Annotated in this window: 39 protein-coding genes (1 of these 39 only partly in view); 21 read left to right on the top strand and 18 right to left on the bottom strand. The window is 72.4% G+C overall.

All coding sequences use genetic code 11. From position 1 onward, the window contains the following. Window positions 1–274: 274 nt before the first annotated feature. The 4 genes from AAH991_RS16205 to AAH991_RS16190 form a co-directional block, all read right to left on the bottom strand. Complete coding sequence (locus AAH991_RS16205) at window positions 275–1,777, bottom strand: glycoside hydrolase family 3 protein (protein ID WP_346226643.1); 1,503 nt, start codon at window positions 1,775–1,777, stop codon at window positions 275–277. A 119-nt stretch (window positions 1,778–1,896) separates the two neighbouring features. Further along, entirely contained in the window at window positions 1,897–2,748 is an 852-nt protein-coding gene (locus AAH991_RS16200; RefSeq protein ID WP_346226642.1) for a carbohydrate ABC transporter permease, read from the bottom strand. Beyond that, complete coding sequence (locus AAH991_RS16195) at window positions 2,745–3,764, bottom strand: carbohydrate ABC transporter permease (protein WP_346226641.1); 1,020 nt, start codon at window positions 3,762–3,764, stop codon at window positions 2,745–2,747. The genes AAH991_RS16200 and AAH991_RS16195 overlap by 4 nt, the downstream gene beginning before the upstream one ends. Before the next feature lie 3 nt (window positions 3,765–3,767). Then, the gene (locus AAH991_RS16190; protein WP_346226640.1) at window positions 3,768–5,099 is read right to left on the bottom strand and encodes a sugar ABC transporter substrate-binding protein; all 1,332 of its coding nucleotides are present in this window, start codon (window positions 5,097–5,099) and stop codon (window positions 3,768–3,770) included. A gap of 216 nt (window positions 5,100–5,315) precedes the next feature. On the opposite strand from AAH991_RS16190, the gene AAH991_RS16185 reads away from it, so the two are divergent. Continuing rightward, window positions 5,316–6,491, top strand: coding sequence for an ROK family transcriptional regulator (locus tag AAH991_RS16185; protein ID WP_346226639.1), 1,176 nt, complete (start codon window positions 5,316–5,318; stop codon window positions 6,489–6,491). A gap of 185 nt (window positions 6,492–6,676) precedes the next feature. On the opposite strand, the gene AAH991_RS16180 is transcribed toward AAH991_RS16185, so the two are convergent. Next, window positions 6,677–12,088, bottom strand: a complete 5,412-nt coding sequence (locus AAH991_RS16180; RefSeq protein WP_428833993.1) for an Lhr family helicase — start codon at window positions 12,086–12,088, stop codon at window positions 6,677–6,679. A gap of 126 nt (window positions 12,089–12,214) precedes the next feature. Between AAH991_RS16180 and AAH991_RS16175 the strand changes: the two genes are divergently transcribed. The 7 genes from AAH991_RS16175 (at window position 12,215) to AAH991_RS16145 (ending at window position 16,059) form a co-directional block, all read left to right on the top strand. Then, the gene (locus AAH991_RS16175; protein WP_346226637.1) at window positions 12,215–12,349 is read left to right on the top strand and encodes a hypothetical protein; all 135 of its coding nucleotides are present in this window, start codon (window positions 12,215–12,217) and stop codon (window positions 12,347–12,349) included. Window positions 12,350–12,395: 46 nt separating this feature from the next. After that, window positions 12,396–12,884, top strand: a complete 489-nt coding sequence (locus AAH991_RS16170; protein ID WP_346226636.1) for a VOC family protein — start codon at window positions 12,396–12,398, stop codon at window positions 12,882–12,884. 67 nt (window positions 12,885–12,951) lie between these two features. After that, window positions 12,952–13,146 (top strand): DUF3046 domain-containing protein, encoded by a 195-nt coding sequence (locus tag AAH991_RS16165; RefSeq protein ID WP_169979312.1) that lies wholly within the window; start codon window positions 12,952–12,954, stop codon window positions 13,144–13,146. 223 nt (window positions 13,147–13,369) lie between these two features. Further along, window positions 13,370–13,801, top strand: coding sequence for a hypothetical protein (locus AAH991_RS16160; RefSeq protein WP_346226635.1), 432 nt, complete (start codon window positions 13,370–13,372; stop codon window positions 13,799–13,801). Continuing rightward, entirely contained in the window at window positions 13,798–14,106 is a 309-nt protein-coding gene (locus tag AAH991_RS16155) for a winged helix-turn-helix domain-containing protein (RefSeq protein ID WP_169979304.1), read from the top strand. Before AAH991_RS16160 ends, AAH991_RS16155 begins: the two co-directional genes overlap by 4 nt. Next, window positions 14,099–14,977, top strand: coding sequence for an ABC transporter ATP-binding protein (locus tag AAH991_RS16150; protein WP_346226634.1), 879 nt, complete (start codon window positions 14,099–14,101; stop codon window positions 14,975–14,977). The genes AAH991_RS16155 and AAH991_RS16150 overlap by 8 nt, the downstream gene beginning before the upstream one ends. Continuing rightward, window positions 14,974–16,059 (top strand): ABC transporter permease, encoded by a 1,086-nt coding sequence (locus AAH991_RS16145; protein WP_346226633.1) that lies wholly within the window; start codon window positions 14,974–14,976, stop codon window positions 16,057–16,059. Before AAH991_RS16150 ends, AAH991_RS16145 begins: the two co-directional genes overlap by 4 nt. 18 nt (window positions 16,060–16,077) lie before the next feature. Here AAH991_RS16145 and AAH991_RS16140 read toward each other — a convergent pair whose 3' ends face one another. Next, entirely contained in the window at window positions 16,078–16,353 is a 276-nt protein-coding gene (locus tag AAH991_RS16140; RefSeq protein ID WP_346226632.1) for a hypothetical protein, read from the bottom strand. Between the two features lie 327 nt (window positions 16,354–16,680). On the opposite strand from AAH991_RS16140, the gene recA reads away from it, so the two are divergent. The 3 genes from recA to rny all read left to right on the top strand — a co-directional run bounded on the left by recA (window position 16,681) and on the right by rny (window position 20,688). Further along, window positions 16,681–17,805 carry a recombinase RecA gene (gene recA, locus AAH991_RS16135; RefSeq protein WP_346226631.1) on the top strand — a complete coding sequence of 375 codons (1,125 nt, stop codon included), beginning with the start codon at window positions 16,681–16,683 and terminating at the stop codon, window positions 17,803–17,805. A gap of 8 nt (window positions 17,806–17,813) precedes the next feature. Beyond that, window positions 17,814–18,785 carry a recombination regulator RecX gene (gene recX, locus AAH991_RS16130; protein WP_346226630.1) on the top strand — a complete coding sequence of 324 codons (972 nt, stop codon included), beginning with the start codon at window positions 17,814–17,816 and terminating at the stop codon, window positions 18,783–18,785. A gap of 277 nt (window positions 18,786–19,062) precedes the next feature. Beyond that, complete coding sequence (gene rny / locus AAH991_RS16125) at window positions 19,063–20,688, top strand: ribonuclease Y (protein WP_346226629.1); 1,626 nt, start codon at window positions 19,063–19,065, stop codon at window positions 20,686–20,688. A gap of 144 nt (window positions 20,689–20,832) precedes the next feature. On the opposite strand, the gene AAH991_RS16120 is transcribed toward rny, so the two are convergent. Continuing rightward, a complete protein-coding gene (locus AAH991_RS16120; protein WP_346226648.1) occupies window positions 20,833–22,548 on the bottom strand; it encodes an LVIVD repeat-containing protein in 1,716 nt (571 codons plus the stop codon). A gap of 268 nt (window positions 22,549–22,816) precedes the next feature. Between AAH991_RS16120 and AAH991_RS16115 the strand changes: the two genes are divergently transcribed. Further along, the gene (locus AAH991_RS16115) at window positions 22,817–23,497 is read left to right on the top strand and encodes a DUF305 domain-containing protein (RefSeq protein ID WP_346226628.1); all 681 of its coding nucleotides are present in this window, start codon (window positions 22,817–22,819) and stop codon (window positions 23,495–23,497) included. A 10-nt stretch (window positions 23,498–23,507) separates the two neighbouring features. Here AAH991_RS16115 and AAH991_RS16110 read toward each other — a convergent pair whose 3' ends face one another. The 6 genes from AAH991_RS16110 to AAH991_RS16085 form a co-directional block, all read right to left on the bottom strand. Then, window positions 23,508–25,412, bottom strand: coding sequence for a S9 family peptidase (locus AAH991_RS16110; RefSeq protein ID WP_346226627.1), 1,905 nt, complete (start codon window positions 25,410–25,412; stop codon window positions 23,508–23,510). Between the two features lie 53 nt (window positions 25,413–25,465). After that, window positions 25,466–26,203, bottom strand: coding sequence for a transporter substrate-binding domain-containing protein (locus AAH991_RS16105; protein WP_346226626.1), 738 nt, complete (start codon window positions 26,201–26,203; stop codon window positions 25,466–25,468). An 82-nt stretch (window positions 26,204–26,285) separates the two neighbouring features. Further along, the gene (locus AAH991_RS16100; RefSeq protein ID WP_346226625.1) at window positions 26,286–27,161 is read right to left on the bottom strand and encodes an amino acid ABC transporter permease; all 876 of its coding nucleotides are present in this window, start codon (window positions 27,159–27,161) and stop codon (window positions 26,286–26,288) included. Beyond that, on the bottom strand, window positions 27,158–27,829 hold the full coding sequence (locus AAH991_RS16095) for an amino acid ABC transporter permease (protein ID WP_346226624.1): 672 nt from the start codon (window positions 27,827–27,829) through the stop codon (window positions 27,158–27,160). The genes AAH991_RS16100 and AAH991_RS16095 overlap by 4 nt, the downstream gene beginning before the upstream one ends. Before the next feature lie 35 nt (window positions 27,830–27,864). Continuing rightward, window positions 27,865–28,698, bottom strand: a complete 834-nt coding sequence (locus tag AAH991_RS16090; RefSeq protein WP_346226623.1) for a glutamate ABC transporter substrate-binding protein — start codon at window positions 28,696–28,698, stop codon at window positions 27,865–27,867. A 43-nt stretch (window positions 28,699–28,741) separates the two neighbouring features. Continuing rightward, complete coding sequence (locus AAH991_RS16085) at window positions 28,742–29,497, bottom strand: amino acid ABC transporter ATP-binding protein (RefSeq protein WP_346226622.1); 756 nt, start codon at window positions 29,495–29,497, stop codon at window positions 28,742–28,744. A 173-nt stretch (window positions 29,498–29,670) separates the two neighbouring features. Between AAH991_RS16085 and AAH991_RS16080 the strand changes: the two genes are divergently transcribed. After that, entirely contained in the window at window positions 29,671–30,315 is a 645-nt protein-coding gene (locus AAH991_RS16080; RefSeq protein WP_346226621.1) for a hypothetical protein, read from the top strand. Between the two features lie 7 nt (window positions 30,316–30,322). Here AAH991_RS16080 and AAH991_RS16075 read toward each other — a convergent pair whose 3' ends face one another. The 3 genes from AAH991_RS16075 to AAH991_RS16065 all read right to left on the bottom strand — a co-directional run bounded on the left by AAH991_RS16075 (window position 30,323) and on the right by AAH991_RS16065 (window position 34,563). Continuing rightward, on the bottom strand, window positions 30,323–30,961 hold the full coding sequence (locus AAH991_RS16075; protein ID WP_346226620.1) for a response regulator: 639 nt from the start codon (window positions 30,959–30,961) through the stop codon (window positions 30,323–30,325). After that, window positions 30,933–33,083: a sensor histidine kinase gene (locus tag AAH991_RS16070; RefSeq protein WP_346226619.1), complete on the bottom strand. Its 2,151-nt coding sequence runs from the start codon at window positions 33,081–33,083 to the stop codon at window positions 30,933–30,935. The genes AAH991_RS16075 and AAH991_RS16070 overlap by 29 nt, the downstream gene beginning before the upstream one ends. 136 nt (window positions 33,084–33,219) lie before the next feature. Continuing rightward, on the bottom strand, window positions 33,220–34,563 hold the full coding sequence (locus AAH991_RS16065) for a sensor histidine kinase (protein WP_346226618.1): 1,344 nt from the start codon (window positions 34,561–34,563) through the stop codon (window positions 33,220–33,222). Between the two features lie 411 nt (window positions 34,564–34,974). Between AAH991_RS16065 and miaB the strand changes: the two genes are divergently transcribed. Next, complete coding sequence (gene miaB / locus AAH991_RS16060) at window positions 34,975–36,435, top strand: tRNA (N6-isopentenyl adenosine(37)-C2)-methylthiotransferase MiaB (RefSeq protein WP_346226647.1); 1,461 nt, start codon at window positions 34,975–34,977, stop codon at window positions 36,433–36,435. A 25-nt stretch (window positions 36,436–36,460) separates the two neighbouring features. Here miaB and AAH991_RS16055 read toward each other — a convergent pair whose 3' ends face one another. Beyond that, window positions 36,461–37,186, bottom strand: coding sequence for a hypothetical protein (locus AAH991_RS16055; RefSeq protein WP_346226617.1), 726 nt, complete (start codon window positions 37,184–37,186; stop codon window positions 36,461–36,463). A 148-nt stretch (window positions 37,187–37,334) separates the two neighbouring features. Between AAH991_RS16055 and AAH991_RS40480 the strand changes: the two genes are divergently transcribed. Beyond that, on the top strand, window positions 37,335–37,535 hold the full coding sequence (locus AAH991_RS40480) for a hypothetical protein (RefSeq protein ID WP_428833992.1): 201 nt from the start codon (window positions 37,335–37,337) through the stop codon (window positions 37,533–37,535). A gap of 76 nt (window positions 37,536–37,611) precedes the next feature. Continuing rightward, window positions 37,612–38,562, top strand: a complete 951-nt coding sequence (locus AAH991_RS16050) for a ribonuclease Z (RefSeq protein WP_346226616.1) — start codon at window positions 37,612–37,614, stop codon at window positions 38,560–38,562. Here AAH991_RS16050 and AAH991_RS16045 read toward each other — a convergent pair. Then, window positions 38,535–39,224 (bottom strand): class III extradiol ring-cleavage dioxygenase family protein, encoded by a 690-nt coding sequence (locus AAH991_RS16045; RefSeq protein ID WP_346226615.1) that lies wholly within the window; start codon window positions 39,222–39,224, stop codon window positions 38,535–38,537. The two genes, AAH991_RS16050 and AAH991_RS16045, sit on opposite strands and share 28 nt — an antisense overlap. A 42-nt stretch (window positions 39,225–39,266) precedes the next feature. On the opposite strand from AAH991_RS16045, the gene AAH991_RS16040 reads away from it, so the two are divergent. The 5 genes from AAH991_RS16040 to AAH991_RS16020 all read left to right on the top strand — a co-directional run. Continuing rightward, window positions 39,267–39,800 carry a methylated-DNA--[protein]-cysteine S-methyltransferase gene (locus AAH991_RS16040; RefSeq protein ID WP_346226614.1) on the top strand — a complete coding sequence of 178 codons (534 nt, stop codon included), beginning with the start codon at window positions 39,267–39,269 and terminating at the stop codon, window positions 39,798–39,800. Window positions 39,801–39,828: 28 nt separating this feature from the next. Then, window positions 39,829–40,740: a tRNA (adenosine(37)-N6)-dimethylallyltransferase MiaA gene (gene miaA, locus AAH991_RS16035; protein WP_346226612.1), complete on the top strand. Its 912-nt coding sequence runs from the start codon at window positions 39,829–39,831 to the stop codon at window positions 40,738–40,740. A gap of 9 nt (window positions 40,741–40,749) precedes the next feature. Further along, window positions 40,750–41,562, top strand: a complete 813-nt coding sequence (gene dapF, locus AAH991_RS16030; protein ID WP_346226610.1) for a diaminopimelate epimerase — start codon at window positions 40,750–40,752, stop codon at window positions 41,560–41,562. A gap of 72 nt (window positions 41,563–41,634) precedes the next feature. Further along, window positions 41,635–42,402 (top strand): SCO6745 family protein, encoded by a 768-nt coding sequence (locus AAH991_RS16025; protein ID WP_346226609.1) that lies wholly within the window; start codon window positions 41,635–41,637, stop codon window positions 42,400–42,402. Window positions 42,403–42,464: 62 nt separating this feature from the next. After that, on the top strand, window positions 42,465–44,431 hold the 5' portion of the coding sequence (locus AAH991_RS16020; protein ID WP_346226608.1) for a tetratricopeptide repeat protein. Its footprint extends 316 nt past the window's final position; 1,967 of the gene's 2,283 nt are visible here — the first part of the coding sequence; the start codon lies at window positions 42,465–42,467; its stop codon lies beyond the right edge, outside the window.

Below are 44,431 nucleotides of genomic sequence, written 5' to 3'. Positions count from 1 at the left end.
ACCGGAGCCCCCGAGGTGGGTCTGGAGGGCCAGGAGCTGCTGGTCTCGACCGCCAACTCCGCCGACGAGATCGGCACCTCGCAGGTCAACGCCGACCTCGCCCTGCGCACCCCCGTCGACGTCGCCGCCGGCGAATACCACTCCACCCTGACGCTTTCGCTGTTCAACCAGTCCTGAACCGGCGACGGGAGGCCGTCGCCCCGGTGTGCGGTCCGGGACCTGTGCGAACCCGCACAGGTCCCGGACGCTCACGCGGGACCGACGCCGGCGACGGCTACCCGACCGCCAAGGGACCACCGGTCAGCAGTTCCACCGCGGCCTGCGCGTTGGCGCGGGCCGCGCCGTACGTCGCGATGTAGGCCCCGGCGGCGGGCCGCCAGATGGGCAGGCCCATCTCCATCACGACGGCGTCCGGGCGGGCGGCGAGCAGCACGGAGACCAGGTCCCGGCTGGCCGGGTGCCGGTGGGCGTCCTTGACGATCACGATCAGCGAGCGGTCCCGCGCCCGGACGAGCAGCGCCCCGGCGTCGGCCTCCTCCGGCGTGACCCGGACGATCTCGGCCTGCGGCAGCCACGGCGCGACGCCCCAGGGCACCTCGCCCACCGCGATCGTCGGCGGCGTGTCGACCTCGACCACGAACGGATCGACCAGAGGCCCCGCCGAGCCCGTGAGCGACACGGCGCGGCGGGCGGCGTCGAGACCGGCGACGTCGTCCTGCGCCACCTGCGTCCGTGCGGTCTCGAACCAGTCGCGCAGCCGTTCCACCCGCGCGGCCGCCTCCTCCAGCCGCTCGGCGGCGAGCCTGCCCTCGGCGACGGCGTCCACGATGTGGGCCACCATGTGCCGCACGTCCTCGGGGGTGGGCAGCGGCCCGAGGCACAGCATGTCGGCGCCCGCGGCCAGGGCCAGCACCGCGCCCTCCGCGAGCCCCACGCTCCGGCTGATCGCGTGCATGTCGAGGGCGTCGGTCAGCACGACGCCGTCGTAGCCCAGCTCGCCGCGCAGCAGCCGGGTGAGCGCCTCCCCGCTCAGGGTGGCGGGCCGGTCCCCGGTCAGCGCGGGGACCGCCACGTGCGCCGTCATGATCGACTTCGCGCCGGCCTCGATCGCCGCGCGGAAGGGGACGAGCTCACGCTCCCCGAGCAGGTCGAGCGAGGCGTCCACGATCGGGATCTCCAGGTGGGAGTCCTGATGCGTGGCGCCGTGGCCGGGGAAGTGCTTGACGCAGGCGGCGATGCCCGCCGACTGCAGGCCGCGTACGGCGGCGACCGTGTGCCGTGCCACGAGGCCGGGGGACGAGCCGAACGCCCGGGTGCCGATGATCGGGTTGTCGTCGGCGGTGTTGACGTCGGCCACCGGGCCCATGTCGAGGTTCACCCCGCAGCGCACGAGGTCGGCGGCCATCGCGCGGTAGACCCGCTCGGTCAGGTTCACGTCGTCGACGGCGCCGAGCGCCGCGTTGCCCGGGTAGGCGCTCCCGGTGTGGTAGGCCAGCCGGGTGACGTCGCCGCCCTCCTCGTCCAGGGAGACGATCGGGCGTCCCGCCTGGTTCAGGCGGGCGACGAGCGCGGCGACCTGCTCGCCGCCGGCGACGTTGGATCCGAAGAGGCAGACGCCGCCCAGGCCGTCCTCCAGGCCGCGCATGACCCAGTCCGGCACGGTCGTGCCCCGGAACGAGATCAGCAGTGCGCCCGCCGCGAGCCGGTGCAGGCCCGGGTCGCCGGTACGCGTGGACAGGTCGGCGGCCCCCATCAGGGGGTCGCGGGTGGCGGACATGGTGTCTCGGCTCCTTAGGTGACGGTGAGGGTGAGGGCGCGCGGGCACGGCCTGTACGGCCACCGTGCGCGGTGGTCGTACAGGCGGCCGTACGAGGGGAGATGCCGGCGGCGGCGGGGTTATCCCTTGACCGCGCCCGCGACGAGGCCGGAGACCATCCGCCGCTGGACCAGCAGGAAGAAGACGAGGACCGGGATGGTCATCAGGGTCGAGGCGGCCATGATGCCGCCCCAGTCGGTCGACCGCTGGCCGACGAAGAACTTCAGGGCGACCGGCATCGTGTACTTGCCCTGGTCGTTGATCAGGGTCAGGGCGAACACGAACTCGTTCCAGGTGGTGATGAAGGCGAAGATGCTCGTCGCCACCAGGCCCGGCGCGACCAGCGGGAACAGCACCCGCCAGAAGGTGGTGAACCGGCCGGCGCCGTCGATCCAGGACGCCTCCTCCAGCTCCTTGGGCACGGCCGCGACGAACGTCCGCAGCATCCAGACGGAGAACGGCAGCGTCAGGCCGACGTTGATGACGATCAGGCCGAGCAGCTGGTCGTACAGGCCGATCCGCTTGACCATGGTGAACAGCGGGATCAGCAGCGCCTCGGCCGGCACCATCTGCACGATCAGCAGCAGGATCAGGAACGAGGTGCGGAAGCGGAAGCGGAACCGCGCCACCGCGGTCGCCGCCAGCAGCGCGAAGACCGCGCCGAGCACGACGGCGCTGAGCGCCACGACCGCGCTGTTGAGCAGGTACTGCCAGATGGGGAGCTCGCCCACGCCCTTGGTGAAGACCCGCTGCACGTGGTCCATCGACGCCGGGCTGGGGAACGGGATGAAGCTCGTGGTGAAGATCTGGTCGTTCGGCTTGAAGGCCGTGGCGACCATCCAGTAGACGGGGAAGACCGCGAAGAGGAACACCGCGACCCCGGCCGCGTTCAGCGCGATCCGCCCGATTCTCCTGCGTGCGAGCGGGTTCATCGGATGTCGTCCTCCGTCTTCACGATCTGCCGGACGTAGACGAGGGTGATCAGCAGCAGGATCACGGTCAGCACGACCGCGATGGCGGCGCCGAGCCCCAGCTTCGGCGCGCTGCCGCCGAACGCCTCGGCGTAGCTCCACAGCGACAGGTTGAACGCGTCCCGGTTCGTGGTGCCGCCCGCCAGCAGGTAGAGCTGGGTGAAGACCTTGAAGTCCCAGATGATCGACAGCACGACCAGCACCGAGAACACCGGCTTGAGCAGCGGGAAGGTGATCCTCCTGAACGTGCTGAGCGCGCTCGACCCGTCCATCTTCGCCGCCTCGTACAGCTCCGACGGGATGCTCTTCAGGCCGGCGAGCACGGACACCGCGATGAACGGGAACGACGCCCACACCACGGCGACGATGAGCACGAAGTAGAGCGTGGAGGTGTCGTTGAACCAGGGCTGACCGCTCCAGTCCGATCGGCCGAACAGCAGTTGGGACAGCCAGTCGGGCAGCAGGTTGAGCATCCAGTTGACGACGCCGGCGTCGGAGTCGAACAGCCACTTCCACACGATGGCCTGCGCGGTGGGCGGGGTCGCCCAGGCGGCCATGATGCCGACGACCACGAACGTGGACATCTTGCGGCCGAGCTTGTTCAGCAGCACGCCGACCAGCGTGCCGAGGACGAGCGTCAGCGCGACGGTGACGAGCGCGAAGACCACCGTGTTGCGCAGCGACGACCAGAACAGGGGCGAGCCGAGGACGCTCTCGTAGTTGTCCAGGCCGACGAACTCGGCCGGCGCGGGGTTGACGGCCTTGATCTGCCGGAGCCCGACCTTGTGGAAGGACATCTCGACCATCTGGTACATCGGGTAGAGCAGCAGCACCGCGATGACCAGGAAGCCCGGCAGGAGCAGGACGTACGGAACGGACTTGGGGGACAGGCCCGATCCGCGCGCCCGCTTGCGACTGCGCCGCGACGGGGCGGAGGTGTCGGCTCCGCCCCGGGCGAGGGTTGACGTCTGAGTCATGATCTACTGGTTGAGGATCGTCTCAAGCTCGGTGTTCGCGTCCGTGAGAGCCTGGTCGACGCTCTTCTTGCCCTCGATCACCTCACGCGCCGCGTTCTGCAGCACGGCCTTGGTGTCGTTGGCCTCCGCCCAGTTGGGGCTGGCCGGGAAGCCCTTGGCGACCTTGAAGGTGTCGGTGAACGGCTTCTGGGCGGGGTCGCTGCCCATCTCCGCGAGCGCGTCGGGGTAGAGCGGGAGCAGGCCGCCCTCCTTGGCGTACCGGACGCCGAACTCCTTGCCCGCGGCGAGCTTGACGTACTCGAGGGCGAGCTCGGGGTTCTTGGCGTCCTTCCAGACGGCGATGTCGTTGCCGCCCTGGAAGGCCGGGGCCGGGCCGGAGCCGTCCTTGGCGGGCAGCGAGAAGAAGCCCATCTTCGACTCGTCGACCTTGCCCTTGCTCTGCTCCTTGATGGCGGCGATGTCCCAGCCGCCGGTGACGTACATGCCGACCTTGCCGGCCGCGAAGCGCTGGGCGATGTCGACCGAGTTCTGCGTCAGGCGGCCCTTGCCGGACACGCCGTCCTTGGCGACCAGGTCCGTGTAGAACTGGAAGCCCTCCTTGAAGCCCGGCTGGGTGAGCTGGCCCACCCACTTGCCGCCCTCGAACCTGGCGAAGTCGCCACCGGCGGACCAGACGAACGGCGACAGGGACATGTTCGCGTCGGAGCCGCCGTTGAAGGCGAAGCCGTCCACGTCCTTGCCCTGCTCGTCGACGATCTTCTTGGCCGCGGCACGCAGGTCGTCCCAGGTCTTCGGGACCTCGATGCCGAGCTTGTCGAACCAGTCCTTGCGGTACAGCACCGCGCGGGTGCCGCCACCCCACGGCACGGCGTAGACCTTGTCGTCGATCGTCTCGTAGCTCCACAGGTTCTGCGGGATCTGCTGCAGCTCGGAGTCGTTCTTGACGGCGTCGGTGATGTCCGCGAGCGCGTCCTGCGCCACCCACGCGGCGACCTGGTCGTTGCCGAACTCGGTGACGTCCGGGCCCTCGCCGCCGGCGAGCGCGGTGGTCCACTTCTTCTGGGCGTCGGGCCAGGGAATCCACTGCACCTTCGCCTCGGCGCCCGTCTTCTCCTTGAACTCGGCGTTCAGGTCGTCCATGTACTTGGTGAAGACGTCGGTGGGGGCACCGAGTCGCCACACGGTAAGAGTCTGGCCGGCGAACTTGGGACCGCTGGCGGCAGCGGAGGCCGTCGGAGCGGTCGTGCTTCCGGAGTCGTCGCTTCCGCAAGCGGCGAGTCCCAGGGCCAGGGCGGCGGTCGCGGTGGTCGCGGCCGCGATCTTAGCGATCTTCACGGTGGGTCTCTCCCTTCCCGGCTTCGCGTCGGGGGTGCGCCTCATGGGGGGTGTCGGCGGGCCGCTCACCTGCTGGAAGGCGCTCTCCTTTCGGTCGGCGCTCATGGCGTCCCGAGGCTGATCGGTTGCCTCCGGGCTGGCAGGCGATAAACTAACAAGAAACTTTCTTATAAAAAAGACCGCGTTAGCGGATCGTGACGAGAGGGGAACCTGCCGGTGCCTCAACGACCGGGTACGCCTCGGCTGCTACGGCAGATCAACGACCGCGCGGCACTCGAACTCCTCATCTCCAGGGGCCCGCTCACCAGGGCCGAGTTGGGAGAGCTTACCGGGCTGTCCAAGGTCACATCCGGCCAGCTTCTGGCCCGGCTGGAGACGCGCGGGCTGGTCGCGGCGGCGGGGGAGCGCCCCGGCGGACGCGGTCCCAACGCCGCGCTGTACGGGGTCAATCCCTCCAGCGCGTTCGTCGCCGGCCTGGAGGTGCTGCCGGACAGCGTCACGGCCGCGGTCGCCGACATCACGGGCACGGTCGTCGCCCAGGTGACCGTGGATCCGACCGAGGCCCGTGATCCCGTGCGCATCGTCCACGAAGCCGTCCAGCGGGCCTGCGGGACCGCCGGGATAGAACTGGCCAGGCTGCGCTGCTTCGTCATCGGCACGCGCGGCGTGGTCGACCCGGTCACCGGCGACGTTCGGTACTCGGTCGACCTGCCGACCTGGCACGTCGGCATCCTGGCCGGGCTGCGCACCCTGCTCGGCGAATGCGTGATCATCGAGAACGACGTCAACCTGGCGGCCCTCGCCGAGCAGACGTACGGCGCCGCGCGGGGCGCCGACGACTTCGTGATCCTGTGGACGGGCGTGGGCCAGGGCCTCGGCGTCATGCTCGGCAACCGGCTGCACCGCGGCATCACCGGAGGCGCGGGCGAGATCGGCTGGCTGCCCGTCCCCGGGGAGCCGCTGCCGAGCGCGGTCACCGCGCCGCAGACCGGTTCCTTCCAGCGCCTCGTCGGAGGAGAGGCGCTGTGGAACCTGGCCCGCGCGCACGGCGTCGCCGGCGCGGATGTCGCGGACCCCGGGGTGGCCGGCCTGGTCCGTACCGCCATCGACGCCGGCAACGAGGCCTTCGTCGAGGACCTGGCCGGACGGCTCGCGGTCGGGGTGGCGGCGGTCGCCGTGGTCCTCGACCCGGGACTCGTCGTGCTCGGCGGTGACGTGGGCAGGGCCGGCGGGACCCACCTCGCGGAGCGCGTCGAGGAGGCGGTGGCCCGGGTGTGCCCGAGCCGCCCCACAGTGGTGGCGACCGGGGTGGAGGGCAATCCCGTTCTCATGGGTGCGATCGTCGCGGCACTGGACCGAGCGCGTGAAGAGGTCTTCTCGGACACGGTCTGACGACCGGCCGATCGTCATGCCCGGCCCTCCGCCCGACCGCCTGGCCTCCCGGAACGGACGAGCATCGGGAACGGGGAATCTCGCTGAACGGACTCCGCGGGTGCAGGCCCTGGCGACTGCGCGAGACACGGCAGGAGGGTGACCGGCGCAGGGCGTGGCGGCTTCGCCGCATGGACACGAACTGGTCAGGCGCGGATGCGCAGGCCGCGGGGGGTGGGGTGGAAACCGGCGGCTTCGAGCGCCGCCGCGAGCGGGGAGTCGGCGATGGCGGCCCCGTCGGCCCGCTCCACCGTCAGCTTCCCCAGGGCTCCCCCCTTCACGGCGACGGCCAGGGCCCGCACGGCGGGCCGCAGGTCCTCCTCGGACCCGAACGAGAGCAGGGTCTTCCCGCCGCGCTCGACGTAGAGGATCAGCTCGCCCTCCGCCAGCACCACCAGCGCGCCGGCCTTGCGGCCCGGCTTGTGGCTCACGTCGTCCGAACGGTCCGGCCAGGGCAGGGCCGCGCCGTACGGATTGGCGGGATCGGTCGCCGCGAGCACGACCGCACGGCGCGGCGGCGGCGGGGCGGGGACCGACCACAGGTCCTCGGCCGGAGCGGGACGGCCGGAAGACATGGCGCGCATGCGGTCGACCGCGCCCGGCAGGGCGAACTGAGCGGCGCCGAGACCCTCGACGAAGTAGCCCCGGCGGCACCGGCCGCTCTCCTCGAAGGCACGCAGCACCTGGTAGACGGCGGAGAACCCGCCGGGCAGGCGCTCGGCCGTGATGCCGCCCCTGGTCAGCACGCCGTGCCGTTCCAGCAGGACTTCGGCCTGCGCGTGGGCCCGCTGGGTGGCGTCGGCCGACGGCGCGGGCAGCAGCCACCATCGGCCGCTCACGGTCGGCGGGCCGCTTCTCGTCGGCAGCACCGCGCGGCGGCGCCGGGTCGCGGCCGGGCGGTGCGCGGGCCGTCCGGTGCCCAGCGTCGAGCGCAGCGGGGCGAGCGTGTCGCCGGTGACCCGGCCCGACCAGACGAGGTCCCACAGCGCCGCCGCGAGCGTCACGTCGTCCGGCACCGCTGCTGCGGCGCCCGCCGCCGTCCCGCCCGTGCCGGACTGCGCGGCGTGCGTGCCGCCGGCGCCCGGTTGTGTCGTGGTGCTCGGCTGTGTCGTGGTGCCGGGTTGTGCCGTGGCTCCGGGCTGCGCGACAGGCACCCCGGTGGTGCCGGACTGCGCGGCGGCCGTCCCCGTGCCGCCCGTGACGCGGCCGAGGATCCTGGCCCGGCGGGCGGCGGCGGCGTCCGGCCCCGACGGCGCCGCGCCCTCGCCGAGCGCCGCCGCCGCGATGCGGTTGGACAGCTCACGGAAGAACAGCGCGCCGCCTCCGCCGAGGATCTCCAGGATCTGCTCGTGCAGCGGAGTCATGGTGATCTCGGCGGGCGTGGGCAGCAGCAGGGGCGCGGTGTCGGCGAAGTAGAGGCCGACCCATCCGTCGCCGCCGGGCAGCGACCCCTGGCCTGCCCAGACGACCTCGCCGGACGAGGTCAGCTCGTCGAGCAGGGCAGGGTTGTATCCGGGCACCCGCGCCGGCAGCACCAGCGACTCCAGCGCCGAGGCGGGGACGGCCGCTCCCTGCAGCCGTTCGATCGCCGTGATCAGAGCGTCCATGGCCCGCGCGGAGCCGTGGCCCTCCTGCCGCCCGGGCCCCGCGTGGCCCACCTCGGACCCCGCGAGCCCCGTCCTGCCGCCGTTCCCGCCCGGCCCGCCACCGGCCGGGGTGACGCTCTGCGAGACGATGCCGTGCCACGTGGGCAGGAACGCCGCAAGCGTCTCCGGGGGGACCGGTTCGACCTCCTTGCGGAGCCGCGCCAGCGACCGGCGCCGCAGCAGCCGCAGCACTCCGGCGTCGCACCACTCCTCGCCCCGGCCTCCGGGGCGGAACTCGCCCGTGACCACCCTGCCCGACGCCGCGAGGCGGCGCAGCGCGTCGTCCACCACCGCGACGCCCACCCCGAAGCGCGCGGCGGCCGTGCCGGAGGAGAACGGCCCACGGGTGCGCGCGTGCCGTGCGACCAGGTCGCCGAGCGGGTCGGGGACGGCGTGCGTGCCGGCCGGTCCGCCGGGCCCGCCTGCGAGCGGTGCTTCGAGGAACTCGTGTGGAACGCCCACCGGCAACGGCACTCCGAGCGCGTCGCGCAGGCGCCAGGCGTCCTCGACGGCGGCCCATTGCTCCAGGCCCGCCACACGTACCCGGATGGCCCGGCGCGCCCGTTCCAGGCCGGCGAGCCAGGAGGGGTCGCCCTCGCGGATCGAGACGTCCTGGGCGAGCAGCGGGCCGTGCGAGCGCAGCAGGTCGGCGAGGTCCTCGGCGTCACGCAACGGCCTGTCCAGCCGTGCCAGCTCCCGCTCGGTCTCGGCCACGACATCCGGGTCGAGCAGCTCCCGCAGGTCGGCCTGTCCCATGAGCTCGGCGAGGAGTGCGGTGTCGAGGGCGAGCGCCTGCGCCCGCCGCTCGGCCAGCGGCGCGTCACCCTCGTACATGAACGCGCCGATGTAGTTGAACAGCAGCGACGCCGCGAACGGGGACGCCTGGGCGGTCTCCACCTCGACCACCCGCACCCGGCGGGCGGCCACGTCGCGCATGAGCTCCACGAGGCCCGGCACGTCGAAGACGTCCTGCAGGCACTCGCGCATCGTCTCCAGCACCACCGGGAACCCGGCGTACTTGCTCGCGACGCCGAGCAGATGGGCCGCCCGCTGGCGCTGCTGCCACAGCGGGCTGCGCCTGCCGGGCGAGCGGCGGGGCAGCAGGAGGGCCCGCCCGGCGCACTCACGGAACCGGGAGGCGAACAGGGCCGAGCCGCCCAGCTCCTCGACCACGACCTGCTCGATCTCCTCGGCGTCGAAGACCGCGACGTCGGTCGGCGCCTCCTCGAAGGTGTCGGGCACGCGCAGCACGATGCCGTCGTCGGAGTGGACGGCCTGGACGTCGACGCCGTACCGCTCGCGCAGCCGCCGCCCGATGGCGAGCGCCCAGGGGGCGTGGACCCGCGCGCCGAAGGGGGAGTGGATCACCACGCGCCAGTCGCCCAGCTCGTCGCGGAACCGCTCGACCAGGAGCGTGCGGTCGTCGGGCACATAGCCCGTCGCCTCCCGCTGCTCGGTCAGGTAGGCGAGCAGGTTGCCGGCGGCGTAGTCGTCGAGGCCCGCCGCGCGGATCCGCTCGAGCGCCTTCGCCGCGTCGCCCCGGCCGCCCGCCCCGGCCGCCGACAGCTCGCGGAGGAACGCGCCGATGGCGCGGCCCAGCTCGGCGGGGCGGCCCGGCGCGTCCCCGTGCCAGAAGGGCAGCTTGCCCGGCTGCCCGGGCGCGGGGGAGACCAGGACCCGGTCGGCGGTGATGTCCTCGATGCGCCACGAGGTCGCGCCCAGCACGAACACGTCGCCGACGCGGGACTCGTAGACCATCTCCTCGTCCAGCTCGCCGACGCGTGACGCCTTCTCGCCCACCAGGAACACGCCGAACAACCCGCGGTCGGGGATGGTGCCCCCGTTCGTCACCGCCAGGCGCTGGGCCCCGGGGCGGCCCTGGAGGGTGCCCGTCACCCGGTCCCACACGATGCGCGGCCGCAACTCGGCGAACTCCTCGCTCGGGTAACGCCCGGCGAGCATGTCGAGCGTCGCCTCCAGCGCGCCGCGCGGCAGCGTGGCGTACGGCGCGGCCCTGCGCACCACCGCCTCCAGCGAGTCGACCGTCCACTCGTCGAGCGCGGTCATCGCGACGATCTGCTGGGCCAGCACGTCGAGGGGATTGCGCGGGTAACGGATCTCCTCGATCCGCCCCGTCCGCATGCGCTCGGCCACGACGGCCGTCTGCACCAGGTCTCCCCGGTACTTCGGGAAGATCACGCCGCGGGACACGGCCCCGACCTGGTGCCCGGCGCGGCCGATGCGCTGCAACCCGCTGGCCACGCTGGGCGGCGCCTCGACGTAGGCGACCAGGTCCACCGAGCCCATGTCGATGCCCAGCTCCAGGCTGGAGGTCGCGACCACCGCGGGCAGGCGGCCCGACTTCAGCGCCTCCTCGATCTGGGACCGCTCCTCCTTCGAGACGGAGCCGTGGTGCGCCCGCACCACCTCGGGCATCGCGCCGCCCGAGACCCCCGCCTGGGCCATGTACTCCGACGGCATGGCCGTGGGGGCGCCGTGCCGGGCGTCCCCGCGTCCGTCCCCGCGCCGGACCTGCGCGAGCCGGCCATCCGGCCGTGGCTCGTCCGTCCGCCCGGCCTCGTCATGTTCGGCCTCGTCATGCCCGGTCTCGCCACGTCCGGTCTCGGCATGTCCGGCGTCCACGCGCCGGTCGTGTGGCGGTGGGGTGGTCACCCGCTCGGTGTCCGTGAGCTCCGGATCCGGCGGAGAGGCGCCGGCCTGTCCGATGTCCGTGCGCGGGTCGCCGGTCGGGTCGCGCCGGTCCGACCACCGCGCGTGCAACTCCTCGAAGGCGTCCGACCAGTGCGCCGGATCCCCCGCGCCCGGATCCTCGCTCCGTGCGGGTGCAGCCCGACGTTCCCAGGCGAGCTCGTTGAGCCGGGTGCACAGGCGCTCCGACAGCCGCCGCGAGTTGGCGAAGACGATCGTGGACCGATGGGCCTCGATCAGGTCGAGAAGGTGCTCCTCGACGTGCGGCCAGATGCTCCTGCGGTGCTCGGGCGACTCGCCGTCCGCACCGGGCGGAGGCGGCGCGAGCTCGGTCATGTCCTCGACCGGGACCACGACGTCGACCTCGATGACCTTCTCGGAGGGCGGCTGCACGACCGTGGCCGGACGGGTTCCGCCGAGGAACGTCGCCACCTCCTCCACCGGCCGTACGGTCGCCGACAGCCCGATGCGCTGGGCCGGAGCGGGCAGCAGGGCGTCGAGCCGCTCCAGCGTCAGGGCGAGGTGCGCGCCGCGCTTGGTCCCCGCGACGGCGTGGACCTCGTCCACGATCACGGTCTGCACGCCGCGCAGCGCCTCGCGCGCCTGCGAGGTGAGGATCAGGAACAGGGACTCGGGCGTCGTGATCAGGATGTCGGAGGGCCGCGCGGCGAAGCGGCGCCGCTCCTCGGCCGCGGTGTCTCCGGAGCGGATGGCCACCGAGATGTCGGGGGCGGGCAGGCCCATCCGCAGCGCCGTCTGCCGGATGCCGGTGAGCGGTGCCCGCAGGTTCCGCTCGACGTCGACCGCGAGCGCCTTCAGCGGTGAGACGTACACGACCCGGCACGGCCGGGGCGGCTCCCCGTCCGCCTTCCGCCCGCGCCGGCCACCGGGCCGCCCCGTCCCGGACCCGCCGTGGCGCTCCCGCCGCACCGTCATGTCCGCCGTAGCGTCGGCCCTCATGCCCGCCGCCGCGGCCGGGGAAGGGCCGGCCGTGTGCTCGACGGCGAGGCGGTCGATGGCCCACAGGAAGGCCGCGAGCGTCTTGCCCGACCCGGTGGGTGCGACCACGAGCGTGTTGTCGCCCCGCGCGATCGACGACCAGGCGCCCTCCTGAGCGGCGGTCGGCGTCGCGAAGGCGCCGGCGAACCACTCCCTGGTCACCGGGCTGAAGCCGTCGAGCGAACCCACCTGCCCATCATGCATCCCGCCACCGACAGAAAACGCCGCGAGCCATCCCGCCGCCAGGTGAGAGGCAAGTGGGGGGCAAGCCGGCCCCGGCAGGCTGATCCCCGTACGACACGACCCCATCTACAACGGAGGGAAAACGACATGTTCGGCAGGAGAATCCGTGCGGACCGGCAGGACCTCGCCAATCAGGCCCGTCAGGCGCACCAGGTCCGGTACGAGGCGCTGCGAGCGGAACGCGCGGAGTGGATCGGCTGGCGAAAATGGTTGCTTCCCTGACCCTCGATTGGCATGACATGCCACGCTCGGGACAATCTTCCTCACTATGGAAATCGACTACGCGGCCATAGAGGCGGAGCGCTCGCGGATCCGCGAGCGCTACCTGAGCGTGCGCCGTGCCGCCAGCAGCGCCAGGGGCCTGCACCACTTCGCACTGATCTCGTCGGACGTCGAACGGACGATCCGCTTCTACCACGAGCTCCTCGAGTTCCCGCTGACCGAGATCTTCGAGAACCGCGACTACCGCGGGTCCAACCACTTCTTCTTCGACATCGGCAACGGCAACCTGCTGGCGTTCTTCGACCTCCCGGGCCTCGACCTCGAGCCGTACAAGGAGGTCCTCGGGGGGCTCCACCACGTCGCGATCTCGGTGGAGCGGGAGACGTGGGAGCGCCTGCGCGGCAAGCTCGACGCCGCCGGCGTGCCGTACCAGGTGGAGAGCGGCAGTTCGATCTACTTCCGGGACCCGGACGGCGCCCGGCTGGAGCTGCTCGCCGACCCGCTCGGCGAGATGTACGGCACCCGCGTGATGTAGCCGTCTCCCCTGGGGAGGCCGCCGCGGCCGGGACGGCTCATCCCGGCCGCGGCGTCATACTGAACGCATGCGTCTCACGGACTTCTGGAACAGGATGCGCCGCCACTTCGGCGAGGCGTACGCGGAGTCGTGGGCGAAGGACTACGTGATCGCCGGGCTCGGCGGGCGCACGGTCGAGCAGGCCCTCGCGGAGGGTGTGGGGGCCAAGCAGGTCTGGCAGGCCGTCTGCCAGGAGGTCGACGTGGACCCCAGACTGCGCTGACCCCCGCTTCCGCGCCCCGGCCCCCTCTCTTTCCCACCGCCGGCCGTACCGCGCCGGCGGGTTCCGCTCGCCGCCTCTCCGCCGCCCTCTCCGTGACCGGGGGCGGCGTTCTTCCCGCGCGCGTGCCCATCCACCGCTCACCGCCTCTCGTCGTCGACGGTACGACTTGAACGTCGGTTGAGTGGTTGCTACCGTGTTGAACGGATGAACACGGAGGAAGCATATGGGTGGAGACCACCTCACCCCGGATGAGGCGCTCCGGGAGATCGGACGCGTGGACCGGCGGGTCCGGCATTCCTCGCGCGGGCCCGGACGGGCGTACCTGCTGGTGGGCCTGGCCACGATGGTCTACTGGCCGGCGATGTTCTTCGGCTTCCACCCGCTGCCGTTGATCGCCGGAATCGGATGGATCGTCCTGACGGTCGCCCTGTGTGTGTACATGGCCCGGCTGCGGGTCCACGACCGGCTGATGAAGCGGATCAACGGGCCGGTCTCGGCGGCGTACGTGGTGACGATGATGCTGCCGTTCGTCGCCGGCGTCTGGATGCTGCCCGACAGGCCCACGGCGGGCTGGACGGCGGCGCTCGTCGCTCTGTCGGTGCTCGCCGGGCTGCCCCTGGTGTACGGCGGGCTCCGCCTGATGAGGAACCGATGACCACCCACCCGCGCCACGAGCTCGACGAGATCATCCACGCGCCGGTGCGGCTGTCCATCATGGCGGCCCTGGCCGCGGCGGAGAAGGCCGACTTCCGCTTCCTCCGCGACACCATCGAGGTCAGCGACTCGCTGCTCAGCAAGCACATCCTCACGCTCGAAGAGGCCGGCTACGTCCGCGTGGAGAAGACCTTCGTCGGCAAGCGGGCGCGCACGTGGCTCTCGCTGACCGATCGGGGACGTACGGCCTTCGAGACCTACATGAATGTCCTGCGACGAATTGTGGAGGCAACCCCCCGTGCTTGAACTCGACGACCTGCGTAAACGCTACGGAGACAAGACCGCGCTCGACGGGGTGGGCCTCACCGTACGGCCCGGCGAGATGTTCGGGTTCGTCGGCGCCAACGGCGCGGGCAAGACCACCACGATGCGGATCGTCATGGGCGTGCTGGACGCCGACTCCGGCGAGGTGCGTCTCGACGGTCACCCGGTGACGTACGACGACCGCCGCGCCTTCGGCTACATGCCGGAGGAGCGTGGCCTCTACCAGAAGATGAAGGTCGCGGAGCAGGTCGAATACTTCGGCAGGCTGCACGGGCTCGCCCCGTCCGCCGCGCGCGCGGCCACGGCCGCGCTGATCGAGCGGCTCGGCCTGGTGGAGCGGCGCGACGACGCCGTCGAGGCGCTGTCGCTCGGCAACCAGCAGCGGGTGCAGCTCGCGGTCGCGCTCGTCCACGAGCCGGCGGTCCTGATCCTCGACGAGCCGTTCTCGGGCCTCGATCCGCTGGCGGTCGACGCGCTCGCGGAGGTGCTGAAGGACCGTGCCGCCGCGGGCGTGCCGGTGATCTTCTCGAGTCACCAGCTCGACGTGGTCGAACGGCTCTGCGACTCGGTCGGCATCATCTCGGCGGGCCGCATGGTGGCGCACGGCCCGGTGGACGAGCTGCGGGAGCGGGAGGGCCGCGGGGTGCTGCGTGTCGTGGTCAGGGACGCCGCGCCCGGCTGGGCCGACGGCCTGCCCGGCGAGCTGACCCGGGAGGGCGACCGCGACGTCCTGCTGTGCGAGGAGGGCGACGACCAGGCCATCCTCCGTACGGCGATGGGCGCGGGCAAGGTGGAGCACTTCGGCCGCAGGCAGCCCACGCTGGCCGAGATCTTCAGGGAGGCGGTGGCATGAACGGGCTGATGCTGGTGGCCCAGCGGGAGATCCGCACGCGCGTCAGGACGAAGTCGTTCCTGATCAGCCTGGCGGTCAGTGCCGTCCTGGTGGCCGCGCTCGCGTTCCTGCCGAAGGTCCTGGGCGGCGGCGACACCTACGACGTGGGCGTGGTGGGGAACGCGCCCGCGCCGGTCGCCCAGCTGGAGTACTCCCGGCTGCCGGACGAGGCGGCGGCGCGGAAGGCCGTGATCGACGGGGACGTCGACGCGGCCCTGATCGACGGCGGCAGGGTCGTCGCGAACGGCGAACTCGACCAGCGGCTCGGGCTGATCCTCGAAGCCGCACACCGGGACGCCCAGATCAAGGCGGCCGGCGTCACGATCACCCCGCTGCAGGTGGAGTCGGTCGGCGCCGACGCCCAGTACCAGAGCGTGCGCACCGGGCTCGCCACACTCCTCGTGATGGTGCTGTTCTTCCTGCTCATCTACAGCGCGATGTACGTCGCCATGGGCGTGGTGGAGGAGAAGGGCAGCCGCATCGTCGAGATCCTGCTCACCTCGGTGCGCCCCTGGCAGCTCCTCGGCGGCAAGATCGTCGGGCTGGGCGCGCTGGGACTGATCAACCTCGCCGTGATCATCGTCGTCGGCCTCGCGGTGTCCTTCGCGACCGGCTTCACGGCCGACCTGCCGCCCGGAATGGCGGGGATCGTGGTCAGCGCGATCGTCTGGTTCGTGCTCGGCTACGCCTTCTTCTCGGCGCTCGCCGCCGCCTTCGGCTCGCTGGTCTCGCGGCAGGAGGAGCTCAACAGCGTCCTGACGCCGATGACCACGCTGATGATGCTCACCTACGTGACGGCCTACTTCGCCGCCGTCGAGCCCACCGGCACACTCGCGCGCGTCCTGTCGCTCGTGCCGCCGTTCTCGTCGATGGTCATGCCGGTGCGTACGGCGGCCGCGGACGTGCCGCTGATGGAGATCCTCATCGCCGGAGTGCTCATGGTCGTGGCCGTGGCCGCCGTCCTGCTGGGCGCGGCCCGCGTCTACCGGCGGGCGGTGCTCCGCACCGGCGCCCGGGTCAAGCTGGGCGAAGTCGTCCGCTGACGGCCCGGTCCGGGAGGGTCAGGGGTGCCCGGAGAGCGTCCGGCTGATCATCTCGGCCGCGCGGCCGGGGTCGTCGGCGCTCTCCTGGCCGCCCGGGGCCCACAGGAACATCCACCCTTGCCTGGCGGGCGTCGCGAAGACGATCGTCTGCCTGCCGGTGCCCGGGTGCCGGACGGACAGGACCGGGTCGTCCGTGCCGAGCAGGCGCGCGGCGAGGCCGTGTTCGGGGAGCCGTGCCGCGAGCGCCGCGAGGTGGGTCAGGCGCTGTCCGCTGTAGTCGCCGGTGCCCGTCACGTGGCCCCTCCAGCGGGAGATCCAGCTTTGGCTACAAGGATCGTCCCAGGTCGGCGAGCTGGCAACCATGGGCGGGTAACGCCCGGTTATGCAACGGCGCGGTCGGGACGCCGTTCGTCTCCCGCCTGCGGCGGTTCGGCATGTGATCGAACAGTCGTTCGGCTATATTGGACTGGTCGCCTCCGGGGTGCGCGCCGTCAGGTCGCCGGGGCGCGGCAGGTTCCCGGCCCGCCTCCCGGGCGGTGTGCGGGAAGCTCCGGAAAATGTCGGTGGCACCCCGTAGCTTTTCGGTGACCGAGCAGACGACCACCCTCCAGGGGGCACCCAATGGCAATCAACGACCGCGAGAAGGCCCTTGAGACCGCCCTCGCGCAAATCGAGCGGCAGTTCGGCAAGGGCACCGTCATGCGCCTCGGAGACGACGCGCGTGCCCCGATCGAGGTCATCCCCACCGGTGCGATCGCCCTCGACGTCGCACTCGGCATCGGCGGCTTCCCCCGTGGCCGCATCGTCGAGGTGTACGGCCCCGAGTCCTCCGGTAAGACGACCGTCGCCCTGCACGCCGTGGCCAACGCCCAGAAGGGCGGCGGCATCGCCGCCTTCATCGACGCCGAGCACGCCCTCGACCCCGAGTACGCGAAGAAGCTGGGGGTCGACGTCGACGCGCTGCTCGTGTCCCAGCCGGACACCGGTGAGCAGGCGCTCGAGATCGCGGACATGCTGATCCGCTCCGGCGCCGTCGACATCATCGTGATCGACTCGGTGGCTGCCCTCGTGCCGAAGGCCGAGATCGAGGGCGAGATGGGCGACAGCCACGTCGGTCTCCAGGCCCGGCTCATGTCGCAGGCCCTGCGCAAGGTCGCCGGCGCCCTGAACCAGACCCGGACGACCGCCATCTTCATCAACCAGCTCCGCGAGAAGATCGGCGTCATGTTCGGCAGCCCCGAGACCACCACGGGTGGCAAGGCGCTGAAGTTCTACGCGTCGGTGCGGCTCGACGTGCGCAGGATCGAGACGCTCAAGGACGGCACCGAGCCGGTCGGCAACCGGACCCGGGTGAAGGTCGTCAAGAACAAGATGGCCCCGCCCTTCCGCCAGGCCGACTTCGACATCCTCTACGGCATCGGCATCTCCCGCGAGGGCGGCCTGATCGACATGGGCGTCGAGCACGGGTTCGTGCGCAAGGCCGGCGCCTGGTACACGTACGAGGGCGACCAGCTCGGGCAGGGCAAGGAGAACGCCCGCAACTTCCTGAAGAACAACCCCGACATCGCCAACGAGATCGAGAAGAAGATCAAGGAGAAGCTCGGCGTCGGCCCGCGGCTCGACGCGCCGGGCGAGCCCGCCGCCGCTCCGGCGGCGCCGCCCGCTCCCGCGTCCGGCCGGGCGCCCGCGGCTACGACCGGCCGGGGTGGCAAGGCGGCCGCCGCGCCCAAGCCGGGTGACGTCTGAGCGCAGGCATGAGGCGTGAGGAGCTCCCCGGGCCGGACGGCGAGATCGGGCCGGGGGACTGGAACTCCGGACCCTGGGGGCCGGCCGAGGAGCCACCCGGATCCGCCGAGGACGCGTCCGCGACGATCGACGCCCTGCGGGCGGAGATCCGCAGGCGGTCCGGTGGCACGTCCGGCCGGCGCGGCGGTGACGGCCCCGAGGACTTCGGCGGCGCCCGGGGTTTCGGCGGCGCCCGGGGTTTCGACGGTGGCGGAGGCTTCGGTGGTGCCGGGGACGAGACCGTGGGCTCCGGCGGGGGCGGCCTCTGGGAGCGCGACGCGCCGGGCCGGGAGGATCCCGGGCCCGGACGCCGGCGTCAGGGGCGCGGCAGGCGGCGCCGGGGAGACAGCCGGGGAGACAGGGGCGAGCCGCGTGGGCGGTCCGGCGGGTGGCTGCCCGACGGGCCGCAGGAGGGCACGGCGGCGAGCGAGGGGCCGCCCGCCGACCCGGAGGCGGTGGCCAGGGCCATCTGCCTGCGGCTGCTGACGATGGCGCCCAAGACCCGGGCCCAGCTCGCGGAGGCGCTGCGCAAGCGGGACGTGCCCGAGGAGGCGGCCAACGCCGTGCTGGAGCGGTTCTCCGAGGTCGGGCTCATCGACGACGAGGCGTTCGCCGCCGCGTGGGTGAGCTCCCGGCACGCCGGTCGCGGGCTCGCCCGCCGTGCGCTCGCCCAGGAACTGCGGCAGCGCGGCGTCGCGGAGGAGACGGTCAAGGACGCCGTCGGGCGGCTCGATCCCGACGAGGAGACCGAGACCGCGCGCAGGCTGGTGGAGCGGAAGCTGGCGGCCACCCGAGGGGTGGAGCCGCAGGCGCGCATGCGACGATTGGTCGGCATGCTGGCCCGCAAGGGCTACTCGCCGGGCCTGGCCTTCCGCGTGGTCCGAGAGGCGATCGAGGCCGAAGGCAGCCCGTCAGATGGGCTTCCGGATACCTTCGAGTGAGCCATAGCACCATGCAAAAGTCACTTGACAGGGCATCTTTGCTTGCTCGTTACCTCTCTGACGCTTAATCTCGACCGCAGTGAGGAGTTACTCCGCGCAGCGCGGATTGCCATAACGGTGTACACGACGGACGAGAGACTTTGACCGGCCTTCGGGCCATATCGGCCGCCCCTCGGGGCGTCCGGGCATTGCGACCATATTTGTCCTGGTGACGCCACCGGGTGCTGCCGTGCTGCGTGTGTGACCCCTGCCAAGAGTTGTCGTGAGGGGTGAGCGCATGGACACGATCGTGATCGTTCTTGCGGTTGCGGTGGTGCTGCTGGCTCTCGTGATGATCGCCGCCCTTGTCATAGTCATGCGCCGCACCGGCGGCGTCGTCGCACCGCCCGGCCCCTCACCCGAGCAGCTCGCCGAGGTGAAGGCCGAGGTCAACGAGGAACTCGAACGCGCCAGGCGCGAGGCCGAGGAGATTCGTACGAAGGCGGAGCGGGACGCGGGGGAGATTCTCAAGAAGTCGGAGACACTGGCCGAGAGCGCCGCGCTGACGCGCAAGGAGGTCGAGGAGGAGGCGCGCATCCTCAAGACCGAGCTCAAGGAGCTGCGCTCCGACCTCGAACGCCGCGAGAACCGGCTGGCCGAGCGTGAGCAGCGGCTCGACGAGGAGGCGCGCAGACAGGCCGAGCGGGCCCGCAAGCTGGCCGAGACGGAGACCGAGCTGGCCGACCGCCGCGAGGAGCTGGACCGGGTGGCCGAGCGGCGGCAGGAGATCCTGGAGCGGGTGGCCGGCCTGACGGCCGAGCAGGCCAAGGCGGAGCTGGTCAAGGAGATCGAGAACCAGGCGAAGCGCGAGGCCGCGCTGATCGTCCGGGAGATCGAGAGCGAGGCCCGGCGTGAGGGGGAGAAGCGCGCCTGCAAGATCGTGACGCTGGCCGTGCAGCGGGTCGCCACCGAGCAGACGGCCGAGTCGGTGGTGAGCGTCCTGCACCTGCCCGGCGACGAGATGAAGGGCCGCATCATCGGCCGGGAGGGCCGCAACATCCGGGCCTTCGAGTCCACCACCGGCGTCAACCTGATCATCGACGACACGCCGGAGGCGGTGCTGCTGTCGTGCTTCGACCCGGTCCGCCGGGAGACGGCCCGGCTGACGCTGGAGAAGCTCGTGCTCGACGGCCGGATCCACCCCCAGCGCATCGAGGAGGCGTACGAGCGCAGCAAGGCCGAGGTGCGTGACCTGTGCGTGCGGGCCGGAGAGGACGCGCTGGTCGAGCTGGGCATCACCGAGATGCACCCCGAGCTGGTCACCCTGCTGGGCCAGCTCCGCTACCGCACCTCCTATGGGCAGAACGTGCTCAAGCACCTCATCGAGTCGGCGCACATCGCCGGCATCATGGCCTCCGAGCTGCGGCTCGACCGTGACCTCGTCAAGCGCTGCGCGCTTCTGCACGACATCGGCAAGGCGCTCACCCACGAGGTCGAGGGCAGCCACGCGATGATCGGCGCGGAGATCGCCCGGCGGTACGGCGAGCACGAGGACGTCGTCCACGCCATCGAGGCGCACCACAACGAGGTGGAGGTCAGGACCGTCGAGGCGGTTCTCACGCAGGCCGCGGACGCGATCAGCGGCAGCCGCCCCGGTGCCCGGCGGGAGTCCCTGGAGGCGTACGTCAAGCGGCTGGAGCGCCTGGAGGAGATCGCCCAGTCCTACGAGGGAGTGGACAAGGTCTTCGCCATGCAGGCGGGCAGGGAGATCCGGGTCATGGTCCGGCCCGACAACGTCGACGACATCCAGGCCCAGGTCATCGCCAGGGACGTCGCCAAGCAGGTCGAGGAGGAGCTGACCTACCCCGGCCAGATCCGGATCACCGTGGTCCGCGAGTCCCGCGCCACCGAGTTCGCCCGGTAGAGCCTCCGTACCCCACCCCATGCGGGGCGGCCGGGCCACACCCTCCGAGGCCAAAGCGAAGGGTCCCCGCCCAACGCTGGGCGGGGACCCGGGTCGCGGGGGCGTCCCGGTGGGACGCCCCCCTGGTCGGCTAACAGAGCACGGCTAGGCCTTGCGGCTGAGCGCGTCGGCGAGGTCGTCGAGCGCCTTCGACAGCGACGCCTGTGCCTCGACGGAGGTGTCGAGTTGGTGGGAGACGGCCCGAAGCTGCGCCACGGCGGCGTTCTTCTGCGGCCCGTCCGTGAACCGCTCGGCCCGGTCGACGAACTTCTGCACGTTGTCGGCGGTGTTCTTCTTCATGGTGCCGGTGCGCAGCGCCTGCGCGTAGTAGGCACGCACCAGCGGGAAGCTCGCCGGCCACGTCACCCGGGGCTGGTGCTGGCTGTTGAACCGGTCGTAGGTGACCGTGGCCGCCGCGTCGATCTCGGCCTGGTCGAGGTCCTCGCTCGGCAGCAGCTTGAACGCGTCGAACCCGCGCGCGATCTCGCTGCCGAAGACGTGACCGTTGTAGTAGTACGCCGACCAGAAGCCACCGAGCAGCAGCGAGGTCGTGCTGATCGGGCCGCGGTCGAAGTAGGCGATCTCACGCGGGTTGGCCGAGTCGGTGAAGTCGAACATCGAGACGCCGCCCTGGTACCACGCCTGGACCATGATGTCCCGGCCGGGCACCGGAACGAGCGACCCGTTGTGCGCGACGCAGTTCTCCTGGTTCGTCTGCGCCACCGGCAGCTTGTAGTAGCTGCGGAACTGCAGCTTGCCGTCGACGATGTCGAAAATGGCGTTGGCGCCCCACGACGGCTCGTCGGTGACACGGCACCGCGCCCCGCTGCCGCCGCCCCACTCGTCGGTGAAGACGACCTTGGTCCCGTCGTTGTTGAACGTGGCCGAGTGCCAGTACGCGAAGTTCGGGTCCGTCACGGCGTCGAGCCGCTTCGGGTTGGCCGGGTCGGAGATGTCGATCAGGATGCCGTTGCCCGCGCACGCCCCGGCCGCCAGGCCGATCTCGGGGTAGGCCGTGATGTCGTGGCAGTGGGTGGTGACGGGAGACGGCGACCAGGACGAGCCGGACGGGTGCCGCGGGGTCTGCGGGGTGTTCTGCAGGCCGTTGATCGCGCCGGTCGCCGGGTCGGTGAACAGGCGCGGCGTGGAGACGATCGCCGCGTTCTGCGGTGCGGCCACCGGCACCTTGATGACCTCGATCCGCCACTGGGCGGTGTTCGGGTCGGTCGCCGCGGTGTTGGCGCAGCCCGCGAGCTCGGAGCCCGAGCGGATGCTCGACGTGCCCTGCACGTAGACGTACACGTTGTCCGGGTCGTTCTTGCTCGTGACCAGGGTGTGCGTGTGCGAGCCGCGGCAGGTCTGCACGGCCGCCACCTGGACCGGCTTGCTGATGTCGCTCACGTCGAAGACCCGGACACCGCGGAAGCGGTCCGGGTTCACCGTGCCGCTCGCGCCCTGCGTGCCGCAGTCGATCCGTCCCCGGGTCTCCTCGACCGACATGAACAGCAGGTTGCCGTACACCGACAGGTCGCCCTGGCCGCCGGGGCAGACGACGGAGGTGGTCAGGACCGGGTTCGCGGGGGTGGAGACGTCGTAGATGTTGAAACCGGTGAAGTTGCCGACGAACGCGTACTTGCCGCTGAAGGCCATGTCCGAGTTCGCGAACGACGAGTTGCCCGGGTTCGAGGCCTGGTAGAAGCCCTCCGGCTTGTCCCGGTGGGCCAGGAGCTCCAGCCCCTGGCTTGCCTGCTGGGCATCCAGCCAACCGGCTCCGAGGCCGGCTCGGGGATCGGCGTCGTCGGCCATGGCCGTGGCGGGCATGAGGCCCACCAGGACCACCCCTGCGGCGACGACTCCGATCTTCCTTAATCCAGCACGCCCCCAACGTGCTGCCGCACGGCTGATTCTCAAGGGTCGCACCCCTCCTTTTCCGCTCTTTCCGGAGTGACCCAATTGCGCGTGCGACAGATCCCCGGGCCCGGCCCGACCCAAAAGATCTACGCGGCGTTTGGGGGACACTAACTGAATCTGGGGTGAATGTGCTATACCCCTACACATCCTCCGGTTTGGCCGGTATCCCCCACCGCCGATGAAGCGAGCCCAGGCCATGATCTCCTCCACCTCGTTTCGGCAGCTCCTCGCGCTCGTGCTGGCCGCTGCCGCGATCAGCGCCTGCACGGCCGAGACCGCCGAACAGGCGAAGGTGAACGTCGTCCAGCCGGGTGCGCCGGGACAGGGCAGCAAGGTCGTCCCGGCCGACGAGGTGCCGCGTCCGGACGACCGGGAGTACACCGACGCCGACGTGCGGTTCATGCAGGGGATGATCCGGCATCACTCCCAGGCCCTGCGCATGACCGCGCTCGTCTCCGGCCGCAGCGAGAGCAAGGACCTGCCGCGCTTCGCCAGACGGATCGAGATCTCCCAGCAGGACGAGATCGACCAGATGGTGCGCTGGCTCAGGGCGAGGCTCCAGCAGGTGCCGAGCGTGGGCTCCGGCGCCGGGCACGACCACGGCGGCGAAACGCTCATGCCCGGCATGCTCAGCGAGGAGCAGTTCGCCGAAATGGAGCAGGCCAAGGGGGCGCGGTTCGACCGGCTCTTCTACGAGAACATGATCCAGCACCACCTGGGCGCACTGACGATGGTGGAGGGGCTCTTCGGCGACGGGGGAGGCGAGGAGGTGGAGATCAACCAGTTCGTCACCCATGTCGACGCGGACCAGCGGATAGAGATCGACCGCATGCGCGGCCTGCTCGCCCAGATGGGGTGACCGCCTCCGCTCATCCGAAGATCTGCAGGTAGAACGACAGCTCGGCGGCGAGGGCCGCGGCCCGGGTCTCCAGCCGCCGGAACCCGTGCGCCTCGCCCTCGAACGTCAGGTAGGTGCAGGGCACCCCGCGCGCCGTCAGGCGGTCGGCGAACGCCTGGGACTGGGCCGGCGGCACGACCGGGTCGGCGAGCCCCTGCATCAGCAGCATGGGACAGGTCACCCGGTCGGCCAGGGCGAGCGGCTCGCGCTCGCCGTAGCGTTCCTCCGGACCGACCAGCCACTCCACGTACCTCGACTCGAAGTCGTGGGTGGCCGCGACCAGGGGTGCGAGCGCGCTGACGCCCGCCACCGAGACGCCGCCCGCGAAGACGTCCGAGGCGCCGCAGGCGGCCATGACCGTCCACCCGCCCGCGCTCGCCCCGCGTACGGCGATCCGGGCGGGATCGGCGAGTCCCTCGGCGGCCAGCCACTTCGCCGCCGCGACCACGTCCTCCACGTCGGTCACGCCCCACCGGCCGCGCAGGCGTTCCCGGTAGGCCCGGCCGTACCCGCTGGACCCCCCGTAGTTGACGTCGATCACGCCGATGCCGCGGCTGGTGAGGAACGCCTTGTCCAGGCTGAGCTCGCTCGTCGCGTGCCCGGTCGGCCCGCCGTGCACGAAGACGACGTACGGCGCGCCGCCCTCCTCCGCCCCCTCTGGCGGGTACAGGTACGCGTGGACGCGCGCGCCGGGCCCGGCCTCGAACTCCACGGCCCGGGGCACGGGGAGGACACCGGCGGGCACGTCGTCGATCTCCCGTCGCAGTTCCTCGGCGCGGGCGGCGTCACCGGCGGCTTCGATCCGGACGACCGAGCGCGGCACGTCCGGCCCGTAGCCGATGCCGACGAGCACGTCGCCGTCCGTGTCCAGCACGGGTGACCAGCCCCGGTAGGGGACGTCGAGGTCGCTCAGCGTGCCCGTCTCCGGGTCGAGCACGCCCAGGCGCAGGTCGCCGCGCCCGTGCGGCACGGCGAGCCGCCCGTCGCCCAGCACGGCGTACGGCAGGCCGCCGAGCTGCCACGGCGGCCCGGCGAACTCCTCGTCGAGGGGGCAGAGCGCCTCGCACGACGACCCGGACACGTGGGCCCGGTAGAGGTTCCACCAGCCGGACCGGTCGGAGACGGCGTACAGGTGCCGCTCGCCGCACCACAGCGGCGCGAGGACCGACTCGCCCGGCCCGCCCATCACCGTCCACGTGGCGCCGTCGGACAGCCGCGTGACCCGCAGCTCGGTGCCGGTCCAGGGCATGTGGGGGTGGTTCCAGCAGATGTAGGCGAGGTGCCGGCCGTCGGGGGACGGCGTGGGCGAGGCGTAGAAGTCGCTCCCGGTGACCCACTCGGTGACGCCGCCCGCCCCGGAAAGCGCCACCGACACGATCGAGCGGGTGACCTTGGCGTCCTGGCGATGGCGCTCCCTGACGCACCACACCCGGGGCCCGTCCGGGGTGTCCTGGACCCGCAGATCGGCGTAGCGCAGCGCGCCCGGCGCGCCGGGCGCCGGCGTGACCGGCCGGGGCCGCTCCGTGCCCGGGTCCGGCCCGTCTCCCGGCCGGGGCGGGGCGAGATAGAGCCGCTGATCGGGATGGTGCGCGAAGACGAGGCCGTGGCCGGGGACGACGAGGTAGGACCGCCCGCCGTACTCGTGCACCCGCGTACGGGCGTCCCAGGGCGCGGGAAGCAGGTCGGTGCGGGTGCCGTCGGCGGCCCGGTGGACGACGGTACGGCGGCCGCCCTCGGCGGGGCGGTCCTCCTCCCACCACGTCTCCCGGCCCAGCACGGTCGGGAAGCCGAGCCGCAGACCGGCACGTGCCACGTCGGTGGTGGAGATGGGCGAGGGGCGCGGCGAGAACGGCCTCGGGCCGGGCGTGGGGGGCATGACCGCATCCTGCCGGACCGGCCCGCCCCCGGGGGTGGGAATGCGGCAAGGCATCAGCCGAGGGACGGGGGAGCGGTGTAGCGGGTGGCGAGCGGGCCGAGCTGGTCGATGACCGTCCGCTTCCAGGTGCCGTCCTCGAACATCCGGCGCAGCGCCTCCTCGACCTGGTCACGCAGCGCGGGCGTCCCGGCGGCGATGCCGTACTCCTCGGTCGCCAGAGGTTTGCCGCTGAAGCGGAACCTGCCGGGATACTGCGCCGACAGCCCGGCGAGCACGGGGGCGTCGGCCACGATCGCGTCGGTCCGGCCGGAGGCCAGCAGCGGCGCGCAGGCCGCGGGCAGGTTCGCCTCGGCGAGGAAGAACTGCCGCCACCGGGTGCCGAACCTCTTCACGAGAGGCTCCGCCGACTCCCTGGTGGCGCAGACGCGCTTGCGGGCGAGGTCGCGCGGGCGGCGGACGGACAGGTCGCCGGCCCGGACGAGGATGTCGGTGCTGGTCACCAGGTAGGGCCCGGCGACGTACCGGGAGCCCGCCGGGCCCGTGGCGCCGACGACGAGGTCGGCCCGCGACGGGTCGAGCGTGTAGACGACCTGGTCGTCGCGGTAGCCGAGCGCCCGGGCGACGTACTGCGCCACTTGGATGTCGAACCCGCTGTAGCGGCCGTCGGGGAGCCGGGTGACCAGGCCCGGCTGCCCGGGGCGCACGCCGACCACCAGCGTGCCGTCGTTCCCGCACCCACCGGCGAGGAACACGGCAGCCAGGACGCCGACCACGGCACCGCCACGCCACACGCGCTCAATATCGGGGCCGGGCGCACCCCGGTGCCAGCAGCGACACGGCAAAGATCCCTTTACCCGCGCGGGCCGTACGGCATCAGCGCACGAGCGGGACCTCGCCGCCGGCCATCTCCGCGGCGGCCGGGTCGGCCGAGACCTTGCGGCTGCGCCTGCTGCGCCGCTCCAGCCAGGTGGCGAGGTAGCCCAGGGCCAGGTTGATCGCGATGTAGACCACCGCGATCACGATGACCGAGGGGATCAGGTTGGCGTAGTTGGCCGGCACCACGCGGGCGCCCGCGTTCAGCAGGTCGGCGTAGGCCACGACGAAGCCGAGCGCGGTGTCCTTGAGCAGCACCACGAGCTGGCTGACGATCGCGGGCATCATCGCGGTGACCGCCTGCGGCAGCAGGATCAGCCGCATCACCTGGTTCTTGCGCAGGCCGATGGCGGATCCCGCCTCGGCCTGGCCGCGCGGCACGGCGAGGATGCCCGCGCGCACGATCTCGGCCAGGACCGACCCGTTGTAGACCGTCAGGCCGAAGACCACGGCCGCGAACTCGGTCACGACCAGCCCGGCCAGGCTCCCGCCGTACTGCGCGAAGAAGATGAGCATCAGCACCGGGACCGCGCGGAAGGCCTCGACGACCACCGCGGCCGGGATCCGCACCCAGCGGTGGTCCGACAGGCGCGCGATGCCGAACACCGCGCCGAACAGCAGCGCGAGCACCGCGGCGAGCGCGGCGGCGGTCAGCGTGTTGAGGAGGCCGGGCAGGATCAGCTCGGTCCAGGTGTCGGCCCGCAGGAACGGCTCCCACAGCTCGCCCTTCCACTGGCCCTTCTCGTCGAACTTCGTCCACACGAAGTACGCGACCAGCAGCAGGACGACGCCGAACGCGAGCGTCAGCACGTTGTTGCGCAACCGGGTCCGCGGGCCCGGGACGTCGTAGAGGACGGTGGCGCCGCGCTCCGTCATCGGACCACCGCCAGGCGCCGGGCCAGCCGGCCGGACAGCAGGTTCAGGGGAAGGGTCAGCACGACGAACCCGGCCGCGAAGCCGAGGAAGATGGGAATGATCGCGTCTCCGTGGGCGTCGAACAGGTTCTTCATCCGCAGCGCCGCCTCCATGACGCCGATCGCGGCCGCGACCGTCGTGTTCTTGACCAGCGCGTTCAGCAGGCTCCCGAGCGGCGCGATGACCGTGCGCACCGCCTGGGGGAGGATCACCAGGCGGAGCGTCTGCAGGAACGTCAGGCCGATCGCCCGCGCCGCCTCCGCCTGCCCGAGTGGCACGGTGTTGATCCCGGACCGCACCACCTCGCAGACGAAGGCGGACGTGTAGGCGGACAACCCGATGATCGACAGCCAGAAGCTGTTGAGCGACAGGTCGTCCCGGGAGAACTGGACGTTCATCACCGTGCCCAGGCCGAGGCCGCAGAACACGATGATCAACGTGAGGGGCGTGTTGCGCAGCACGTTGACGTACAGCGCGCCCGCCCCTCGCAGCACCGGCAGCGGACTGACGCGCATGGCCGCCAGCACGATCCCCCAGACCAGCGAGATGACCCCGCTGACCACCGTGAGCTTCACCGTCAGCCAGAACGCGCCGAGGATGACGGGAAGCTCGTCGACGACGGCCTCCACCGCCGGCCTCCTCTCAGTGCCGCTTCCGCGCCGTCCTAGTACCGCTCGACGGACGGCGGCGTCGTGAAGTACTTGCCGAACTCGCCGAGGTTGGCGTCGAGGGCCTTGCGCCAGCTGCCGTCGTTGAAGAACTTCTCGATGGCGTTGTTGATCGCGTCGCGGCCGGCCTTGTCGTCCATCTTGATGCCGATGCCGTACTTCTCCTCGCTGAACGGCTGGCCGATCAGCTTGAACTTGCCGGGGAACTGGGCGGCGAACCCGGCGAGGATCGTCGCGTCCGTGGAGATCGCGTCGACCTGCTTGTTCTCCAGCAGCGGGAGGCAGGCGCCGTACCCCTGCTGCTGGGTGAGGTTCTTGGACTCCCACTCGGCCCCGAACTTGTCGGCGAGCCGCTTCGGCGACGACGAGCCCTGGGCGCCGCAGACCTTCTTGTCCTTGAGGGAGTCGACCCCGGTGATCGAGGTGTCGTCCGCGCGGACGAGGATGTCCTGCCCGGTGACCAGGTAGGGACCGGCGAAGGAGATCTTCTTCTTGCGCTCGTCGGTGATGGAGTAGGTCGCCACGACCATGTCCACCTGGCCCTGCTGGATGAACGGCTCGCGGTTGGCCGACTGGGCCTCCTTGAAGGTGATCCCGCTCTCCGGCACGCCGAGTTCCTTGGCGACGTACCTGGCCACGTCCACGTCGAACCCGCCGTAGCTGCCGTCGGGCTTCTTCAGCCCCCAGCCCGGCTGGTCGATCTTGATGCCGATGACGAGCTTCTTGTCGTTCTTCGCCTTGTCGGCGATCGAGTCCGCCCCGGAGTTGCCGCAGGCCGTCAGGCCGGTAGCCAGGGCGGCGAGCGCGAGCAGGCCGGCTCCGAATCGCATCCGTGTCACCTTTCGCTTTCGTGGAGCTTGTCGTGAGCGGGGATCAGTGGGTGAGGATCTTGGAAAGGAAGTCGCGGGCGCGCTCGGTGCTCGGCTGGGTGAAGAACTCCGAGGGCTCGCCCTCCTCGACGATCTGGCCGTCGGCCATGAAGACGACCCGGTTGGCCGCCCGGCGGGCGAAGCCCATCTCGTGGGTGACGACCATCATCGTCATGCCGTCGCGCGCCAGGCCGGTCATCACGTCGAGCACTTCCTGGACCATCTCGGGGTCGAGGGCCGAGGTCGGCTCGTCGAACAGGATCATCTTGGGGTCCATCGCCAGCGCGCGGGCGATGGCGGCACGCTGCTGCTGACCTCCGGACAGCTGGGCGGGATACTTGCCGGCCTGCGAGGCGATGCCGACCCGTTCGAGCAGCTCCATGCCCCGCTGCTCGGCCTGCTGCCGGGAGACCTTCCGTACTCTGACCGGGCCGAGCGTGACGTTCTCCAGGATCGTCTTGTGGGAGAACAGGTTGAAGGACTGGAACACCATTCCCACCTCGGACCGCAGGCGGGCGAGGGCGCGGCCCTCCGCGGGAAGCTCCTGACCGTCGAAGACGATGCTCCCGCCGTCGATGGTCTCCAGCCGGTTGATCACACGGCACAAGGTCGACTTGCCGCTGCCGGACGGGCCGATGACGACGACCACCTCGCCCCGGCCCACGCTCAGCTCGATGTCCCTGAGCACGTGCAGCGGACCGAAATGCTTGTTGACTCCCTCCAGCCTGACAAGCGGGGCCCCACCACTGTTCTCCGTCATGGTCATCAAACGTAGGGGTGTCAAGACGACCAAGTCACTAACGTCCCGGTACCGAATCGGTCACATCCCGGCTGTTCAGGACCCCATCCCGGCGGCCGGGCACGGCCGGCCCATGCGGCCCGGGACGCGGTCCCGGTTGGCTCCTGCCGATCACTCGTCGTGAAGGAGTCCAAATGCTGAGAAATCCGGACCTGTTCCGTAAGACCGTCGCGGGAACCGCCATGCTGGCGTGGCCCGTCCTGCTGGGCCTGGCCTTCCTCACCTCGCCGCCGGGCACCGAGCACGATCCCGCCGTGTTCCGCGCGAGTCCCGTGCAGGTGCAGGCCAGCGCGCTGCTGTTCCAGTGGGCGACCGTCTGCCTGGTCCCGGTGATCCTCGGGCTCGCCCATCTGCTGCGCCGCCGGGCGCCGCGCACCGGCAACATCGGCGCGGCCATCGGCCTCACCGGCGCGGCCACCGCCGCCTGCCTGTTCATGACCGACTTCTACGACCTGGCGCTGGCGCTCACCCTTCCGGACGACCAGGCCGCCCGGGTGACCGAGGTGGCCGGCGCGCTCGGCGGGTTCGTGTACGGCGTCCTCCTGCCGGGGTTCCTCCTCCACGTTGGCCTGCTGGTGCTGCTGACGGGCCTGGCGGCCGTGCGGCGGGGGCCGTGGTGGGTGCCGGTGGCGGCGCTCGCGGGCGTCTGCGGGCCGTTCCTCACGATGGGGCAGCCGCCGGCCGTCCAGGCCATCGGGTCGCTGTTCCACCTCGCCGCGTTCGGCACGGTCGCCCTGAAGGTCCTGCGCATGCCGGTCGACGACTGGCGGGCCGCCTGATCACCGGCTAGAGCCCCGACTCCCTGGCCAGCATGATCGCCTCGGCCCGGTCGGCCACGCGCAGCTTCGTGAAGATGCTCGACACGTGGTTGCGCACGGTCTTCTGGCTCAGCCCGAGCCGGGCCGCTATCTGGACGTTCGTCAGGTGGCCGGCGACCAGGGCCAGGATCTCCCGCTCACGCGGGGTGAGTTCGGGAAAGCTCGGCTCCGGTTTCCTGCCGAGATCGGAGAAGTAGCCCATCAGCCGTCCGGCGAGGGCGGGGCCGAAGATCGCCTCGCCCTCGGCCACGGCCCGGATCGCCCGCACGAGTTCGGCCCGCCGCGCGCCCTTGAGCACGTATCCGCGCGCCCCCGCGCGCACCGCGGCGAAGACCGCGTCGTCGTCGTCCGCCATGCTGAGCACGAGGACCCGCACGTGCGGGTTGTCCCTGGTGATCCGCTCGGTCGCCGCCACCCCGCCGATGCCGGGCATGGCGAGGTCCATCAGCACGACGTCGGGCTGCACACGGGGGAGGAGCGCGAGGGCCTGCTCGCCGCTGGCCGCCTCGTCGGCGACCTCCACCTCCTCCACCGGCCGCAGGAGCGCGCGCAGCCCCGCCCGGAAGGCAGAGTGATCGTCAACCAGCAGCACGCGGATCGGCTCCATCGCCCGCCTCCCGTCGTATCGTGTCCGGCGCCGTGTCCGGCGCCGTTTCCGGCGCCGTTTCCGGCGCGGTGTCCGGCGCGGTGTCCGGCGCCGCGTCCTGGGGTGCGCTCTGCACGGGAAGGCGGGCCAGCACCCGCGTCCCGCCTCCCGGGCGCGGCCCGATCAGGCAGGTGCCGCCGAGTTCTGCCGCCCGTTCCCGCATCGAGGCCGTGCCGACCCCGCAGTGGGCGGACACCGGGCCGCCGGCGTCCGCGTACGGCTCGCCGCCCTCGTCGGCGACCTCCACTTCGAGCGCGCCTGGCGGGGCCCCGCCGGTCATGCCGAGCCGTACGCGCACCCGTCCGGCCCCGGCGTGGCGGCGCGCGTTCGCCAGCGCCTCGGCGGTGATCCGGTAGGCCGCCACCTCCACCGCCGCGGGCAGCGCCGGGAGCGTCCCCTCGATCTCCACGTCGGCCTCGACGCCGGGCAGCCGGGCCGCGTGCGATCTGATCGCCCCGGCCAGGCCCAGCGTGTCGAGGGCCGGCGGCCGCAGCCCCTCCACCAGCGTCCGCACGTCGGCCATCGCCGTGTGCGCGTCCGTCATGATCTCTTCGAGCATCGCCAGGGCGTCCGGATCGCGCACCATGTCCTGCATGGCCTCCGCCCGCATGGTGAGCGCGGCCAGGGTCGGCCCGAGCCCGTCGTGCAGGTCGCGGCGCAGCCGCCGCCGCTCCTCCTCGCGCGCCGCCACCAGCCGTTCGCGTGAGCGCTGCAGGTCCGCCGACAGCCGTACGGCGTGCACGGCGATCCCCGTCTGGCGGGCGAGGTCGGCGAGAACGCGGCGGTCCCGCGCGCCGAGGCCGCTTTCGCCCGGGCGCGGAGAAAGGACCAGGTCGCCCATCGGTTCGCCCCGGTGCACGAGCGGCAGCCGTACGGCGCCGGGGGAGGGCGCGCCGTAGGCGTGGGTCGGCCCGCCGGCGACCTCGACCGCGACGTGCGGCAGGCGCAGCGCCTCCGCCACCGACCGGGCCGCCGCGGCGAGCACCGCGCCCGGCTCCGCCGCCTCCGCCGCCTCCTCCAGGCGCCTGCCCAGCAGGGCCAGCGCCGCGTACGGATCGTCCCGCCTGCCGTACATCACGAGGTTGACGGCGCGTTGCAGCCGCTCACGCAGCGGCGCGAAGACGAGGGCGACCACCCCGGCGGCGGCCACCGACACCGGCAGCCCGTCCGCCGCGCGGAACACGGCGCCGAGATAGGTGACCACGAGCACGTAGCCGCCGAACACGCACGCCGACAACAGGACGTAGACGAGCGTGCGGTTGATCACGAGGTCGATGTCGAACAGGCCGTGCCGCAGCACCGCGACCGCGGCGGCGGCCGGGAGCAGGCAGGCCGCGAGCGTCCCCAGGACCTCCCAGAACGCGCTGGTGATGGGCCAGATGGAGCGCGGGTCGCCGTCGGAGAGCCCCGCGGCCACCCGCCCCGCGACGATCAGCCCGGCGAGCCCGGCGGCGTAGGCGAGCCACTTGAGCTGAGCCCGTTCGTCGGCGCCGCCGCGCCGGGCCCGCCGTACGAGACCGGCCGCGCCCGCCACGAACAGGGCGCCCATGAGTGCGGTCGTGAGCGGCTCGACGAACGGCGTGACGACGGCGAGCGCGGGCACCCCGAGGGGGTTGGGCAGCGGCGTGCCCCAGCCGAGCTGGTGGCTGGAACCCGGCAGCAGGGCGCTCAGCGCGGCCGTCACGGCGGCGACGACGGCGAGCCCCCACAGGACCGCCCGCCACCCGGGCGACGACGGCCGTCCCGAGGGGAACAACGCCGGAACGGCGGCGACGGAAAGGTTGGCCGGGACCCACAGCCACGTCTGCGGCCAGGCCATCGGGGTCGCGAACGGCAGCCCGGCCAGCGCGTAGTGCCCGGTCGCGTCCAGCGACGCGAAGCACAGGCCGCAGGCGGCCAGCAGCCATCCGACGGCGTTGCCCGGACGGGCGGCACTGATCAGGCCGCCGACCAGGGCGCAGACGACGACGAAGAGAAGATGGCTCTGGGCGAACAGCCCGGCGCCGTTGCGGTGGCCGAGCACCAGGGCCGCGGCGACCAGGAGCAGGGTGAGCGCGCAGACCGCCCACGCAGTACGCCGCACCGCCCGCCTCCCTCACGCGCCTCCGGCGCGACCGCTGAGTCGGGCTCAGGCTAGCGACCGATATGCCCAGGCGAACAGGACGATGTCCCAGGACAGTGCGTGATGCCGGATATATCGGCGAGGGGCCTTTATGGGTTCAGCGGCCGGACACGCCGGCGTGCGCGGTACGGCCGTCGCGGCCACCGGCCGGCTGAAGCGCTTCGCTGAGGGGGAGGCGCAGGACGAACCGGGCTCCCCGCCGGCTGTCCTCGATGGTCAGGGTTCCCCGGTGGGCTTCGGCGATCTCCCGTGCGATCGCCAGCCCCAACCCGGTCCCTCCGGAGTCCCGGTCGCGCGAGGCGTCCAGCCGGGTGAAGCGGTCGAAGACCGTCTCCCGGTGCTCCGGAGCGATGCCGGCGCCGTCGTCGGCGACCTCCAGCGTCGCCGCCGATCCCGTGGCTCGCACGCTGACGAGGACCTGTGAGGTGGCGTGCCGTTCGGCGTTGTCGAGCAGGTTGACCAGGAGCCGGGTGATCCGCAGCCGGTCGCAGTCGACGAAGACCCCCTGCTGCAGATCCTTGGCGATCCGTATTCGGTAGGTGCGGCGGCCGAGCTCGTCGCGGACCAGTTGACCGAGGTCGGCCGGGCTGAGGTCGAGCGGGGCGCGGGCGTCCAGCCTGGCCAGGGTCAGCAGGTCGGTCACGATCGCCTGAAGCCGGTCCACCCCGCCGAGCACCGCCGCGGTCATCGCCGGCCAGTCGGTGTCGTCCGGGTGCATGAGCGCCTCCTCGAGCTGCGCCCGCATGGCGGTGATGGGGCTGCGCAGGTCGTGGGAGGCGTCCGAGGTGAACCGGCGCAGTCGCTTGTACGCGCCTTCGAGCCGGTCCAGGGTGTCGTTCACCGTCTCGGCCAGAAGGTTGATCTCCTGGTGGTTCTTGTCGGCCGTCGGGACCCTGCGGTGGAGGTCGGTGGCGGTGATCTCCGCGAGCTCCGCGCGGATGGCGTCCACCGGGACGAGGTCCTTTCTGATCAGGCGGTAGGTCCCGCCCGCCGTCATCGCCGTCATCAGCAGGGACATGCCGATCGCGAAGAACAGCGCCGCGGTGTTCCCGTACCACGGGACCGTCGGCACGGCCACATAGAGCAGCCAGGGCCCGTCCGGTTGGTAGACCTTGTACGAGAAGACCGTCATGCAGCCCTTCAGCCCGGCCGGAGAGCACAGGACCCGCTCGGCGTGGACGCTGTCGCTGGTGGCGTGGAAGGTCGCCATCGGGGGCCTGCCGGCGAGCTGCGGCGTCGAGGCGACGACCCGCTGCCGTGTGTCCAGGACCTGGATCGCCATGTCCTTGCCGGCCGGCAGCACGGAAGGGAGGTATCCCTGCCTGATGAGGGGCACCGTCCGGTCCCACGCCCCGGTGACCCGGGCCCGGGCCGTGTCGGCGTCCTTGCCGCCCACGAACACCAGGAAGAGCATGCTGACTCCGGCGCACACCAGTGCCACGGCGGCGGAGTAGCCAACAGTCCTGCGGACGAGGACGGATGATCGGTTCCAGTTCACCATCGGTTCGGGCCAATCGCTTGGGGAGCGTGGGTCGGTGCGCTCGGTCACGGTCCTGCGACCGCTCCGGGGAGAGGAGCGCGTGTGCCTCCACACCTCCACAAGACGACCACACACAGGCGAATGCCTCAATAAAGCGAACTTTTCGCTTCAGACAAGCCTGAGTAATGGCAAACCCCTCCTGCCGTCACTTCCCGGGTCCGATCGGGTCCGCGACGGCTCCGGTACGGGCGGGGGTGGGGAAGCGCCTACCCTTGTAGTGCGATGACTGCGACCACACAGACTGTGACGACACAGGGCGCCGAAGGCGCGACGACGACACAGGGCGGCGAGGGTGCGGCCCGGACCTACGAGGTGCGGACCTACGGCTGCCAGATGAACGTGCACGACTCGGAGCGGCTGTCCGGGCTGCTGGAGGACGCGGGATACGTCCGCGCGGCCGAAGGGGAGACGCCGGACGTCGTCGTGTTCAACACCTGCGCCGTGCGGGAGAACGCCGACAACCGGCTCTACGGCAACCTCGGGCATCTGCGGCCGATCAAGACGGCCCGCAAGGGCATGCAGATCGCGGTCGGCGGGTGCCTGGCGCAGAAGGACCAGGGCGAGATCGTCCGCCGGGCCCCCTGGGTGGACGTCGTCTTCGGCACCCACAACATCGGGTCGCTGCCGGTGCTGCTGGAGCGGGCCCGGATCGCCGAAGAGGCCCAGGTCGAGATCAAGGAGTCCCTGGAGACCTTCCCCTCCACGCTGCCGAGCCGCCGCGAGTCGGCGTACGCCGCCTGGGTGGCGATCTCGGTCGGGTGCAACAACACCTGCACGTTCTGCATCGTGCCGTCGCTGCGCGGCAAGGAGAAGGACCGCCGTCCCGGCGACATCCTCAACGAGGTGCGCACGCTGGTCGGCCAGGGCGTCCTGGAGGTCACCCTGCTGGGCCAGAACGTCAACACCTACGGCGTGGAGTTCGGCGACCGGCTGGCGTTCGGCAAGCTGCTGCGGGCCTGCGGCGACATCGAGGGCCTGGAGCGGGTCCGCTTCACCTCGCCCCACCCCGCCGCCTTCACCGACGACGTGATCGCCGCGATGGCCGAGACGCCCAACGTGATGCACCAGCTGCACATGCCGCTGCAGTCCGGCTCCGACCGCGTCCTCAAGGCCATGCGCCGGTCGTACCGGTCCGAGCGCTACCTCGGGATCATCGAGCGGGTCCGGGCCGCGATGCCGGACGCCGCGATCTCCACCGACATCATCGTGGGCTTCCCCGGCGAGACCGAGGAGGACTTCCGGCAGACCCTCGACGTGGTGCGGCAGTCGCGCTTCGCCAACGCGTTCACATTCCAGTACTCCATCCGCCCGGGCACCCCGGCCGCGACCATGGACGACCAGGTGCCCAAGGAAGTCGTCCAGGAGCGGTACGAGCGCCTGGTGGCCCTCCAGGAGGAGATCTCCTGGGAGGAGAACAAGAAGCAGGTCGGGCGCACCCTGGAGGTGCTGGTCGCCGAGGGCGAGGGCCGCAAGGACGACGCCACCCACCGCCTGTCCGGCCGGGCGGCCGACAACCGGCTCGTCCACCTCGCCGCCTCCGACGTCGCCGCCGGCGCCCGTCCCGGCGACATGGTCACCGTCGAGGTCACCTACGCCGCGCCGCACCACCTGGTGGCCGACAAGGTCCTGTCCGTACGGCGGACCCGCGCGGGCGACGCCTGGGAGGCCCGGCAGGCCGCCCCGCAGCGGGGCAACGCCGTGAGCCTGGGCATGCCCGGCATCGGCCGTCCCGCGCCGCTTCCCGCGGAGCCGCCCGCTTGCTCGGCGGTCTGACGCGCCGGGCCCCGCGACGGCCGGGTCACTGGCCGAGGCGGCGCAGGACCTCGTAGCAGTAGGCGCGCCGCAGGTCGTCGTCGAATCGCAGGCAGGGATCCTCGACCTGGGTCTGCGCTCCCCCGTCCGCCTCGGCGAGGGGCTGGGCCGTGTCGTGCGTGCCCGCGTCCCGGGCCGCCGTGTCCTTGGGCCCAGCGCCCTTGGCCGCGGTGCCCTTGGCCGCCGTGTTCCCGGTCGCCGAGCCGCCGGTCGTGGAGCCTCGTGCGGCCGGTTTCGTGCCGTCCGGGGCGGCGATCCGGGCGGACCGGTGCCGCTCCGCCTCTCTCGTCCCGCCGCGGCCCGGCATGCTCCCCGAGCCCGCCGAGCCCGGCGACGGCGGCCGGGATCGGGACGAGGGGCCGGGCACCCTGAGACGGTGTCCGGGCGGCCGCGGCGCCCCGCTCTCCTGCCCGGGCGGCGGCGTGTCGCGTCCACCGGGTTCCGGTTCCGTCTCCGGCCGCCCGGACGGGGCGGCCGGTGGGGAGAAGAAGGGGCCGGCGCCGGGGAAGCCGGGCGCAGTACGTGCCGGCGTGACCGGGGAGCGCAGGTCGGCGGCCACCGGCCGGGCGGCCGGGGGCGCGGGATCCTGCCCGGACAGGACGGCCAGCACGACGCCGAGCCCGGCGATCGCGGTCACACCGATCACGCCCGTCAGGGCGAGGACGGGATGGCCCTCGCGTCGATGCCGTGGAGTGGGGGAGAAATCCGGCAAGGTCGTTTTCTTTTCATGCGGCGGTCTGTTGTCGTGGATTTCTCAGTCTGCCCGCCGCGTACGCGATTTCAGCGGCGGTTCCGCCGATTTCCGGGAGCCCCAGATAAGCCACCTCGACCATAAATATGGGGAAATTCCCCCCTGATTTGTGCGTGCCTCGAATGCGAGTTACACCGTCCCGGGCAGCGCGGGGCCTGTACGGCGGGGGCCGGGGGACTTCTTCCCGCGGCGATTCCCGGAGGAGAAACCGCTCGTCATGGTCTGCCGCTCCTGGCTGCTGGACGAGCAGCCGGCGGAATGCCTGCCCGAAGACTCCGACATCGTGCGATTCCAATCGCCTTTTCCCTGATCCCGGGCGATCGGCGGCGACCCGCGGACCGGAAGCCCGAGCCCGCGGTGCGCCGAAGACACCTAGCATCGGCGGTGTGTCCGTTCGTGAACTGGTCGTCCTCGGCACCTCGAGCGCGGTGCCCACCCGTCACCGCAACCACAACGGCTACCTGCTGCGCTGGGACGGCGAGGGGTTCCTGTTCGATCCGGGTGAGGGCACGCAGCGGCAGATGCTGCACGCCGGCGTGAGCGCGCACGACATCACCTGGATCTGCGTCACCCACTTCCACGGCGACCACTGCCTGGGGGTGCCCGGCGTGGTCCAGCGGATCGCCAGGGACAAGGTGAACCACGAGGTGCGGGCGGCCTACCCCGCGAGCGGCGAGACGTACTGGCGCAGGCTGCGCCACGCGTCGGCCTTCGCCGACACCGACGTGATCACGCCCCGCCCGGTGTCCGGCGAGGTGATCAGGTGGCCGTCGGGCCCCGTGACGCTGACCGCGCGGCCGCTGTCGCACCCCGTCCAGTCGTACGGCTACCGCGTGGACGAGCCGGGCGGGCGCCGCATGCTGCCCGGGGAACTGGCCAGGCGGGGCGTGCGCGGCCCGATGATCGGGGAGCTTCAACGGCACGGCACGCTGACGCTGCCGGACGGCACGACGGTCACGCTGGACGAGTGCAGCGCCCCCAGGCCGGGACAGAGCGCCGCCTTCGTGATGGACACCCGGTTGTGCGACGGCGCCTTCGCCCTGGCCGAGGGCGTCGACCTGCTGGTGATCGAGTCGACGTTCCTGTCGGACGAGAGCGCGATGGCGGCGCAGTACGGGCACCTGACGGCGGCCCAGGCGGGGCGGATCGCGGCGGCGTGCGGGGTGCGGCGGCTGGTGCTCACCCACTTCTCCGAGCGCTACACGGTCGCGGACGAGCCGCGCTTCGTGGACGAGGTGCGCAAGTCCTACGCGGGGGACGTCGTGACGGCGCGCGACCTCATGCGCGTCCCGGTGCCGAAGCGGGCGGACTACCAGGCCCAGCGGGCCACGAAGTAGCCCACGCCGTACGGCGCGTCGTCGTACAGCAGCTCGGCGGCCGGCGGGGGCGCCTGCCGCGCCGCGCCGCCCAGCACCTGGAAGGCCGCCCGGCCCGCCGCCCACAGCTCCCGCGCCGGGGCCGGGTCCAGCGCCAGCAGCCGTCCGGAGTCGCCGGACGCGAGCGCGCCGGCGAGCATCTCGTCGTACGGCACGGCGTCGGGGTGCACATAGCCGGGCGCCTTCTCGGTGCGCCTGGCCGAGCCGTCGCCCATGACCAGCAGCGCCACCCGCGGCGCCGATCCCGCGATCGCGCGGCCTGCGGCGGCGCACTCGTCCGGCGGCGCGTCGAAGCCCACCGCCTCGAATCGCAGGACGGGAGGCACGCGCGTCCCCTCCAGCAGCCAGCGGCCGATCGTGAGCGACAGGGGCAGGACGGCATCCCCCGGCCCCACCCGCACGTCGGGGCCCCACGGGCGCAGCGTCCCGGCCGCGTCTGCGGGAAAGGACGCGGTGACGTCCGCGCCGCCGGCCACGGCCAGCACGTCGGGACGGGCGTCGAGGAGCGAGCCGACCGCCGCGGCGCAGGCCGCGCGCAGGGCGTCCAGCTCGGGTGCGGCGGCCCCGGCGACCTGCGGGACGAGCAGCGGAGGATGCGGGCAGACGGCAGCGGCGACCAGCACCCGCTCACCCTACCCCGGCCGATCGCCCGCAGAATGGGACACATGGACAGCAGCACCGTGGCGTTCGCGACCGTACCGACCAGGCTGGGCGACGTGCTCGCCGCCGTCACCGGGGACGGGGTCGCCGCGACGGACTTCCGGGACGGCCCCCTGGTCAGGCGGCGCATCGCCGGCCGCCTCGGGATGGCCCCCGCCGACGACCCCGCCCGTACGGACGCCGTACGGGAGGAGCTGGCGGCGTACTTCCACGGCGAGCTGAAGGAGTTCCGCGTGCCGGTGGACTGGCGGCTCATGTCGCCGCTCCAGCGGCAGGTCCTCGGCACCTTGTTCGACACCGTCCCGTACGGCGAGGTGGTGACGTACGGGGAGCTGGCGGCGCGCAGCGGCACGGGGGTCCCGGCGCGGGCCATCGGCTCGATCATGGGCGGCAACCCGATCCCGATCATCGTGCCGTGCCACCGGGTCGTCGCGAGCAACGGGCTCGGCGGCTTCAGCGGCGGCGAGGGCGTGGAGTCCAAGCGGTGGCTGCTCACCCTCGAAGGCCACCTGCCGCCCACCCTCGACTGGGACATGTGACCTCCCCGCCGCTGGGACACTGGACGGTGTGGGGCAGCAATCTGTGATCGCCGTGGTGGGCGCTACCGCGGCGGGCAAGTCCGACCTGGCCGTCGAGCTGGCGCTCCGGCTGGGCGGCGAAGTGATCAACACCGACTCCATGCAGCTCTACCAGGGCATGGACATCGGCACCGCCAAGCTCTCCGAGGGGGAGCGGCGCGGCGTCCCCCATCACCTGCTGGACATCTGGCCGGTGACGCGGACCGCCAGCGTGGCCGAATACCAGCGGCTCGTCCGTCCCCTGATCGAGGATTTGCGCGCCCGCGGGCGGGTGCCCGTGCTGGCGGGCGGCTCCGGGCTCTACGTCCGGGCCGCGATCGACGACCTGGAGTTCCCGGGGACCGACCCGGACATCCGGGCCCGGCTGGAGAAGGAGCTCGCCGAGACCGGCCCGGTGCCCCTGTACGAACGGCTCAAGGGCCTCGACCCGGTGGCCGCGGAGAACATCCTGCCGAGCAACGGCCGCAGGATCGTCCGCGCGCTGGAGGTCATCGAGCTGTCCGGGCGGCCGTTCTCGGCCACGATGCCGTCGTACGACGCGGTCTACGACAGCGTGCAGATCGGCGTCGAGGTGCCGCGGCCGGTCCTGGACGAGCGGATCGAGCTGCGGGTCGGCCGCATGTGGGAGGCCGGGCTGGTGGACGAGGTGCGCGCGCTCGCCGCGCGGGGTCTCGCCGAGGGCAGGACCGCCAGCCGGGCCCTCGGGTACGCGCAGGTCCTGCGGTTCCTGAGCGGCGAGTGGACCGAGGAGCGGGCGCGGGAGGAGACGGTGCGCGCCACCCGCAGGTTCGCCAGGCGGCAGGAGTCGTGGTTCCGCCGCGACCCCCGGGTGGTGTGGCTGCCGTTCGACGCCCCCGACCTGGCCGACCGCGCGATCGGCGTGATCACGGGCGCCTCCTAGACTTCTCCCATGCGCTTTGTGAAGGGCCACGGCACCGAGAACGACTTCGTCATCCTGCCGGACGCCGACGCCCGGCTGGACCTGTCGGCGCGGGACGTCGCGGCATTGTGCGACCGCCGGGCCGGCATCGGCGCGGACGGGATCCTGCGTGTCGTGCGGGCCAAGCTCTGCCCGGAGGCCGTGGAGCAGGCCGGCGAGGCCGAGTGGTTCATGGACTACCGCAACGCGGACGGCAGCGTCCCCGAGATGTGCGGCAACGGAGTGCGGGTCTTCGCCCGCTACCTCGTGGACGCGGGCCTCGCGGCGCCCGGCGAGTTCGCCGTTGCCACCCGCGGGGGCCTCAAGCGCGTACGGCTCGGCGCCTCGGGCGACGTGACCGTCGACATGGGCAGGCCGCTGGTGCTGGGGGAGAGCCGCGCCGTCGTCGGCGGGCGCGAGTGCCGCGGCGTGAACGTGAACTTGGGCAACCCCCACCTGGCGTGCGCGGTGGCGGAGCCGGTGGCCGGATTCGACCTCGGCCGCGAGCCCGGCTTCGACCGCGGCGTCTATCCGCACGGCGTCAACGTCGAGATCTTCAACGCGGTGGGCGACCACAAGGTGTCGATGCGGGTGCACGAGCGGGGCTCGGGGGAGACGCGCTCGTGCGGCACCGGCGCGGTCGCGACGGCCGTCGCCGCCGCCCACGCCGCAGGCGAGACCACCGGCACGTGGGAGGTCCGGATCCTCGGCGGCACGGTCACCGTCACGCTGGAGGAGGACACGAGCTACCTGTCCGGGCCCGCCGTCCTCGTCGCCTCGGGGGAGTGGCCCGCCGTCCTCTGATCGTTTCAGGGACTTGCAGAATCTTGTTCTGATCCGCCACCCTGAGTCCGGCTGCTGAACCTAGGAGGGCGCATGGACCCGCGTGACGCGGTGGTGGAGACGAAGGCGGCGATCGGGGCACTCGGCGGGGGCTTCATGATCTCGCGGGAGGCCAAGGCGCTGTGCGAGGGCCAGGGCCTCGGCCCGCGGGAGATGTACTTCCGGGGCCGGTGCGGCGTCCTCGGCGAGGTGGACGCGGACGTCGTGCTCGCGGCCGTCGTCTTCTTCCCGCCCGGGCACGTCCGAGAGTCGTGGGAGGGCGGGCGCAAGCTCCCCGCCAAGGAGGCCGCCGCGCTCTACGCCGGGGCCTGTCACGACTGGGGGCGGCGCAGGCTCGCCGGCCTCGGCGACCCCGACCGGCTGGCGGAGCTGCTCGCCGCCGTCGCCGACGGCGCCGACCCGCTCTGCGCGCCGCTGTTCGCCGGATGGCGGGCCATGCCGCGGCCCGGCGACGGGCCCGCCCTGGCGGCCCAGATGCTCCACGTCGTGCGGGAACTGCGCGGCGCCCGGCACGCGACGGCCGTGGTCGCGCATGGTCTCGGCCCGCTGGAGGCCACCCTCGTCGGCGCCGACAACACCGGGACGCCCATCCCGTACGACCGGGCCTCCGACGTCGCCCGCTTCCTCGCCTGGCCCGAGCCGTACCCGGAGCCGCCGGCGGAGGCGGCCGAGCGCAGGGCCGCGGCGGAGGAGCTGACCGACGACCTCGTCGCCCGCGCCTACGCGGCGCTCGCCCCGGCGGAGCTCACCGAGCTGTGCGCCCTGCTCCGGGAGGCCTCCCAGGTGGCCCTCGGACGCTGACGCCGGGGCGACGGCCGCGTGCTGTTTGGGTCATGGTCGGCGACCTGGCAGACTGACTCCTCATGGACGTGGACATCTGGGCTTGGGTGGGTGGCACCCAGCGTGAACTGCACGAGGCGGGCAACACGGGACTGGCCATGGCGCTGGGTGACGTGCCCGCGCAGGCGCTGGAGGGCCGTTTCGCCCAGCTCGACGTCGTGGCGCCGGCGATCGCGCAGCACGCCGAGACGCTGGAGAAGCCGTGGCTGGAGTTCTTCGCACGCTACTGGCACCTGCTCGGGCGGGTCGGCGACCGGGCGATGGGCGCGGTCGCGCTTGACGACGCCGCCTCGCTGCTGGAGTTCGCGCAGCGTGACGACGTGCGCGAGTGCCCCGGCGCCCCCGGCGCCGTTGAGGTCCTGGCGATCGCCCAGGCCAACACCGACGGTCCCGGCTACGCCGAGGCCCGGCTGGCCTCCCTCGGCGCGGCCCTCGACGGCGTGGGCCCGGACTCCCTCGCCTTCTCCGGCCTGGCCACCCAGTACGTCGCGGCCCTGATCGACGCGGGCAAGGCGGCCGAGGGCGTCGCGTACGCCGAGGCGGCGGTCGAGCGCCTGCGCGGGGCCGGCCGCGAGGCGAGCTGGGAGCTGGGCGCCGCCTCCGCGCGCGCCCTGCTCGCCGCCGGGCGCCCGGACGACGCCCTGGCCGCGCTCGACGCCTCGGCCGACTTCAAGCCCGACGACCCGGTCGCGAAGGGCCGCCGTGAGGCCCTGCTCCGCTCGCAGGTGCTGGCGACCCTCGGCCGGATGCAGGAGGCCGTGGACGCGCTCCCCGACCTCGACGTGGTGGGCGACCACGCGCGCGAGTGGGTGGAGTGGGCGCGCACCGTCCGCATGCTCTCCTCGGGCGGCTCGATCGCCAACACCTGGCAGCTCGGCCGCATCCTGCGGCAGTGGATGTCCTACTTCGAGAGCGTGGGCGGCCACCGGGCGCGGTTCGAGCTCGCGCTGACGGCCGGGCACCTGGCGGTCTCCCGGCAGGGTCTGTGGCAGGCCCGCCTGCTGGCCGACTACGCCGAGGCCGCGATCGCCACCCTCCGGGTCACCGAGGGACTGTCCGAGCGGGTGGCCGAGCTGCGCGCCGCCGCCGACGCCGCCAAGGAACTGCCGCCGCCCGGCCCTCGCGACGAGCTGGTGGCCTACTTCGACGCCGCCGACGGCCGCACGGCCGACCCCGAGCGGTGGGTGGGCTGGCTGTGGCCGCTGTCCGGCACCGACCTCGAGGCCACCCGGCGGCACACGACGACGCTCGGGTTCCTCGGCTACGCCCCGGTGGGCGCCGACATCTACTGGAAGACGATCGTCGAGGACGGCGACCCGGCCGCCGCGGGCGACGAGGACGTCTCCTATCTGACCGGCCTGCTCATCGAGGCCGGGCAGGACGAGCGGGTGGAGACCCTCGCGGCCCGGCTGCCGGAGACCGGTTCGCACCTCGCGCTCGCCCGGCTGCACCGTGCGCGTGAGCGGTGGGAGCAGACGGCGGCCGAGGCCGAGCAGGCCGTCGCCCACGGCGGCGGGCTGGAGGCGCGACGCCTGTGGTCGGGTGCGGTCCAGCAGCTCGGCGACAACACCAAGGCGGCCGAGATCCTCAAGCCGCTGCTCGAGTCCGGCGAGGGCGAGGAGGAGGACGTCTGGCGGATCATCGTCCTGTCCACCGCCGTGGAGGACTGGGCGACCGTACGGGCCGCGGGCGCGAAGCTCGGCATGCCGATCGAGCCGGGCGAGGGCCCGATCGAGGAGGAGTGGCACCTGGTCCGGGTGATCCTCCCCGCTCCCGACGGCACCCAGCGGGAGGTGCTCGCCGTACGGACCGGCCCGGCCACCGCCCGCCTGGCGATCCCGCAGCCGCGCGGCATGGAGTACAACGCGGGCGACGTGGTCGTGATCGACCCCCGGCCGCTGGAGCCGATCCCGGAGGACGAGCAGGAGCGGGAGAGCTTCGTGATCCCGTTCGCCGGGGTGACGATGCTGCGCCCGGGCGGCTACACGAG

The organism is Microbispora sp. ZYX-F-249 (genome assembly GCF_039649665.1).
In the GTDB taxonomy this organism is placed as follows: Bacteria; Actinomycetota; Actinomycetes; order Streptosporangiales; family Streptosporangiaceae; genus Microbispora; species Microbispora maris.
The sequence above is the reverse complement of the archived record's forward strand: the minus strand, read 5'-3'. Positions and strand labels throughout refer to the sequence as shown.

Coding starts and splice junctions, on each gene's coding strand:
- dapF (WP_346226610.1), top strand. CDS start 40,750: ATGCGCTTTGTGAAGGGCCACGGCACCGAGAACGACTTCGTCATCCTG.
- AAH991_RS16145 (WP_346226633.1), top strand. CDS start 14,974: ATGAACGGGCTGATGCTGGTGGCCCAGCGGGAGATCCGCACGCGCGTC.
- AAH991_RS16080 (WP_346226621.1), top strand. CDS start 29,671: ATGCTGAGAAATCCGGACCTGTTCCGTAAGACCGTCGCGGGAACCGCC.
- AAH991_RS16115 (WP_346226628.1), top strand. CDS start 22,817: ATGAAGCGAGCCCAGGCCATGATCTCCTCCACCTCGTTTCGGCAGCTC.
- AAH991_RS16155 (WP_169979304.1), top strand. CDS start 13,798: ATGACCACCCACCCGCGCCACGAGCTCGACGAGATCATCCACGCGCCG.
- recA (WP_346226631.1), top strand. CDS start 16,681: ATGGCAATCAACGACCGCGAGAAGGCCCTTGAGACCGCCCTCGCGCAA.
- AAH991_RS16090 (WP_346226623.1), bottom strand. CDS start 28,698: ATGCGATTCGGAGCCGGCCTGCTCGCGCTCGCCGCCCTGGCTACCGGC.
- AAH991_RS16205 (WP_346226643.1), bottom strand. CDS start 1,777: ATGTCCGCCACCCGCGACCCCCTGATGGGGGCCGCCGACCTGTCCACG.
- AAH991_RS16200 (WP_346226642.1), bottom strand. CDS start 2,748: ATGAACCCGCTCGCACGCAGGAGAATCGGGCGGATCGCGCTGAACGCG.
- AAH991_RS16195 (WP_346226641.1), bottom strand. CDS start 3,764: ATGACTCAGACGTCAACCCTCGCCCGGGGCGGAGCCGACACCTCCGCC.
- AAH991_RS16175 (WP_346226637.1), top strand. CDS start 12,215: ATGTTCGGCAGGAGAATCCGTGCGGACCGGCAGGACCTCGCCAATCAG.
- AAH991_RS16170 (WP_346226636.1), top strand. CDS start 12,396: ATGGAAATCGACTACGCGGCCATAGAGGCGGAGCGCTCGCGGATCCGC.
- AAH991_RS16075 (WP_346226620.1), bottom strand. CDS start 30,961: ATGGAGCCGATCCGCGTGCTGCTGGTTGACGATCACTCTGCCTTCCGG.
- AAH991_RS16120 (WP_346226648.1), bottom strand. CDS start 22,548: ATGCCCGCCACGGCCATGGCCGACGACGCCGATCCCCGAGCCGGCCTC.
- AAH991_RS16165 (WP_169979312.1), top strand. CDS start 12,952: ATGCGTCTCACGGACTTCTGGAACAGGATGCGCCGCCACTTCGGCGAG.
- rny (WP_346226629.1), top strand. CDS start 19,063: ATGGACACGATCGTGATCGTTCTTGCGGTTGCGGTGGTGCTGCTGGCT.
- AAH991_RS16040 (WP_346226614.1), top strand. CDS start 39,267: ATGGACAGCAGCACCGTGGCGTTCGCGACCGTACCGACCAGGCTGGGC.
- AAH991_RS16180 (WP_428833993.1), bottom strand. CDS start 12,088: ATGCATGATGGGCAGGTGGGTTCGCTCGACGGCTTCAGCCCGGTGACC.
- AAH991_RS16160 (WP_346226635.1), top strand. CDS start 13,370: ATGGGTGGAGACCACCTCACCCCGGATGAGGCGCTCCGGGAGATCGGA.
- recX (WP_346226630.1), top strand. CDS start 17,814: ATGAGGCGTGAGGAGCTCCCCGGGCCGGACGGCGAGATCGGGCCGGGG.
- AAH991_RS16110 (WP_346226627.1), bottom strand. CDS start 25,412: ATGCCCCCCACGCCCGGCCCGAGGCCGTTCTCGCCGCGCCCCTCGCCC.
- AAH991_RS16100 (WP_346226625.1), bottom strand. CDS start 27,161: ATGACGGAGCGCGGCGCCACCGTCCTCTACGACGTCCCGGGCCCGCGG.
- AAH991_RS16025 (WP_346226609.1), top strand. CDS start 41,635: ATGGACCCGCGTGACGCGGTGGTGGAGACGAAGGCGGCGATCGGGGCA.
- AAH991_RS16085 (WP_346226622.1), bottom strand. CDS start 29,497: ATGACGGAGAACAGTGGTGGGGCCCCGCTTGTCAGGCTGGAGGGAGTC.